The sequence below is a fragment of the Leisingera sp. ANG-Vp genome (assembly GCF_000813725.1).
GTDB lineage: Bacteria > Pseudomonadota > Alphaproteobacteria > Rhodobacterales > Rhodobacteraceae > Leisingera.
Genome location: NZ_JWLD01000068.1, coordinates 1 through 40956, shown reverse-complemented (window position 1 = coordinate 40956; position 40956 = coordinate 1). Strand labels below are relative to the sequence as shown.

Annotated in this window: 44 protein-coding genes; 29 read left to right on the top strand and 15 right to left on the bottom strand. The window is 60.9% G+C overall.

Annotated elements, in window-relative coordinates; translation table 11 throughout:
- From RA20_RS25880 to RA20_RS19875, 6 genes are all read left to right on the top strand, one after another.
- On the top strand, positions 1–641 hold a 641-nt coding region (locus RA20_RS25880), incomplete at its 5' end, for a dihydrodipicolinate synthase family protein (protein ID WP_039132761.1).
- A gap of 64 nt (positions 642–705) precedes the next feature.
- Positions 706–1944: an NAD(P)/FAD-dependent oxidoreductase gene (locus RA20_RS19895; RefSeq protein WP_039132759.1), complete on the top strand. Its 1239-nt coding sequence runs from the start codon at positions 706–708 to the stop codon at positions 1942–1944.
- A 37-nt stretch (positions 1945–1981) separates the two neighbouring features.
- Positions 1982–3460 (top strand): aldehyde dehydrogenase family protein, encoded by a 1479-nt coding sequence (locus RA20_RS19890; RefSeq protein WP_039132757.1) that lies wholly within the window; start codon positions 1982–1984, stop codon positions 3458–3460.
- Positions 3461–3463: 3 nt separating this feature from the next.
- Positions 3464–4234: an SDR family NAD(P)-dependent oxidoreductase gene (locus tag RA20_RS19885; protein WP_039132755.1), complete on the top strand. Its 771-nt coding sequence runs from the start codon at positions 3464–3466 to the stop codon at positions 4232–4234.
- 4 nt (positions 4235–4238) lie between these two features.
- Entirely contained in the window at positions 4239–4994 is a 756-nt protein-coding gene (locus RA20_RS19880) for an SDR family NAD(P)-dependent oxidoreductase (protein WP_039132754.1), read from the top strand.
- 12 nt (positions 4995–5006) lie between these two features.
- A complete protein-coding gene (locus RA20_RS19875; RefSeq protein WP_039132752.1) occupies positions 5007–6023 on the top strand; it encodes a proline racemase family protein in 1017 nt (338 codons plus the stop codon).
- A gap of 424 nt (positions 6024–6447) precedes the next feature.
- On the opposite strand, the gene RA20_RS19870 is transcribed toward RA20_RS19875, so the two are convergent.
- Positions 6448–7401, bottom strand: a complete 954-nt coding sequence (locus tag RA20_RS19870; protein WP_241482300.1) for a LysR family transcriptional regulator — start codon at positions 7399–7401, stop codon at positions 6448–6450.
- A 72-nt stretch (positions 7402–7473) separates the two neighbouring features.
- Here RA20_RS19870 and RA20_RS19865 point away from each other — a divergent pair, with 72 nt between their 5' ends.
- The 3 genes from RA20_RS19865 to RA20_RS19855 all read left to right on the top strand — a co-directional run bounded on the left by RA20_RS19865 (position 7474) and on the right by RA20_RS19855 (position 10805).
- Positions 7474–7938: a nuclear transport factor 2 family protein gene (locus tag RA20_RS19865; RefSeq protein WP_082018074.1), complete on the top strand. Its 465-nt coding sequence runs from the start codon at positions 7474–7476 to the stop codon at positions 7936–7938.
- Positions 7935–8882, top strand: coding sequence for an alpha/beta hydrolase (locus RA20_RS24805; protein ID WP_052249099.1), 948 nt, complete (start codon positions 7935–7937; stop codon positions 8880–8882). The genes RA20_RS19865 and RA20_RS24805 overlap by 4 nt, the downstream gene beginning before the upstream one ends.
- 168 nt (positions 8883–9050) lie before the next feature.
- Positions 9051–10805, top strand: coding sequence for an adenylate/guanylate cyclase domain-containing protein (locus RA20_RS19855; protein ID WP_039132750.1), 1755 nt, complete (start codon positions 9051–9053; stop codon positions 10803–10805).
- A gap of 439 nt (positions 10806–11244) precedes the next feature.
- On the opposite strand, the gene RA20_RS19850 is transcribed toward RA20_RS19855, so the two are convergent.
- The gene (locus RA20_RS19850) at positions 11245–11556 is read right to left on the bottom strand and encodes an ETC complex I subunit (RefSeq protein ID WP_039132748.1); all 312 of its coding nucleotides are present in this window, start codon (positions 11554–11556) and stop codon (positions 11245–11247) included.
- Between the two features lie 191 nt (positions 11557–11747).
- Here RA20_RS19850 and uvrB point away from each other — a divergent pair, with 191 nt between their 5' ends.
- On the top strand, positions 11748–13946 hold the full coding sequence (gene uvrB, locus RA20_RS19845) for an excinuclease ABC subunit UvrB (protein WP_039132746.1): 2199 nt from the start codon (positions 11748–11750) through the stop codon (positions 13944–13946).
- A gap of 157 nt (positions 13947–14103) precedes the next feature.
- On the opposite strand, the gene RA20_RS25530 is transcribed toward uvrB, so the two are convergent.
- Positions 14104–15030, bottom strand: coding sequence for a hypothetical protein (locus RA20_RS25530; RefSeq protein WP_152618569.1), 927 nt, complete (start codon positions 15028–15030; stop codon positions 14104–14106).
- Between the two features lie 267 nt (positions 15031–15297).
- On the opposite strand from RA20_RS25530, the gene RA20_RS19840 reads away from it, so the two are divergent.
- Positions 15298–15765: an aminoacyl-tRNA deacylase gene (locus RA20_RS19840; RefSeq protein WP_039132744.1), complete on the top strand. Its 468-nt coding sequence runs from the start codon at positions 15298–15300 to the stop codon at positions 15763–15765.
- A gap of 72 nt (positions 15766–15837) precedes the next feature.
- Here RA20_RS19840 and RA20_RS19835 read toward each other — a convergent pair whose 3' ends face one another.
- Complete coding sequence (locus RA20_RS19835) at positions 15838–16116, bottom strand: TFIIB-type zinc ribbon-containing protein (RefSeq protein ID WP_039132742.1); 279 nt, start codon at positions 16114–16116, stop codon at positions 15838–15840.
- 153 nt (positions 16117–16269) lie between these two features.
- Between RA20_RS19835 and RA20_RS19830 the strand changes: the two genes are divergently transcribed.
- Positions 16270–16878 (top strand): hypothetical protein, encoded by a 609-nt coding sequence (locus RA20_RS19830; RefSeq protein ID WP_039132740.1) that lies wholly within the window; start codon positions 16270–16272, stop codon positions 16876–16878.
- 10 nt (positions 16879–16888) lie between these two features.
- Here the strand turns inward: RA20_RS19830 and RA20_RS19825 are convergent, their stop codons facing one another.
- Both RA20_RS19825 and RA20_RS19820 read right to left on the bottom strand, forming a co-directional pair.
- On the bottom strand, positions 16889–17296 hold the full coding sequence (locus tag RA20_RS19825) for a universal stress protein (protein ID WP_039132738.1): 408 nt from the start codon (positions 17294–17296) through the stop codon (positions 16889–16891).
- A 105-nt stretch (positions 17297–17401) separates the two neighbouring features.
- Positions 17402–17725, bottom strand: coding sequence for an antibiotic biosynthesis monooxygenase family protein (locus RA20_RS19820; protein WP_039132736.1), 324 nt, complete (start codon positions 17723–17725; stop codon positions 17402–17404).
- A gap of 154 nt (positions 17726–17879) precedes the next feature.
- Between RA20_RS19820 and RA20_RS19815 the strand changes: the two genes are divergently transcribed.
- Together RA20_RS19815 and RA20_RS19810 are read left to right on the top strand one after the other, a co-directional pair.
- On the top strand, positions 17880–18539 hold the full coding sequence (locus RA20_RS19815; protein ID WP_052249098.1) for a hypothetical protein: 660 nt from the start codon (positions 17880–17882) through the stop codon (positions 18537–18539).
- Between the two features lie 26 nt (positions 18540–18565).
- Positions 18566–19051: a HugZ family pyridoxamine 5'-phosphate oxidase gene (locus RA20_RS19810; RefSeq protein WP_039132893.1), complete on the top strand. Its 486-nt coding sequence runs from the start codon at positions 18566–18568 to the stop codon at positions 19049–19051.
- Here RA20_RS19810 and RA20_RS19805 read toward each other — a convergent pair whose 3' ends face one another.
- The 3 genes from RA20_RS19805 to RA20_RS19795 form a co-directional block, all read right to left on the bottom strand.
- Complete coding sequence (locus RA20_RS19805) at positions 19052–21337, bottom strand: hypothetical protein (protein ID WP_039132734.1); 2286 nt, start codon at positions 21335–21337, stop codon at positions 19052–19054.
- Positions 21338–21512: 175 nt separating this feature from the next.
- On the bottom strand, positions 21513–22190 hold the full coding sequence (locus RA20_RS19800) for a hypothetical protein (RefSeq protein ID WP_039132732.1): 678 nt from the start codon (positions 22188–22190) through the stop codon (positions 21513–21515).
- 268 nt (positions 22191–22458) lie between these two features.
- Positions 22459–24102 carry a lysine--tRNA ligase gene (locus RA20_RS19795; protein WP_039132730.1) on the bottom strand — a complete coding sequence of 548 codons (1644 nt, stop codon included), beginning with the start codon at positions 24100–24102 and terminating at the stop codon, positions 22459–22461.
- A gap of 237 nt (positions 24103–24339) precedes the next feature.
- On the opposite strand from RA20_RS19795, the gene RA20_RS19790 reads away from it, so the two are divergent.
- The 3 genes from RA20_RS19790 (at position 24340) to RA20_RS19780 (ending at position 26929) form a co-directional block, all read left to right on the top strand.
- Positions 24340–24762, top strand: coding sequence for a tellurite resistance TerB family protein (locus tag RA20_RS19790; protein WP_039132891.1), 423 nt, complete (start codon positions 24340–24342; stop codon positions 24760–24762).
- A 428-nt stretch (positions 24763–25190) separates the two neighbouring features.
- A complete protein-coding gene (locus RA20_RS19785; RefSeq protein ID WP_039132728.1) occupies positions 25191–26402 on the top strand; it encodes a hypothetical protein in 1212 nt (403 codons plus the stop codon).
- A 119-nt stretch (positions 26403–26521) separates the two neighbouring features.
- Positions 26522–26929, top strand: a complete 408-nt coding sequence (locus RA20_RS19780) for a DUF2513 domain-containing protein (protein ID WP_082018073.1) — start codon at positions 26522–26524, stop codon at positions 26927–26929.
- Positions 26930–26973: 44 nt separating this feature from the next.
- Here the strand turns inward: RA20_RS19780 and RA20_RS19775 are convergent, their stop codons facing one another.
- Complete coding sequence (locus tag RA20_RS19775; protein WP_039132724.1) at positions 26974–27789, bottom strand: cyclase family protein; 816 nt, start codon at positions 27787–27789, stop codon at positions 26974–26976.
- Between the two features lie 118 nt (positions 27790–27907).
- A complete protein-coding gene (locus tag RA20_RS19770) occupies positions 27908–28819 on the bottom strand; it encodes a PLP-dependent cysteine synthase family protein (RefSeq protein WP_039132722.1) in 912 nt (303 codons plus the stop codon).
- Between the two features lie 116 nt (positions 28820–28935).
- On the opposite strand from RA20_RS19770, the gene RA20_RS19765 reads away from it, so the two are divergent.
- The gene (locus tag RA20_RS19765) at positions 28936–29319 is read left to right on the top strand and encodes a winged helix-turn-helix transcriptional regulator (RefSeq protein WP_039132720.1); all 384 of its coding nucleotides are present in this window, start codon (positions 28936–28938) and stop codon (positions 29317–29319) included.
- Here RA20_RS19765 and dacB read toward each other — a convergent pair.
- Positions 29307–30791 (bottom strand): D-alanyl-D-alanine carboxypeptidase/D-alanyl-D-alanine endopeptidase, encoded by a 1485-nt coding sequence (dacB, locus tag RA20_RS19760; RefSeq protein WP_039132718.1) that lies wholly within the window; start codon positions 30789–30791, stop codon positions 29307–29309. The two genes, RA20_RS19765 and dacB, sit on opposite strands and share 13 nt — an antisense overlap.
- Positions 30792–30920: 129 nt before the next feature.
- Here dacB and RA20_RS19755 point away from each other — a divergent pair, with 129 nt between their 5' ends.
- A complete protein-coding gene (locus RA20_RS19755) occupies positions 30921–31727 on the top strand; it encodes a DMT family transporter (protein WP_193748884.1) in 807 nt (268 codons plus the stop codon).
- On the opposite strand, the gene RA20_RS19750 is transcribed toward RA20_RS19755, so the two are convergent.
- Positions 31716–32321, bottom strand: coding sequence for a nicotinate-nucleotide adenylyltransferase (locus RA20_RS19750; protein WP_039132889.1), 606 nt, complete (start codon positions 32319–32321; stop codon positions 31716–31718). The two genes, RA20_RS19755 and RA20_RS19750, sit on opposite strands and share 12 nt — an antisense overlap.
- 585 nt (positions 32322–32906) lie before the next feature.
- Here RA20_RS19750 and RA20_RS25525 point away from each other — a divergent pair.
- From RA20_RS25525 to RA20_RS19720, 6 genes are all read left to right on the top strand, one after another.
- Positions 32907–33101: a hypothetical protein gene (locus tag RA20_RS25525; protein ID WP_152618568.1), complete on the top strand. Its 195-nt coding sequence runs from the start codon at positions 32907–32909 to the stop codon at positions 33099–33101.
- Between the two features lie 67 nt (positions 33102–33168).
- A complete protein-coding gene (gene ettA / locus RA20_RS19740; RefSeq protein ID WP_039132712.1) occupies positions 33169–34836 on the top strand; it encodes an energy-dependent translational throttle protein EttA in 1668 nt (555 codons plus the stop codon).
- 98 nt (positions 34837–34934) lie between these two features.
- On the top strand, positions 34935–36398 hold the full coding sequence (locus RA20_RS19735) for a P-loop ATPase, Sll1717 family (protein WP_039132711.1): 1464 nt from the start codon (positions 34935–34937) through the stop codon (positions 36396–36398).
- A 170-nt stretch (positions 36399–36568) separates the two neighbouring features.
- Positions 36569–36940, top strand: coding sequence for an eCIS core domain-containing protein (locus RA20_RS19730; RefSeq protein WP_039132709.1), 372 nt, complete (start codon positions 36569–36571; stop codon positions 36938–36940).
- 134 nt (positions 36941–37074) lie between these two features.
- The gene (locus RA20_RS19725; RefSeq protein ID WP_039132707.1) at positions 37075–37296 is read left to right on the top strand and encodes a hypothetical protein; all 222 of its coding nucleotides are present in this window, start codon (positions 37075–37077) and stop codon (positions 37294–37296) included.
- A gap of 161 nt (positions 37297–37457) precedes the next feature.
- On the top strand, positions 37458–37703 hold the full coding sequence (locus RA20_RS19720; RefSeq protein ID WP_039132705.1) for a hypothetical protein: 246 nt from the start codon (positions 37458–37460) through the stop codon (positions 37701–37703).
- A gap of 42 nt (positions 37704–37745) precedes the next feature.
- Here RA20_RS19720 and trxC read toward each other — a convergent pair whose 3' ends face one another.
- Positions 37746–38171: a thioredoxin TrxC gene (gene trxC, locus RA20_RS19715; protein WP_039132703.1), complete on the bottom strand. Its 426-nt coding sequence runs from the start codon at positions 38169–38171 to the stop codon at positions 37746–37748.
- A 139-nt stretch (positions 38172–38310) separates the two neighbouring features.
- On the opposite strand from trxC, the gene RA20_RS19710 reads away from it, so the two are divergent.
- The 3 genes from RA20_RS19710 (at position 38311) to RA20_RS19700 (ending at position 39734) form a co-directional block, all read left to right on the top strand.
- Positions 38311–38685: a hypothetical protein gene (locus RA20_RS19710; RefSeq protein ID WP_152618567.1), complete on the top strand. Its 375-nt coding sequence runs from the start codon at positions 38311–38313 to the stop codon at positions 38683–38685.
- Between the two features lie 60 nt (positions 38686–38745).
- A complete protein-coding gene (locus RA20_RS19705; protein WP_039132701.1) occupies positions 38746–39315 on the top strand; it encodes a L,D-transpeptidase in 570 nt (189 codons plus the stop codon).
- A 209-nt stretch (positions 39316–39524) separates the two neighbouring features.
- Positions 39525–39734 carry a cold-shock protein gene (locus tag RA20_RS19700; RefSeq protein ID WP_039132699.1) on the top strand — a complete coding sequence of 70 codons (210 nt, stop codon included), beginning with the start codon at positions 39525–39527 and terminating at the stop codon, positions 39732–39734.
- Between the two features lie 59 nt (positions 39735–39793).
- Here RA20_RS19700 and RA20_RS19695 read toward each other — a convergent pair whose 3' ends face one another.
- Positions 39794–40435 carry an arylesterase gene (locus tag RA20_RS19695; RefSeq protein WP_039132884.1) on the bottom strand — a complete coding sequence of 214 codons (642 nt, stop codon included), beginning with the start codon at positions 40433–40435 and terminating at the stop codon, positions 39794–39796.
- Between the two features lie 48 nt (positions 40436–40483).
- On the opposite strand from RA20_RS19695, the gene RA20_RS19690 reads away from it, so the two are divergent.
- The coding region (locus tag RA20_RS19690; protein WP_039132883.1) for an ABC transporter ATP-binding protein at positions 40484–40956 on the top strand (473 nt) is incomplete at its 3' end.

Here is a 40956-nt window from a genome sequence, read left to right as displayed (position 1 = left end):
CCCCCGCCACACGCGAAGTGATCGAGCAGACCGCCATGGCCAAGGACATCGGCTATGACAATGTGCTGCTGGCGCCGCCCTTCTACACCCGCCCGACCCAGGAAGAACTGATCAAGCACTATGAGACCGTGCTGGCCGAGGTCGACGTGAACCTGGTGCTCTACTCCTACCCGCTGAAGGACGGCAACGACATCAGCTTCGAACTGATGGACCATTTCGCCGATAACCCACGTGTCATCGGCATCAAGGAAAGCTCCGGCGTGCTGCAGCGCGCGATCGACATCGCCTCGCGCTACGAGGGCAAGATCCAGCTGGTCTCCGGCTCTGACGACATTGCGCTGGACTTCATGTTCTGGGGTGCGGACAGCTGGATCTGCGGCCCGTCCAACTGCATGGCCAAGGCCTGCTGCGACCTGGACCGCACCTACAAGGCGGGCGATCTGGATAAGGCGAAAGAGATGATGAAGACTCTCTACCGCGCCATGAACATCCTGGAATCCGGCAAGTTCGTGCAGAAGATCAAATACGGCTGCGAGCTGCAGGGCCTGCCCGTCGGTGAATGCCGCGCGCCGCTGGGCCCGCTCACGGATCAGGAAAAGGCCGAGTTCCGCACCGCGATGGAACCGATCCTGAACTGGTAACCTCTCTCCCTGACCGGAGGCGGCGCAGATGCGCCGTTTCCGGGCTTTTTAGGACAAGACAGACATGAGCCATATCGTGGTCATCGGCGGCGGCGTTGTCGGTATCGCTTGCGCGCTGGAGCTGCAGGATGACGGCCATCAGGTCACCGTGCTGGAACCCGGCCCCATCGGCGAGGGCGCCAGCTGGGCCTCCTGCGGATCCATCGCCGTCAGCGAAGTGATCCCGCTCTCCAAGCCCGGCATCATGATGAAGGCGCCGGGCTGGCTGCTGGACCCGCTGGGGCCGTTGACCCTGCGCGCCTCATCCGCGCTGGGGGTACTGCCCTGGTTCCTGCGCTTTGCCGCCAACGCCCGGGCCAGCCGGATCAAAGCCATCAGCGAGGACATCTCTGCCCTCACCCTTCCCTCGCTGGCCGATCTGCAGGCCATGCTGGCACGCTACGGCCTGTCCGGCCTGCTGCGCAGCACGCCGGTGATGGAGCTTTACGACAGCCCAGAAGAACTGGCGCATGAGCGCGGCTTCCATGACATGCGCCGCGCGCTCGGCTTCCAGATCGACGAGATCAGCGGGCAGGACGCCAAAGAAATGGAACCCTCCATCGCCGGTGATTTCTCCTGCGCCACCGTGTTCCGCGACTGGCGCTCAGTGGTGGACACCAAACGGTTCGTGACCGAGCTGCACCGTGTTTTCACCGAACGCGGCGGCACGGTGAAACACGCGCGCGCCACCGGTTTCCTGCAAAACGGCAGCGGCGCTGCAGGTGTGCGGACCGAAAGCGGCGAGACCATCACTGGCGACCAATACGTCCTGGCAGCCGGCGCCTGGTCCAAAAATCTGGCCCGCGATCTGGGCGTTTCGATCCAGATGGAAGGCGTCATCGGCTACCAGACCAGCCTCACGGCCCCGGGCGTCGATGTCACCCACGCCATGGTCTACGCCAAGGGCGGCTTTGGCATCACGCCTTATGAAAGCGGGCTGGCCGTCGCAGGCAGCATCGAATTTGCCGGCCTTGACGCCGAGCCGAACTGGAAGCGCGCCGAAATCCTGGTGGAGAAGGCCAAGCGCGTTCTGCCCGGCCTGCGCACCGAACCCGCCCAGCGCCGCATCGGCCGCCGCCCTCTGACGCCTGACACCAAACCCATCATCGGCCCGGCCCCGGGTGCTGCCAACGTGATCCTGGCCACCGGCCACGGCCAGCTCGGCCTCACTCTCTGTGCCACCACCGGCAAGCTCGTGCGCAGCCTCGCTGCCGGACGGCAGCCCAACATCGACATGCACGCCTACAGGGCCGATCGTTTCTAATCATTTGCCGGGCACCGCCCGGCACCGGAGAAAAGACATGCAAAACAAGCTCTTCATCAACGGCGAATGGACCGCCTCCGCATCCGGCGCCCTGTTCGATGTGGTGGACCCTTCGAACCGTGAGACATTCCACCAGGTGGCCCGCGGCAATGCCGCAGACATCGGCGCCGCCGTTCAGGCCGCCCGCGCCGCCTTTGACACCGGCCCCTGGCCCCGCATGACCGGAGCCGAGCGCGCCGCCATCCTGCGCAGGATGGGGGATGAGATCACCCGCCGCACCGACGAGCTGGCGCGTCTGGAAGTCCGCGACAACGGCAAACCCCTGCCCGAGGCCGTCTGGGACATCGAGGACACCGCGGGCTGCTTCCACTTCTACGCCGATCTGGCCGAACGGCTGGACAACCGCAGCGAACAAGACATCGAGCTGCCGATGGCGGAGTTCACCTCAAAGGCGGTGAAGGAACCGGTCGGCGTGGCGGGCGCCATCATCCCCTGGAACTTCCCGATGCTGATGGCCTCCTGGAAGGTCGCCCCGGCCCTCGCTGCGGGCTGTACCATGGTGCTGAAGCCCTCGGAGCTCACCCCGCTCACCGCTTTGGAGCTGGGCAGCATCGCCACCGCCGCAGGCCTGCCCGCGGGTGTCCTCAACATCGTCACCGGTTTCGGCCCAGAGGCCGGGCAGCCGCTCACCGAGCATCCGGGCGTCGACAAGCTCGCCTTCACCGGCTCGGTCCCCACCGGCGCCCGCATCATGGCCACCGCCGCGCAGGAGATCAAAACCGTCAGCCTGGAGCTTGGCGGCAAATCCCCGATGGTGGTTTTTGGCGACGCGGATATCGACGAAGCTGCCGAATGGATCATGTTCGGCATCTTCTGGAACCAGGGCGAGGTCTGCTCCGCCACCTCCCGCGTGCTGATCGAAGAGAGCCTCTATGAACCGCTGCTGGCGCGCCTCGCGGAAGAGGCGCAAAAAATCAAAATCGGCCACGGGCTGGAGGACGGCGTGCTGCTCGGGCCCCTTGTCAGCCAAGGCCAGCACGACAAGGTGCTCGCCGCCATCGCCCGCGGCAAGTCCGAAGGCGCCCGCCTGGTCTGCGGCGGCGGCGTGCCTGCCGGTTTGGAGCACGGCTGCTATGTCGAACCCACGATTTTTGCCGACGTCCCCACCAACGCTTGGATCTGGAATGAGGAGATCTTTGGCCCCGTCGTCTGCATCCGCCCCTTCAAGACCGAAGAGGAAGCCGTCGCGCTCGCCAATGACTCCCGCTTTGGCCTCGGCGCAGCCGTCATGTCGAATGACCTGGAGCGCGCCAACCGCGTTGCCCGCGCCTTCCGGGCCGGGATCGTCTGGGTCAACTGCTCGCAGCCCACCTTCACCGAAGCGCCCTGGGGCGGCTACAAACAGTCCGGCATTGGCCGCGAGCTGGGCGAGTGGGGGCTGAACAACTATCTGGAGACCAAGCAGATCACCACCTACGACCGCTCCAAACCCTGGGGCTGGTATCTGAAAGGCTGAGCCATGGCGCATCTGACAGGTCAAACGCTTACAGGGCAAACCGTGCTGCTGACCGGCGCCACCGGCACCATCGGCGCTGCCATCGCCCGGGAGCTCGCCCGCGAGGGGGGCCGGGTACTGCTGCACTATGGCCGCAACCGCAAAGCCGCTGAGGCTTTGGCAGAGGAGATCGGCAACGGAGCGCTTTGCTTCGCGGCTGATCTAAGCGACCCCGCCGCTCCTTCCCAGCTCTGGGCAGAGGCGGAAACCGCAGCAGGCCGCATCCACGCGCTGATCAACAACGCGGGCATCCTGTCGCCCTCTTCGGTGGATGACCCGCTGGAGCAATGGCAGGACACTTGGGCCCGCGATGTGCAGGTGAACCTGCTCGCCGCTGCCGACCTCTGCCGTGCCGCTATCCCCCATTTCCGCGCCCACGGCGGCGGCAGGATCGTCAACATGGCCTCCCGCGCCGCGCAGGGCGGCTATAGGCCCGAGGCGATGTCCTATGGCGCCACCAAGGCGGCGCTGATCAACCTGACACAAAGCATCGCGGGCGGCTTCGGGTCCGACAACATCACCGCCACCGCCCTGGCCCCGGGCTGGGTCCGCACCAAAATGTCCGAGGCCTACATCGCAGAACATGGAGAAGCAGCGGCTCTGTCGGGCATTCCCATCGGCCGCATGGCCGAACCCTCCGAGATCGCCGAGCTCACCGCCTTTGTCCTGCGCCCGTCGCAATCGTCCCTTTCCGGAGCCGTTCTTGACGTGAACGGCGCCAGCCAGATGAGGTAGCCGCATGAACCGGTTCGAAAACAAAACAGCAATTGTCACTGGCGGCGCCGGCGGCATCGGTGCCGCGATCTGCCGCCGCCTCGCCGCCGAGGGCGCCCTTGTCTGGATCGTAGACACCAACGCCGGAGCCGCCGAGGACCTGGCCGCCGCAATCCGCACAGAGGGCGGCATGGCAGACTGCAGCGCCGTCGACCTGACCGACCCGCACGCCATCCGCAGCTTTGTCTCCGGCCTCACCTCCAAAGGCCACGGCATCGACGTCTTGTGCAACAACGCAGGCCTGATGCGCCGCGGGGCGCTGATGGAGCTCAGCGCCGAGGACTGGAGCCTCTCCTTCCAGGTCAACATCGACGCGCTTTTCCACATGTGCCAGGCGGTGATCCCGGTGATGCAGGCCCAGGGCGGCGGCGCCATCGTCAACACCGCTTCGCAATGGGGGCGGCACCCGGCGCCGGGCCACATCGCCTATAACACCACCAAGGCCGCTGTCGTGGCCTTCACAGAAAACCTCGCCCGCGACTATGCCCCGGACAAGATCCGCGTGAACGCCGTGGCGCCGGGAGAAGTCCGTACCCCAATGCTGGAAAGCAACCTCGCCCGCTCCGGCCGCAGCCTTGCAGACCTCAACGCGCTGGTGCCCTATGGCCGCATCGGCGAGCCTGAGGAGATCGCCGCCCTGATCGCCTTCCTCGCCTCGGACGAGGCAGGGTATCTTTGCGGAGCCACTGTTGAAATCACCGGCGCCCAAGCCGTCGCCTGACAGGAGATCCCCATGCGCTGGACCCGCACCCTGCAAACCGTCGACGTGCATTGCGCCGGTGAAATCGGCCGCGTCGTGACCGGCGGCCTCCTCGGCATCCCCGGCACCACGATGGCGGACAAGCTGGACTACCTGAACACACAGGACGACAGCCTCCGCCGCCTCTTGTGCTCCGAACCGCGCTCGGGACCCGCAGGCTCCGTCGTGCTGCTGCCCCCTGCCACCCCGCCCGAGGCCGACACCGGCTTCATCGTGCTGCAGCCGGACCAGGCCCACGCCATGTCCGGCTCCAACGCCATGTGCGCAGTGACCGCGATCCTGGAGACCGGCATGAAACCCATGCAGGAACCGGAAACCGAAGTGGTCCTCGACACCGCCGCAGGCCTGGTCCGCGCCACAGCCGCCTGCCAGGACGGCAAAGTCACCCGCGTCACTCTCGACATGCCGCCCGCCTTCGTGGCGGCCAAGGACGCGGTGATCAACACCCCGGAGTGGGGCCGTCTCACCTACGACCTCTGCTTCGGCGGCGTGTTCTATGCGCTGGTGGATGCGGACCAGCTGGGACTCTCCATCACGCCGGAAAACGCCCGCAAGCTGGCGATGACCGGCGTTGCACTGCGCAACCTGATCGCCGAACGCACCGAAGTGCTGCATCCAACCACCCCGGCACTCAACGGCCTAGCCTATGTGATGTTCCGCAGCGCCGAGCCGGACGGTGCCATCCGCACCTGCACCACCCTGCGCCCGGGCCGCGCCGACCGTTCTCCCTGCGGCACCGGCTCCAACGCCAACATGGCCGCGCGCCACGCCCGGGGGCTGGTGCAACCCGGCGCGCGGATGCTGACCCGCTCCATCATCGGCGGCGAATTCGCAACCGAATTCCTCGGCGAAACCCGCAGCGGCCCCTTCACCGCAACGCGGAACCGCGTCTCAGGCCAGTGCTGGGTTTATGGCATCAGCCAGATCGGCCTTGATCCCTCCGACCCGTTTCCGCAGGGCTTTACATTGTCTGACACCTGGGGCGGCTGAACCCGCCCTTTTGCCCCGCCCCCGCGGCGGCTGCGGAAGCAGAACAGGCGCCCGTCAAGCGCCTCAGCTACAGATCCCGGCGGGCGGCCGAAGAAGGTTTTTCAAGGTTGCAGGTCTTGATCGAGCCTCCACCGGGCTAAGATCCACCCATTAAAATTTAAACGCTTTCAATATCTTAAACTCTCCATTCCGCACGATTGGCCACCGCAACCACTGTTTCCGCCAAAACAAACAGGCTCTCAGAGCGCCCCTCGAAACGGCAAGATCTGAACTCGCCATTTGCACTCTGGGCGCCGACTGCGTCTGACAGGGAAACCAGAATTTGCGACACCCCCGGGGCTTCATACAGCCGCCGCCCGGGGCGAAGACAAAAGGTCCGGCTGGAAGAAACGAAGGGGATGAAGCTTCATCCTCGGCTGCGACTCTAGGACTGCTGGAACTCAAGGGCAGCAGTCCCGATAGCTGTACTGATAGTATCAATGACTTCTTGCACCGATTTCGGAGCGAGGGTGTCGTAAGCGTGCACTGCGAAGATCGGCTCTGGTTCGTTTTCCGTGGGCGGGCATAACTGCAAGAGATCGCCTGCTTGAAGATACTTGAAGACAGAAATGTTCGGCAGCAGTGCGACTCCCAGGCCTTCCCGTGCAAAGGAAACCAGTGCTTCAATTGTGTTGCTGCGGAGATTTGGGGTGAAACGCACTACGGAGGATTTGTCGCAGCCCGCGACCGGAATGCTGTGCGCGACTGTTAAAGGTTCGCGCATGTGTGCCAAGTAGGGGAGTGATTGAACCCATTGGCAATAGGCCGGGTCTGCGGCCGCAGGGGCTTCAGACATCAGGGCGGGCGAGACACAAAGAACATCGCATATTTCGCCTATCCGCCGTGCGCGCAAGCTGCTGTCCGGCAGGTGTCCGACGGTTATCGCTACATCGATCCCTTCTGAAATGAGATCGAGCCTTTTGTCCTCGGCTATGACAACTGGCTCAAGCCGGGGAAACCGTTGCTTCAGCCGGAGCATTGCAGGGGCGATAACCGGGCCGATGAACGCATGCGGAGCGGTGATTTTCAGGGGGCCGGCCGGCTCAGCGCCAAACACTTCCATTTCTGTTTCCGCCCTTTGGGACAATGCAAGCAACCCTTTGCAATACTGATAGTATTTCTTTCCCGCGGGTGTCAGAGCAAACTGGCGCGTCGTCCGGTTTGCCAGCTTCACGTCAAGCCGCTCTTCAAGCCTTTTGAGGTTTTGGCTCACTGCAGACTTGGCAATTCCAAGATCCTCCGCTGCCCGCGAGATGGATCCGGTTTCAACGATAGCAACAAAACTAAGCGGGAGTGGTGACAGCATCTTCAGTTCTCTGATTGTGAACAATGATTTCACATTAAGCCTGTTTTTCAAACAGTGTAAGGCGCGCATTCTCTTCCAAGAACTGCAAATCAAGGAGAAACTCTCATGACGCCCATCCGATCCGTAGCCGCGGCAGCAATTGCATTTGCCGCCATGACCGCCCAGGCACCGGCTCAGGAGGCCGAGGCCCGCGCCGCGAACGAGTATGAGCTGAGCCTGGCCGTCGCCTCCGCCAGCCGCGCGTGGCGGGAGGCTTTCAATGCCGGTGACGCCGCTGCTGCAGCGGCTATGTACGAAGAAGATGCCGTCATGGTTGCCAAACCTTTCGGCAGATTTGAAGGCCGTGAGGCCATCGAAGAGTTCTGGGAAAACATTATCGAACAGGGGTTCGATGACGTGGTCTATTTCAACACAACAACAACTGTTGTGGACAAAACCTTGACCGCGGCGCGTGTTTCAGCGGACTGGGAGATGAACAATGCCCGGGGTATCATCACCAACGAACTGTGGGTGTTGCAGGCTGATGGCACGGCGCGTCTTCGTGAAGACCATTTTGAAGTTAAAGAATGACATTCATTGCAGACGCCACGCGTGCAAAAAAGGCGCCTGCAGCCGCTGCCGGGATGCCGTTCAGAAACACCGCGGGGCAAACCGGAACTGCGGCTGCAGCCACCGGCAACCAGGAGCAATGGCAAGTGTCCGATACCGACAGTCAATTTGACCTCCGCAGGCGGCATCCCTTTGCCCGATTCCACTTGCTGGCAAACGCGGTTCAAAGCCAGGTTGCACGCTGCCGCCTCAGATGTTCCCTGGACGTCAGCTATGGCAGCACTGCAGGTCAGAAACTTGATATTTTCCCGGCCCAAACCAGCAAGGCACCGGTATTCCTGTTCATCCATGGCGGCTACTTCCGCGCGCTGGACAAAAGCCAGTACCGCTACGTTGCAAGCCGGATGGTCAGGCAGGGTTACACTGTTGTGCTCGTTAACTACGACCTTGCGCCAACGGTGCGGGTGGCGGAGATCATCCGCCAGGTTCTGGCATCGTTTCACTGGGTGCGGGAAAACATCCCGGAGTGGAATGGCGATCCGGAACGGATAATGCTGTGCGGGCATTCTGTGGGTGCCTTCCTGGCCGCACGGATACTGGAAGAGGAGCGGCCCGGCAGCAGCGGCATCCGCAAGGCAGCGCTGCTGAGCGGGCTCTTTGACCTTGAGCCGATGAAGCGGTCCTTTTTGAACCGCGACTTGCATCTGAGTGACGCGGACGCAGCAAACCTGAACCCACGCGCAGAGGCAATAACTGAGCGCCCGGATATCCTTGTGGCAGTTGGAAGCCGTGAAACGGGTCAATTCATCTCTCAGTCGAAAGACTACAGCCGCCGGCTTGCAAATGCCGGTATCCGCAACCGGCTGATGGTTTTGCCAAGGATCAACCACTATTCGATGTCCCGCCTGCTTGCCAGCAGGCGCAACCCGGTCATGGACTGGATATCAGGCAGCTCTCACTCTTGACCTAGGGTGCCAGCTCTCGGTTGTTTTCAGTTTGCCGAGCAAACGGGCCGGACGCAGAACTGCCGGATTGAAGGCCGGGGCCAGTTTTCTGCGCAGCCTGATCCTCCCTCCGTTGCACCCTCCGCAGGGGGCGGCATTTTAGGTTGAAAAGGTGACCCTGCAATCTAAGTGCAGCGGGAAAGCGGGGGCATTGCGATCAGAAAGCTGACAACCATAATCGCTGCGGACCTGGTGGCTTATTCAAGGCTGGTAGCTGCCGATGAGGAGGGCGTGATAGCCCGGCTGCAAGCGGTTTGGAGTGAAGTCGTGAGACCGCAGGTCCGTCAAAACAGCGGGCGGGTTGTCAAAACGATGGGCGATGGCTTCCTGGCCGAGTTCCAGTCGCCTGTCGAGGCAATGCGCTGTGCGCTGTCCATACAGAAGGCCATGGGCAACCGGGAACCCGAACGCGAAGAGCAGGAACGGCTGTGCTTTAGGATTGGCGTGCATTTGGGGGATGTGGTTGTTTTGGGCCAGGATATCTATGGCGATGCTGTCAATGTTGCCTCACGCCTGGAGTCAATTGCACCTGCAGGCGGCATTTGCCTGTCGCGAACCGCACGGGAACAGGTGAAGGGCCGGATTGATGTCCCGCTCAAATCTATCGGCAAAGTACCGGTCAAGAACCTTCCAGATCCGGTGGATGCTTGGGTGTTTGGCGCGGGAACAGCAGTAGCAGCGCAAAAGCCCGAGGCACTGCCAGCCGTAGTGGTCCTGCCCTTCGATGATATCGGCGTTGCAGATGAGTATTTTGCGGATGGTGTGGTGGACGAGATCACTTCGGCTTTGTCCAGCGTCAGCGACATTTCCGTCATCGCGCGGCAGTCAGCCTTCACGTACAAAGGCCGGGTCGTGGAGATCCGCAAGGTCGGCCGGGATCTTGGGGCCCGCTATGTTGTGACAGGCGCTATCCGGCGTGCGGGCTCCAGGGTTAGAATTTCGGTGCAGCTTGCCTCGGCGCTCACTGGCGCGAACCTTTGGGCGCAGCGCTATGACGATAATCTCGAAGATCTCTTCGACCTGCAGGACCGGATTGCCTCACATGTTGCCGGGGCTATTTCCCCGTCCATCCGGGCGTCCGAAATTGCTGCCGCACGCGCTGTCGCCCCCTTGGACCGGCATGCCTATGAGCTCTACATGAGCGCCTTTCCGCATTTTTGGAAGCACCGGCGGCAGGAAAACGAGCGCGCAATTGAATTGCTGACGTCAGCAATGGAGCAAGGCGGAGAAAACATCCGGGCGCAAGCCTTGAGGGCCTGGGCCTATGCACAGCAAGCCACGTATATGTGGAGCGAGACACCTCTGCTTTCGCGCCAAAGCGCCCAGAGAGACGCCGAAGCGGCAGCACTCTCGGCTGATGACCATGCCCCGTCCCTTGTCGCAATTGCAGCTGCGTTGGGTATGACCGGGCTGGAGCATGAGCGTGCCGCTCAGATGCTGGAAAGGGCGCTTTATCTTGACCCAAACTCTGCCTGGGGCTGGATGCGGCTGGGGTGGAACCATATCTACCGGGAGGAAGTTGAAGCTGGTCTCGCTGCATTCGACCGGGCGGAAGAACTCAGCCCCCGGGACCCGTTCCTGTTCAACATCCAGTTTGGCAGGGGATACGCAATGGGGCTCGCTGGTGAGTTTGGCAAAGCAATTCACTTTGTGAAGTCCGGTCTGACAGCTGGTCCCGGTGTCACTTGGGCCTATCGTGATCTTGCTAGTTTTTGCGCTAATGCGGGCCTTCAAACGGAGGCCGACGAAGCCGTGGAAGCGCTCATGCTTGCTTACCCGGGGCTCACCATCAAACGCGTGATCGACAGCATGCCGCCAGCTACCCACGCTCGGCATCAAGGCTTTCTGGACGGCCTGCGGCGGGCAGGTGTTCCCCAGGCATGAATAGTGTTTCTTGTGCCTCGCCGAATGCCCCCCCTCGGACTGTAAAGCTGAAGTAATGACCGCGGCACATGGATCAGCAAGGAGGGCAGAGCTCTTTCAACTCAAAGGCCTTGATGCTGCATTGACCAGAATACCCGCGGCTGTCTACGGCAAACGGCTTTGAGTCATTTTGTCCAGCGCCGGCTTTCTGCGCGTCACTCTAACGTTTCACTGCTGCAGAAAGCGGTTGCCGCCCCTGGCCGGGCATGAATTTGCTCAGCCCCCGAATATGCATGCACAGCAAAACGAAGGAGGCTGTTCTCTGTTTCCGCAATGCAGCCGGCCTCTGCCAAAATGCTCTAACCCAGTTAAAGAAAAGGCGCCCGCCGGGCGCCCTATTTGCAGATCCTGGTGAGAACCCGTGCCGAAACGGTGGGAACCCGTGGAAGACTTACAAAGATCAATGCGTCCAGGGACCGCGGCGGTTGGTTGCAAAGTTTTCACCGTAGCCGCCCGCGCGGATGTTGGCCTTGCGCACCTTCGGCTCCACCACCTGGGCATCGATGCCGTGGTCCTTGGCGTATTCCAGCGCCGCTTCCTTGCTGTCAAAACGCAGCTTGACCTGGCTCTGGGTGTCGCCGGAGGAGGTCCAGCCCATCAGCGGATCCACCTCGCGGGCCGCGGCCGGCGCGTATTCCAGAACCCACTTCCGCGTCTTGGCCATGCCAGAGGTCATGGCGTTGCGGGCTGGCCGGTAAATCCGCGCTTGCATGGGCAGTCTCCTGATGAGTCTCGAACTTGCGCATTTATGCGCTGGATGCGCCGCTGCGGCAAGGTGGCAAATGCCGCGCATTTCTTGCGTTTTGCGCTGTTGCCACAGGCATTTGCCCGCCACGGCGCCGAATGCCCCTTGAACAAGAACAAAAACAGACCAAAATCAGCGCCGTCCCAAGGAGTCGCCCGATGCCCTATGCCCATTCCGACAAATCCATGCCGATGATGACCCAGCGCGCGCCGCAGCAGCGGCCCAAGCTGGAAGGCGGCAAGAGCTTTGTCATGAACACCACCTTTGATCCGGCCGGCGATCAGCCCACCGCGATCGAGGAACTGTCGCAGGGCGTCCTGGACGGCGAACGCAACCAGGTCCTGCTGGGGGCGACCGGCACCGGCAAGACCTTCACCATGGCCAAGGTGATCGAGGCCACCCAGCGCCCGGCGATCATCCTGGCGCCCAACAAAACGCTGGCGGCCCAATTGTACGGTGAATTCAAAGGGTTCTTCCCGGAGAACTCGGTCGAATACTTCGTCTCCTTCTACGACTACTACCAGCCCGAGGCCTATGTGCCGCGCTCCGACACCTATATCGAGAAGGAAAGCCAGATCAACGAGCAGATCGACCGGATGCGCCACTCAGCGACCCGTGCCCTGCTCGAACGCGACGACGTGATCATCATCGCATCTGTCTCCTGCATCTACGGCATCGGCTCGGTCGAGACCTACTCAGCGATGACCCAGGATTTGAAAGCGGGCGAGATGTACGACCAGCGCCAGATCATGGCCGATCTGGTCGCCCAGCAATACAAGCGCAACGACCAGGCCTTTCAGCGCGGCTCCTTCCGGGTCCGCGGCGACACGCTGGAAATCTTCCCCGCCCACCTGGAGGACCGCGCCTGGAAGCTGTCCTTCTTCGGGGAGGAGCTGGAGGCGATCACCGAGTTCGACCCTTTGACCGGTGAAAAGACCGGCACCTTTGACCAGATCCGCGTCTATGCAAACTCCCACTACGTGACGCCCAAGCCAACGCTGAACCAGGCCGTGGTCTCGATCAAGCAGGAGCTGAAACAGCGCCTCGAGGGCCTTGTCGGCGACGGCAAACTGCTGGAGGCGCAGCGGCTGGAGCAGCGCACCAACTTCGACCTGGAAATGCTGGAGGCCACCGGCCACTGCAACGGCATCGAAAACTACTCCCGCTACCTCACGGGCCGCGCGCCGGGTGAGCCGCCCCCCACCCTGTTCGAATTCATCCCTGACAACGCCATTGTTTTTGCAGATGAATCCCACGTCTCGGTGCCGCAGATCGGCGGCATGTACCGCGGCGACCATAGGCGCAAGTTCACCCTTGCCGAACACGGCTTCCGCCTGCCGTCGTGCATGGACAACCGCCCGCTGAAGTTCGAGGAATGGGACGCCATGCGCCCGCAGTCGGTCTTTGTCTCCGCCACCCCGGCGGCCTGGGAGATCGAGCAATCCGGCGGCGTCTTTGCCGAACAGGTGATCCGCCCCACCGGCCTCTTGGACCCGGAGGTTGAAATTCGCCCCGTCGATATGCAGGTGGACGATCTCCTCGACGAGGTCCGCAAGGTCACCGCCAACGGCTTCCGCACCCTGGTCACCACGCTGACCAAACGCATGGCCGAGGACCTGACGGAATACCTGCACGAACAGGGCATCAAGGTCCGCTACATGCACTCGGACATCGACACGCTGGAACGCATCGAGATCCTGCGCGACCTGCGCCTTGGCGCTTTTGACGTGCTCATTGGCATCAACCTCCTGCGCGAAGGCCTCGACATCCCCGAATGCGGGCTGGTCGCCATTCTCGACGCCGACAAGGAGGGCTTCCTGCGCTCCGAAACCTCGCTGATCCAGACCATCGGCCGCGCCGCCCGCAACGCCGACGGCCGCGTCATCATGTATGCCGACAAGATCACCGGCTCGATGGAGCGCGCCATCGGTGAAACCAACCGCCGCCGCGAAAAGCAGATCGCCTATAACCTCGAACACGGCATCACCCCGGAAACGGTGAAGAAAAACGTCGAGGACGTTCTGGCTGGCCTCTACGAGGGCGACGTCGACATGAACCGCGTCACCGCCACCGTCGACAAGCCGATGCATGGCGCCAACCTGGAGGCGCACCTGAACGGCCTGCGCGACGAGATGCGCAAGGCGGCGGAGAACCTGGAGTTCGAGGAAGCCGCCCGCCTGCGCGACGAGGTCAAACGGCTGGAGGCCGTCGACCTCGCCATCTCCGACGACCCGCTGGCGCGGCAATCGGCGGTGGAGGCGGCGTCCGAGGCCGCCGTCAAATCGCGGGGAAGGTCAACGGCAGGCAAGGCCGGGACAAGGGCCTACCGGGGGAAGTCGCAGAAGAAGTTTTCGTGAGGGTATGGAATTCAAAAGATGGCAATATTATCCCTAGATAGCTGAGAACCTTTTCGCACGATATGTTCTATGAGTGCACCCTAGCGGTATCTGTAAACGAGCCCAGTCAACACAGATCCCCAAAAAAGCACTGAATCACTCAGCCAGACATCGAAAATTACTGTAAAAAATCTGAAAACGTAGACTTTAACAGTGCGTCAAGCTTGCTCATCTCCAACAAAGTTTCTCGGCAAGGGCAATTGGTAAAGAAGTCTGCCGATACGCGAGACGGGTTTCTTTGCACTTGGACGTAGCAATCAAAGCCAACAAACCGGCTTGGCTTGTAATTACACTGAAAAAGAACTTCATGCTCAGAAATGACTGCTCCCGCAAAAGGAACCACAATATCTAGATACCCAAATGTCCGATCCTCGCTATGATAGTATCTCGCCCCCGGCAAGTTTGGGTCATTGTTGCCTTGCGATTTCGGCAACCTAAGCTGAGGTTCCTTCCCATCTGAACCTAGAAACGGATTTGCAGTTTTTTGGGTAGATGAACCTAGACTTGCGTCAGCACGTCCTTCCTGAAATGCCTGCCCCCCGAGATTTCCGTCAACACTCAAAGATTTGTAAACTACATTCGCGCGTGCCTCAGGGAAGACAAATACAACATTTGACACATTGAAACTTTCTGAACTACGCCGTTCTCTCATGTAGTCCAAAGCCTTCTCAATGGCTTCCCTTGCTCCAGGGAAAGAGGGCGCAAAAAAGTGACCACTGACCTTGGCTTGATCATATGGTTGCTGGTCCCCCAGAAAGACAACAGTGGGCTTACCTGCAACCCGCCTCCGCAGCACTCCAATCATTGCCGCCGGATTTGCGTCAAATCCTGCTTTTGTTACCACACTAGCCATTTCCGCGTCAGTGACAGGCGGAACTACAATAGCCCAGCCAACCCTTTCAGGCAGTTGCAGATTGCCCTCCTGGAGCGGAACCTCCACGATTTCCGCCTTCACGCTTCCGAAACTCAGCACAGCTAGAGCCAAGATGACGAACACAATAGAGTGCAGAAAAATCACGCCATTCCCCTTGAGAAAAGAAAACAAAGTAACATCCTGCTAACAAACAAAGTTTCGCAGTGAAACTCCCTTTCCTTTACACCCCACAAACACCGCCGCCCGCCCCTCTTGCCCGACTCACCCCTTCGGGCGCAGACTGACAGGCACCAGAAACTACGGGGCGCCCCGGCTTACCGCTTGCTGCGCCTAGTTCTGACGCCGCACCAACCCCCGTGCCCCAAGACACGCCCGCGGCGCCCAAGACCTGAGCCTTCAGCGGTCGGGGGGTCCCACCCTGCATAGGAGGACCCCACGATGATCGCCTCACGCCTGAAACATCATCTCGAGGCACAGGGCCTGCCCTTTGGCACCGTCCGCCACCCCTATACCGCCACCGCGGCTGAATGCGCCGAAAGCGCCCATGTGCCCGGCGACCATCTGGCCAAGTCGGTGCTGATTCACATGGAGGAAGGCCCGGTGCTGGCGGTGATCCCGTCCAACCATCACGTCGACCTGCACGCGCTGCAGTCGATGATGGACCGCCGCCTCGGCCTGGCGCCGGAACATGAGCTGAACCAGGTCTTCGACGATTGCGACCCGGGCGCCGCGCCGTGCGTCGGCCAGGCCTATCATGTGCCGACCGTGATCGACGACAGCCTGACCGGGCTCGACAAGGTCTGGTTCGAGGCCGGCGACCACAAGACCCTCATTGAAATGAAGGGCCGCCACTTCGACCAGCTGATGCAGGACGCCAAACACGGCTCCTTCTGCACAGTGCACTGACTTTAGCGCACTGACTTTGGCAGCGGCCACCGGCCAGCCGCCCCCGTTTACTGGGGCGGCGCCTATTGCCGGTCAGAAATCGAACAGGTCTTCCAGGAAGTTCTTCTTTTTCTTCTTGTAGTATTTCTTGTCGTACTTCCGCTCGTCGCGCCGGTCATAGCCGCTGCTGCGCTCCTCATACCGCTGCTGCGGCTGCTGCGGTGCCGTTTGCGCAGGCTGTGCCGATCGCTCGATGATCTTGTCCAGCTCGCCCCGGTCCAGCCACACGCCCCTGCATTGCGGGCAATAGTCGATCTCGACCCCGGCGCGGTCGGCCATCACCAATGTGGTTCCGTCAATCGGGCACTGCATTCTGTTCTCCTTGCACAACTCTTGCACCACACGTGGGCAGCACCTCTGCCCGGCGCAAGGCAACGGCGCCGTAAAAACACAGTTTTTGCAGGATTCCGCCCATTCCCAGGCCGCTGACCCATGGTAAACTGCTCTCAAACCAAGGAGGCATGAATGAGCACCAGAACACTTCTCGCCGGATTTCTCAGCCTGATCCTGGCCTGCACGTCCGCATATGCCGGCGGCGGTGGCGGCGGTGAGGGCAGTCAAGGGGCAATCGGAGGATCCGGCCAGAGCAGCGGCCTGAACTCCAAAGCCACCAAAGCCGTGGTGACAACCCTGACCCGCGGTTTCGACCGCTGCGGCACCCTGCCCAGAGAATATAAATTCGACTGTTTCCGCCAGACCTACAAGCTGGCGGCGCAAAAGCTGAATGGCAACCAGGCCTACGCAGAAGCCTATAAGGCGCTGACGCTGGTCGAGGACACGCTGACCAAAGCGGTGAATCAAAACCTTGATCCCAGCCAGTCCCCCCGGCGCAAGGGGCTGAACTTCTACCGCGCAGTGAAACCCGCCGCGGTGCCGCAGATAAAGCGGCAGGCAGAGCGCTCGATGCGGCAGGCGGAAACCATTCTGCTGCGTTCACCCGCCAACAAGCAGGTGCATTACGCCCGCATCGCCGAAGCGGTGAATTCCAACAAGGTGCTGCTGCGCTCCGCCATGCTGCCCGGGGCCGCAATCCGGTTTGCCTGGCATTTCCTGAAAATGGCGGTCCCGGCCTGACCGCTGCCCCTCAGCGCACCACATGCACCGCACAGGCCGCGTGGCGCACCACGTGGCCTGACGTCGAGCCCCACAGCAGATCCTGCATCGAGGGGCGGTGCGAGGCGAGGATGATCAGATCCGGCCGGTTCTGCTCCGCCCAGTCCAGAATGGTGCGGCCGGAATGGCCCTCGACCAGCGCCCCTTCGGCGTTGGGCAGGGTCTGTGCCAGCCCGTCAAGCTCAGCCTGCAGCGCTGCGCGGGTGTCCGCCATGAAATCCGACGGAATATAAGAGATCGCATAGGCCGGCACCTGCTCGATCACATGCAGAAGCGTCACTTTGGCCCCCGGCGCTGACAAGAGCCGCGCCACCTTGAGCGGACCGGTCACATCGCGTTCCGGATCAAAGGAAATCGGCACCAGAATGTTGTGGTACATGGCAGGCCTCCATCGGTTGCTGTCCGTTTCAAGGTAGCCGTGCCGCGGGCCGCCTGCCTTGACCGGCGTCAAAGCAGGCGGGATTTTCAATGCCGGTGCAGAAGGTTAGGAGCCAAACACCTCCGCCACGTCATACATTACCGGCTCAAAGCTGCGGCACAGCTCGTTGATCTTGCGGTTGCGCTCGCGCATTTCGGGGCTGCGCAGCATCGCCATGAAGTCCTCGCGGCGGCGCCATTGCGAGTAATTGGCGATGCGGGTCTGGGCGTCATTCACATGCAGGCCGGCCGCAACAAAGCCGGGCTGTTTCGAGATGAACTCGGAATAGGCGTCCTGCAGCGCCTCCAGCAGATCCTGGCAGGTCCCGGGCGTCATCTCGAATGTGGTGATAACGGTCTGGATATCAGCGGTTTTTGCTATTTTTGGCATTGGCTCCTCCGTTGACTCCCCCCAGCCTACGCCCGTTCGCGCACAAAGCGCACCACCTTTTTTCACGATCACACCCATATGAAGTGCTCGCGCCGGTTAACACAACCTTAACCATAAGCCGGAACCCTTGCCGCATTCACCTAGAGGCTTTTGGATGAAATCTGCCTTTGCCGTCTGTCTTGCACTGGCGCTGGCCCAGCCGGCGGCCGGAGGTGCATGGCTGGAAAAGCCGGGACAGGGGTTTGCCGCAGCCAGCGTCACCTTCCGGCAAGCCGGCGGCCGGCGCGCGCATGAGCTGAGCTACTATGGCGCCTACGGGATAACCCAGAAGCTGACGCTGGGCGCGGACCTGAACCAGACGGCGGACGACTCCGGCCATGCGCTGATCTTTGCCCGCCTGCCGCTGCGGCAAGGGCGGCGCTACCGGCTGGCGCTGGAGACCGCGGCTGGCGGCAATCACGTGCAGGGCCTGTGGCACATAATGCAAAAGACAACCCTTTCCTACGGACGCGGGATCAACACAGCCCGGCACACCGGATGGCTGGCTCTGGATGCAGCTTATGAACTGCGCAACAGCGGCCGGGATGCGGTCTGGAAACTGGACGCCGCGGCTGGGCTTCACCGCCCCGGCAAGCTTGCTCCGATGCTGCAGGTTGAGACGTCCAAGCCGGAAAACGGCCGGTTTTCCTACACGCTGCGCTCTGCTGTGCGGTACCCCCTGAGCCGGCAGCAAGAGCTGGTCCTGGGGCTGGAATACCGCAGTGCAGGCCAGCAGAGCCTTGGCCTGCGGCCGGGCCTGTGGCAGAGGTTCTGAAACCGTTCATCAAACCGGAGATGCCGATGGCCAGCCCGATCCGGCCGACAGACGACGGCGCCCGCACTCTCGCCCGGAGCCTGCTGGCAGAGGCACGCTTTGCCGCGCTTGGCGTGCTGCTGGAGGACGGCAGCCCGCTGGTGACCCGGGTGGCCTTCGGGCTGGATCCGCAGGGGCTTCCGCTCAGCCTGGTCTCGGAACTTGCACAGCACACCCAGGCCCTGCGGCAGCACCCGGCCTGTTCGCTGCTGGCCGGCGAACCCGGCGCCAAGGGCGACCCCCTCAGCCATCCGCGGCTGAGCCTGATGGCACAGGCGGAATTCGTGCCCCGGCAGGATCCGGAGCACGAAGTGCTGGCCGCGCATTACCTGCGCAGCCAGCCTAAGGCAAAACTGTACCTCCAGCTCGCCGATTTCAGTTTTGTCCGCTTCCGCGTCACTGCAGCACATCTGAACGGCGGCTTTGGCAAGGCCTTCCGCCTGACTTCTGCTGATCTTCAGGAAACAGGCTGATCAGCTGTCCATCCGCATGATCACCTGGACATTGCCTTTGACCGCCTCTCCCCAGCGCAGCCGGACCTCGTCCTGATTGCTCCCCTGCTGGGCCTCGGTATAGGGGGTGATGTAGCGCGTACTGTTGCCGCTGGTCTGAAGCGGCCCTTGGGCGACAACGCTGTCGACATAACGGGCCCGGCCCTGGAACGGCAGCAGCCCCTCCGCCTGCACGGTCCAGGAAGAGGAGGCCGAGGACTGACTGTGCTGCACCCGCAGCGGATTGGAGGTTTGCGCGGTCACGTTGTGGAACATGTTTCCCGTGAAATCCACATTCTTGGATCGGCTGAAGTCCAAGTTGGAAAAAGTGGTATCCACCCGCTCCGCCCGGTCGATGCTTCCGTTGAGCGACCGGAACTTGTTGCCGGTGATGGAGACCCCGTTCAGAAAGTGGCCGCTGCCGTAGGGCCGTACAACAATGTAGCTGAACCAGTCAGCGACATCCCCGGACAGAAACACGTTGGCAGTCACCGACAGCGCGCTGAAGGAGAAACCGCCGGTGAAGTCCGGGGTCGGGTCGCGCTCGTTGGTCCATTGGATAAAGCAGTTGTCGATGTAGTTGTCCGACACGGTTGAGGTGCAATTGTTGCTGGTCAGCACAAGCCCGGCGGTGCGCACCCCGTTGGCGGTGCTGTCGCCCTGGAAAAAGTGGTTGCCGGTCACCGTGTTATTGCCCCCGCCCAGGATCGCGAAGTGCCGGAACCGGGTGGCCCGGTTGCTGCGCAGCTTGGCATCATTGTTGTTCACATTCAGGGCAATGCTGACCCGGTCCGGCACATCCAGCGGATCCTCGTTTGACAAGAACTGGCAATTGTCGACGAGGATCCCCTGGCAGCCGGTGCCGATCGAGGTGATGCCCCGGTTCAGCGGCCGCGAGATGAAGCAGCTGTCGAAGGAATTGACCGATCCTGAAGGAGCCAGGCGCACGGCGCTGCAGCGCCCGTTGCACTGGAACTCGATGTCTTGCAGGCCGAATTTGCTGAGCGAGCTGAAACCCTTGAAATCCAGCATGTATTTGAAATTCCGGAAGGTGTAGCTTTGGGTGCCTTCAGCGTCGTACAGCGCGGCACTGAGGGTCAGTTCCTTGGCGCCGATATCCCGTGAGCGCACATAGACCTCGCGGCCGACTCCGGCCCCTTCCACCAGCGCACCGACCGGGACGTTGGCGATGTTGGTGACATTGGTCAGTTTCTTGGAATCCGACGCGCTGTAGGTGGCCTGCGACCCTGACACGCTGGTGTCCCAGTCCGAGCTGCTGGCGGCCTCGATCTGGCCGTTGCGGATGATGCGGCGGGTGGCATAGGAGCTCTTGTTGGGAACCGCTGCCTGCATGTCGATCGGCCCGGTCACCGTGACCTTGCGGCCCATCAGGTCCAGAGATTCATGGTCGGCGCCGTTCAGCAGAGCCTGAAACGCTTTCTTGAAGCCCAGCTCCTCATTGCCGAAGGCAGCCGCATAGGCGGGAAAATCGAAATTCTTTGTCAGCAGCAGCATTTGGTCATCCGGCATCGAGACAGTTCCCTCAAACACCGCCTCGCTGCCCAGCGATACTGTGCTGCCAAGGTAGAACTCACCGGCGGGCACCAGGATGCGGCGCCCGTCCGCAGCAGCGTCGGCAGCCTCAAACGCGTCCGAGCAGTCAAAGCTGCCATTGCCCACAGCGCCATAGTCGGTGACATCCACCAGGCTCAGCATATCGCGCAGGAAAGCGCTGGTGATATCGGTGATTTCGATATCATCGATCCGCACCACACCGCCGTTGGCACCGGTCAGGTCGAGACCGAGGTGGCCGTAAGCGGCAGTGCGCCCCCAGGGCATGTCAACACCGCCGCGCTTGCCGCTGCCGACGATGCCGGTCACTTCCACCACCTCGCCATAGGCGGTCAGCGGCACCACCGGTGCGGTCTCGTCGACCCCGCTGATGTGGCCTCCGCTGCTATCGGCGGCCCAGCCGGCAATGCGCACCGAGGGCAGCGCACCGCTGATTGCCTTCACCCGCGCCTTGACCTGCAGATAGCAGCCCGGTTCCAGCGGTGTCTGCCCCATGAAACGCAGTTTCTGGATGCCCTCGGTCTTCTGCAACTCCAGGCAGCCGCCAAAATCGGAGACCGCTGCGGCAAAAACCGCATTGGCCGCGCCGTCATAGGTGTCGGAGCCTGGGGTGCCGTCGCCGCTGGACCAGACATCCAGACCATCCGCAAATGCGGGTGGCATCAGCGCCAGCCCCTCGGTGATTGCCTTGTTCATGGAAAACCCTTTCCTGCTACGCATCTGTCGCGTTCTGGAAAAGTGTTACAGGAGCGGGCTTAAAACCCGCTCAGCAAGGCGTACGCCGCTTAAGCAACACCGCAGTTGCTTCAGGCTTGCAGAAAATGCGCGTACTTCGTTCCTGACAGAACTTTCTGCAAATCATTCCGGTTGCTTAGCATTGCCAGGGGATCGCGCCCCCGCAGCTTGAACTGGCGGATTTCGGGCAGAACATCGGGCACCCCGAGAAAGGCATAGACCTTGCGCACCGCCTTGAGCAGGGTTGTGTGACTGGCAAAGGCTTCCTCATAAAAATCATGTGCACCCGGGCCGGATCCAGCGAGTCTAAGACTTCCAAAAGCCTGGCATTCTCGTTTTCAACGGCTTCCAGCGCCCTGAGCAATTGACCAGCTTCAAGTTTCACTCCCGCCAGTTTCTTCGATTTGGGGCAGCCGGTTCGGACCACTCCTGTTTGCTCCAGAACCCCGCTGGAAACGGCACGCGCCAGAACATTGCTGCGAACCAGACCGATGACCTGAATATCCGGGCGCTTGGCCAGGTAGGACCCCAGACCGGCATGGTCGAAATTGAGCGAGAACTCCTTAACCCCAATGGTTTGAATTCCGGCAATCCGTTTGATTGCGCTGTAGTCCCCCCGGGCTGCCTTACCCAGGTTTCTAAAGGTATTTGCACAGCGTTGAAGGCTCCGGTTGCCCAGCAGCGCATCCAGATAGGCCGCATCTTCGTTTTTGAAGAGGCCTGAAGCCCGTTGCAGCTTGCGCAGCCTGCTCCATTCTCCCAGCGCCTCTCCGTAGTTCAGAATGCCGGGATGCTGATTGAGCAGATCGACCAATGTGTTCGAACCGCTTCTGCCAAGTGTTAAAACAATGTGCTTCCGCGGGCGGCCTGAAGCACCCCTGTCAATACCGTCCCTCAATGCAATGCCTCTAGAACCCATCAAGCGTTAACACTGATCCGCAAACCGGCGGCTCAAAGGCATCTTAGCAATTCATTCCAAATTTTACATATATACTGAGGGATAGGTCATAGCTGTCAAAAAAAGCGCCCTGCGGCTGGAGGACCGCAGGGCGCAACCGGACATCCGGAACAAATCCGTAAGGTTAGGCCAATTCGCCTGCCAGCGCCTTTTCAATCAGCGCGATGGTGTCCTCAACGCCGTAAAGCGCGATGAAGCCGCCAAAGCGCGGGCCTTGGCTGGCACCCAGCAGCACTTCGTAGATCGCCGAGAACCAGGCGCGCAGCGGCTCGAACCCGTGGATCTTGCCGATGGCAAAGACCACCGACTGCAGAAATTCCTCATCTGCGAAATCGGGCTCGGGCAGCGGATCGTCGTTTCCTGCGATCTCGTTTTTCTTGGCAATCGCCGACAGCGCTGCCTCCGATGACTTCAGCGCGTCTGCCAGATCCTGCAGCGCGGCGCGCTCCTGATCGGTGGGCAGGCGGAAGGTCTTCGCCGGCTTCACGAAGTCGTTGAAATAGGCAACGGCAAAGCCCGCGGCCTGATCCATGCCGGGATGGGTCTCCGGGGTCGCGTCAGGGGCGTATTTGTTGATGAAGCCCCACATGGTCGCCTTGTCCTCGGCGCTGGAGGCGGAGGCGAGGTTCAGCAGCATCGAGAACGGCACCACCATATCCGACTGCGGCACGTCGCCTGCGTGGATATGCCAGACCGGGTTGTTCAGCTGTGCTTTAAGGTCTTGCCCGTGATAGGCGCGCAGCTGCTGGTGATACTCATCCACAGCCTTGGGGATCACGTCGAAATGCATCCGCTTGGCGGTTTTGGGCTTTTGGTACATGAAGTACGCAAGGCTTTCGGTCGAGGCATAGGTCAGCCATTCGTCGATCGAAATGCCGTTGCCGGAGGTTTTGGAGATCTTCTGGCCGTTGGCATCCAGGAACAGCTCATAGGTGAAATGCTCAGGCGCGCGGTGGCCCAGCACCCGGCAGATGCCGTCATAGATCGGCGTATTGGTGGAGTGGTCCTTGCCGTACATCTCAAAGTCGACGCCCAGCGCCGCCCAGCGGGCGCCGAAGTCCGGCTTCCACTGTAGTTTCACGTTGCCGCCGGTAACCGGCAGGGTCCATTCCTTGCCGTCTTCGTCGTCAAAGGTGACGGTGTAGGTCTCGGCGCAGACTTTCTTCATCGGCACGTACAGAACGCGGCCGGTTTCCGGGTGGATCGGCAGGAAGATCGAATAGGTCTGGCGGCGCTCTTCGCGCAAGGACTTCAGCATGATCGCCATGACGTCGTCATACTTTTCGACGGCGCGCTTCAGCACTTCGTCGAACTGACCGGATTCATAGAAATCCTTGGCCGAGTAGAAGTCATACTCGAACCCGAAGGTATCCAGGAACCGGCGCAGCATGGCGTTGTTGTGGTGGCCAAAGCTTTCGTGGGTGCCAAACGGATCCGGCACCGAAGTCAGCGGCTTTTGCAGATGGTCATGCAGGCTTTCCGGGTTCGGCACATTGCCCGGCACCTTGCGCATGCCGTCCAGGTCATCCGAGAAGCAGATAAGCTTGGTCGGGATGTCGCTGATCACCTCGAAGGCTTTCTTGATCATGGTGGTCCGGGCCACCTCGCCAAAGGTGCCGATATGCGGCAGCCCCGAGGGGCCATAGCCGGTCTCGAACAGCACATAGCCCTTCTCCGGCGCGCCCTTGGCATAGCGTTTGAGCACCCGGCGGGCTTCTTCAAACGGCCAGGCTTTGCTCTTGAGAGCTTCTTCGCGCAGATCAGACATGATGTTCTCCAACGGCGTCTGTGGGTTCAGGGAGTGCCAGCGGCGCGCGGGCGCGCTCCGGCACGCCTCTCTATTGTGCCAGTGCAGCATGAGTCAATAATGCCAGCCCTTGCGGGACAGGGTTTCGAGCGCTGGAACTGCGCAAAAATTGCCGCGGTGCCGCAGGCTGTTGTTGAAGTGCTGCGCAGGCGTACCTATCCTGATTGGGTCACAATATTGCAGATAAGGATTTCGTCCATGAGTGAGCAGACCCCGCACCCGATGACCCCGCAGGACTGCCTGGTGGCCCTGATGGTGGCGGTCTCGGCCTCGGACGAGAACATCCGCACCTCGGAGCTGGTCAAGATCCAGTCGGCGGTGAACATGCTGCCGGTCTTTGCCGATTACGATATCGACCGGGTCAGCCGCATTTCGCAGACCGTGCTGGATCTGTTTGAACAGGAAGACGGGCTGGCCGCCCTGTTCGGCCTTATTCGCGGCGACCTGCCGGAACGGCTGTTCGAGACCGCCTATGCGCTGTCCTGCGACGTGGCGGCCGCCGACGGCATCCTTGGCGAGACCGAGCTCGAGTTCCTGGCCGAGGTCCGTTACGAGCTGAACATCGACCGGCTGCACGCCGCTGCAATCGAACGCGGCGCGCGGGCACGGCATATGGTCTGAACAGGCCTAAAGGGGCCGGGGCATTGGCCCCGGCCTTGCAGACTTTTCAGAAAAATCTCTGCCCCGAAGGCAACCCGGCGCCGGATTGGCGGTTCGGGACTAAAGCGGCACGGGCGGAGAGTGTTTGCGCCCGCCGCTGACAGATGCGCTTGCACCATGGCCTGACCGCCAGCAGGGCGAACTCCCCCAGCATCAGGTCCAGCTGACAGGATTGCCGGCGGCTGCTTCGGCCCTTGCCGCCAAGCAGCGTGCGCGACCCTGAGGACGTTCACAGCATGGCCAGCCATTGCCCGCCGCGCAGAAGAAGCTCCCTGCACTTAAACGTTTAGCAACAAATTTTCTTCAAACACTTACTCAACTCAAAGCCGTTCAAATACCTGATAAATACACCATAACAGATTTTCATCACAAATAGCCGGAGCAACCTCATGCAGACTGTCATTCGGGACTACGACAACGCCTTCATCTGGGCCGAGAAGGAAATCGTTGAGACGGAAATTGACGAAGGCTCCTTCAGAAGCGTACGGACGCACTATGACGATGGCTTGTATGAGTACAAATCGTTCCTGAACGATATGCCCGTTGTTTTCCACAAGCATGATCTTGGCGACAACCACGATTTCCAATGGATTCAGGTTACATATGATGAAAACGGGCTTGTCGCCCAGCGGTCGGTCACCTTTGACAACGGCGTCGAGACAGTGGCGGAGTATGAAAACGGCATACGCGTGTCTCTCTTCCGGGACGATCGCGGCGATGTCATGGACTGGGGCTGGCGCAGCATCACTTACACCCCCGATGGCGAGCTGAACACCCGCACCACAACCCAGGACAGCGGTGTCGTGACTTTCGAAAGGTTTAACGACGGCATACGCACATTGCACCGCCAGGATGACGTCGCAAACACCCAGGACTGGGAGCGGATCGATACCGAGATCCTCTACAGCGGTTTTTACAATGACGATTTTGCAAACGTCGCACCGTTTTCCCGCACCACCTGGTTCGACAACGGCATCGTTAAAGAGGAAGTGCTTGAAAACGGCGCAACCACTTCGGTCGTCTGGCGGGATGAGGAGGATATCAGGGATTGGCGGTTTAAATCGACCTCATATGACACGGACGGAGGACTGGCGGGTCGCCACATCGTCTTCGACAACGGCATTGGGAAAATAGAGGAATTTCACAACGGCATCCGCAGCGCCCTGTACAAGTATGACACCAAAGATGCCCTGGGCTGGCGCTTCATCAGAATTGTGTATGATGCCGACGGCACGATCACCCTGCACGAAAAGCACAATGACGATGGTTCCATCACAACGTCTCATTTCGACAATGGAATCCGCTCGGAAACACTGCGCGAAGACAAGGATGATGTGTTTGAGTGGAACACAATCACCTCGCACTATGAAAACGGCGAACTGGCCTACAAAGAGACCACGCGGGACAACGGTGATACGCTGCTTGATATCTATGAAAACCAGCAGCGCACGCTGCGGCTGGAAATTGACGCTGACGGCAGCGACCCATGGGCCGTTGCAGTCACTGAATTCGGGGCTGGCGGGCATCAAACAGAGGTCTACGGCACAGCTGGTGACCTGCCCGAACCGTATCTGAACTACTATCAGGACTTTCTGGCATAAGGCGCCGCAGCCTCTCATCATATGTGCCTGGTGCATGGCGGCCTTGCACAACGCAAGCTTGCAACGCTCTTGACCTACTCCCATTTGGCGCTAGTTCGCACCGTATCGGGAGTCAGGTCATGGCTGCATGGCAGAGAGACATCGATGAAATCCGCAGGCTTCTCCTCGAGATAGAGGGGGGCCGGGACATGTTTTGTGCGCTTCCGCAGTCAACTGCTGAGGCCATGATGCTGCCGTCGGGCGATTGCCTGCCCGACGCTGAAGCCCGCAAACTTGCCTACCACCTCAGCCTTCTGGAAAGCGCAGGCTTTGCCAAATTCAGCCGTCTGGAAAATGCAAACTGGGTGGTACGGGGGCTGACCTGGAACGGTCATGAGCTTCTGGACAACATCCGCGCCGATGATGTTTGGCAAGCGGTGCGGGAACGGCACCGCCTGCTGGGCGGGTTCAGCATGGAAGTTCTCAGCGACCTGGCCAAGGAAATAACACGCGGCAAGCTGGGCAGGATGGAAGACACCCACGCCTGACGGCTGGCACCGGCCGGAACGCTGAAAGCACCGGCCGGAAGTTTTCACGCGATAGCTAGAATGCGGGCAGGCCCGCCGGAGCCGCCCCGGTGCGCGGGCGCACCGACAAACAATTGCGCGCCGCTGGCCGGGACCTGATCGAGATTGGCCAGGTTTTCAATCCCGTAGCGGTTCTGCGGCAGCCATGCGTAATGGGTTGCGAAGTCCGCAGACGGCCCGTGATCCAGTGACAGCGTGTCCACCGCCAGCGCCACAGCACCGGTTTCCAGCAGCATCTGTGCTGCCTCGACGTGGAAGCCTGGAAAGTGCATGACGCCTTCGCCGTCCGCATTGCGGAAGCCACCGCCGCCAGTCTTGCCGCCCCATCCGGAATGCATCGCCACGCAGGCACCATCCGGAATGCCGCCATGCTCAGCTGTCCAGGCCGCGATATCATCCGGTGTGACCTGGGCATCTGCGTTTTCGGCGGCGCGGGCGGCGATGTCGATCACGCAAAGCGGGCAAATCAGGTTCTGCACCGGGATTTCGTTCACCGCCTGACCGTCGGCCGAGAAATGCAGCGGCGCGTCGATATGGGTGCCGGTATGCTCATTCAGTGTCAGATTAAACAGGTTGAAACCGTTATCCTTAAAATTGAACGCCTGATTGATCTCCACACCCGGCTGACCAAAATAGGTCGGAAAATCCGCATCATAGGTATGAGTCATGTCGACCACCCCGCCATGTGCCATGGCAGTGGCGGGAGCCGCGGCCGCCGCACTCAGGGCGGCACCCGCAGCAACGGCGGCTCCAGCCTTGAACAGCGACCGGCGCGACAGCATCTGATCCTTGACGGCATTCATTACGCAAACGTCACACATTAGCTTCTCCCTGGATTGGCGCCGCCTTGCTGGCGGCTGCATCGACAGGAAACTAGCCTGAGTTGAACAATGTCAAACCGATGCGCCCTCCCCATCCTTCACGTCTGCGCCATTCCGGTCACCGGTGGAGACCGGAGTTCAAGTAGCGCAGACCGGTGTCGATCACTACGGTGACAACCCGTTTGCCCGGGCCCAGCTCCCTGGCTCGCTGCAGCGCCGCCCAGATATTGGCACCCGAGGTGATGCCGCCCAGAAGCCCCTCCTGCTGTGCCAGCCGGCGTGCCGCGGCAAAGGCGTCTTCATCCTTGACCGGCACCACCTCGTCTATCAGATCGCGGCGCAGGATTTCCGGCACAAAGGACAGGCCGATGCCCTCCAGCTGATGAGTGCCGCCAGTGTCGCCGCCCGAGAGGTTGCGCACGTGATAAGGCTCGATGGCGGTGATGCGGGTGTCCGGGTTGTGCTGTTTCAGGATCTCGGCATTGCCGGAAATGCAGCCGCCGCCGCCCGCCGCCATGACAAATTCATCCACCGGGCCGTCCAGCTGTGACAGGATTTCCCGCGCCATGCCGTGATAGCCGCGCTTGTTGTCCATGTTGTTGACCTGGTCGGTCCAGAACACCCCGGGTTCCGCCGCCAGCTGTTTGGCGCGGGCAATGGTGCGGTCGATTACGCTGGCGGTCAGGACACCGCCTTCGGCGTGGATGATCTCAACCTCGGCCCCATAGGCCCGCATGGTCTGCAGCTTTTCCTCGGAAAACGCGTTTGAGGAAACGAAATGCGCCTTGTAGCCGCGGGCTGCGCAGACCATCGCCAAAGAGCTGCCGGTGCTGCCCCCGGTGTATTCCACGACCCGCCCGCCCGGCTGCAGTTCGCCCCGGCGTTCGGCCCCTTCGATCATCGACAGCGCCATCCGGTCCTTCATGCTGCCGGTCGGATTGGCGCCTTCCCACTTCACATAGACCTCCGCACTGTCCGGCCCCGTCATGCGGGTAAGCCGCACCAGCGGCGTGTTTCCTATCGCTTGCATCCTGGTGCCTCCTCTTCTGCACGACTCACTTGCAATTTAAAAGTCACTCTGCAGCAGTGGCTTTCATTTTGAAAGCCACTTACAGTAGCCCTGCATGATTTTCCCGGAGTCCTCTCATGACCCAACCGAAAACGCCCTTCCGCTCACGCTGCTCGATTGCCCGCACGCTGGACATCCTGGGGGACAAATGGACGCTTCTGGTCGTGCGCGACCTGATGTGGCACGGCAAGCATACCTTTCAGGAGCTGCAGGCCAGCGAGGAGCACATCGCCGCCAACCTGCTGTCAGACCGCCTGAAGCGGTTGATGACATTGGAGCTGATTGAGCGCGAGGCCTACCAGGACCGCCCGGTCCGCTACCGCTACAGGATGACGGAACAGGGCCGCAGCCTGGAGCCGGTCTTGCTGCAGATCATGGGCTGGGGGCACACGCATCTGGGCGGCGGGCTCTATGATCCGCAAACCGGCGAGACGGTCGCAGAGGCCCGTCAGCTGCCGTAAACAGCACCCCAGCGTTCGATCAGCTGCTGCTGCAGCTGCTTGGCACGGCGGTTCCAGCTTCGGGCGCCCTTGGGCCGCTCCCGCTGCGCGCGCGGGATGCGGGCACGGGCCTTCTGGTCGGCGGTGAAGATGGCAAAGGCCAGTTCGGTACCGTCGGCCGCAGTCATGAAGCCGCCGAGACCGGAGACAAAGTTCAGCGTGCCGGTCTTTGCGGCGACTGTAATCGGGTGGCCCTTGAGGATCCGGCCCTTGGCATCGCGCATCGGGAACCGTTTCAGCAGCGGTTTCAGATGCCCCGCCCTGTAGGCGGCGACCAAAGCCCCGGTGAGGTCGCCGGGCGTCATCCGCGAGGCATCGCCCAGGCCCGAGTGATCCACCAGCCTGGTGCCGGACATGCCGTACTTGCCGGCCGCCCAGCGGCTCATTTCCGCCGCCGAGGCTTTCAGTGAGGCAGGCCGCCCGGCGCGTTTGGCGGTGGCGGCCATGCCGATCATCTCGGCCATCAGGTTGTTGGAATACTTCAGCATCGCCTTCAGCATCACATCCATCGGCGGGCTGTGGTGCTGCGCCAGCAGCTGCGCGGACGGCAGCGATTTGACGGTCCTGGCCTTTGGCAGGGCAATGCCATTGGAGCGCGCCAGGGTGCGGAACACATCCCCCGCGTAAGCGCCCGGGTTGCGCACCGGCAGCCAGCGCGCGCCGCCTTTGCCCAGCGCCTTGCTGGCCACGGTCCACTGGTCCACCCCGCCCTTTTCGGCATAGGTATAGACCGGCACCGCACGGGATTGGATCTGCATCCGGGCGGTGGCAACCTCGGGCCGGTATTTTTCGGTCCGCGCGTCCATGGTGATCGCCCAGCCGCTGGAAGCGCGTTTCCACTCGAAATGAACGCGGTTGAAGTTCAGGGCGATACCGGCAACCGCCGGGGAATAGCCAACGTGGTCGGGCTGGCCCGGATCAATCGACTGGATCCTGGGAAGTGCCCCGTCCCAAACCAGGAATTTTCCCCGTACTTCGCGCACTCCCGCGCTCTTCAGGGATTTGGCAAGCAGGGCAAGATGATCGGTATTGAGCATAGGGTCGCCGCCGCCGGCCAGGATCAGATCGCCCTGGACGACGCCGCCGGACACGCTGCCGGTGGCAAGGATGCGGGTCTCAAAACGATGCCCCGCCCCCAGCACATCCAGCGCATAGAGCGCGGTCAGCGCCTTGGCGACACTGGCGGGCGGCAAAGCTTCGGCACCGCCGGAGGATTCCAGCACCCGTCCTGTCTTCACATCCGCAACCGCACAGACCGCATGGCCAGGCAGCTTGGCGCGTGCCAGCAGCGCCTTGAGACCGTCGCCGCCTGCTGCCAGGGAACTGGTCCGGCGGGACACGGGGCGCAGGGAAACGGCCGGGGCATTGGCCAATGCAGAAGAGCCCGCCAATGCGGCAAGCCCGGATGTCAGGAAAAACCGGCGTGAGATCATGTTATCTTTTTAGGCCCAGGAGCTGCTCTTCTTCAATCCCCGGCATCCGGCATTCCGCCGTGAAATCCGGGCTTTTGCGCCCCGGGAAACCCTGCTACCGCTGGCGCCATGTTGCAGGCAGTCATCCTCATGTTCGCGGCCATGTCAATGATCCCCGCGGGCGATCTGTGCGGCAAGCTGCTGACCGGCAGCGGATTGGCCGCCCCGGCCTTTGTCGCCTGGTCGCGGTTCGCCATCGGCACCGCGCTGATCCTGCCCTTTGTGCCGCGCCGGGCCTATTCGCTCTTGGGCGACTGGCGGCTGTGGCTGCGGGCCGGGCTGCTGACAGGCGGTATCTTCTCAATCCAGTTTGCGCTGGTAACCGAGCCGCTGGCCAATGTCTTTGCCGCCTTCTTCATCGGCCCGATTGTGAGCTACGTGCTGTCAGTGCTGCTTTTGCGCGAGCAGGCCACGCTTTTGCGCAGCCTGCTGATGGCGCTGGGATTCCTCGGCGTGCTGATCGTGGTGCGTCCCGGTCTGGGCGGCTCCATCAATCTCCTGTGGGCGGTGCTGGCGGGCTGCTTCTACGGCGCTTTCCTGACCAGCTCACGCTGGCTGGCGCATGTGGGCTCGCCGCTGGAGCTGAGCCTGACGCAACTGCTGCTGAGCGCGGTGCTGATGCTGCCGCTGGGCCTCAGCAACCTGCCCGAGCTCACTCCCTCTACTGCCGCGCTGACGGTGGGAAGCGCGGCATTTTCGATGATGGGCAACCTGTTGCTGCTGTTTGCCTACAGCAAGGTGCAGGCGGTGAAGCTGGCGCCGATGGTCTATTTCCAGCTGGTGGCCGCGGTGGGGCTGGGCTGGGCGGTGTTCAGCGACCTGCCCGATCTGTGGACCTGGGCCGGGCTGGCGGTGGTGCTGTCGGCGGGGCTGGCCTCGGCTGCCTTACGCCGCTGACCACTCGCCGCGGGCGCGGATCTCGGTTGAACTCACGTCCACCATCGGCACGTTGACAAAGCACCAGGCCGGGCTTTCGGCCTGTGCCAGAAGATGGCTTACGCAGCCTTTCCGCATGGCGTGCCGGTAGATCGTCGCCGCAGGCGAAAACCGCGCCGAGATCCGGTCGTTCGGGCGGGCCAGGACGCCCACCGGCACAGTGTCCAAGATCTGCCGCCAGTCCTTCCAGCGGTGGAAATGAGTGAGATTGTCGGCCCCCATCAGCCAGACAAAACGCACGCCGGGATGGCGGCGGCGCAGGTGGCGCAGGGTCTGCGCGGTGTAGCGGGTGCCAAGGTCGGCTTCGATGCCGCTGATATGGATGCGCGGATGCCGGATCAGTTTTTCGCAGGCATCAATCCGCCGCCCCAGCGGCGCCGGCTGGCGGGATTTCAACGGATTGCCCGGCGACACCAGCAGCACCAGGTGATCGAGGCCAAAGGCCGTCAGCGCGGCCCGCGCAATCGCCGCATGGCCCCGGTGCGGCGGATCGAAGGATCCGCCGAGCAGCCCGACGCTCTGCCCCGGACGGATATGCGGCAGCTTGCAAACCATGAAGGCCTTGATGCGCATAATCTGCGGGGGAGATCAATCACATGTTGAGCGGTGCCTTCACGCAACAGAGGGCAGCGCACGGAACAGTTGGAGTTGCGTTGCTTTGCAAACTGCAAGCTCATTAGCTTCGTTCAAGGGAACCTTGGCAGAGCTAGCTAGTTTATCCAACAATGTTCATCAAAGTACGCCAGTACTTCCGGAAGCCCGTTCAAGCTGATTTTTCGTTCCCCAAGCGAGGACGTTACATGAACAACTGCCTGTGGATCGCGGGACAAGGCTGACAACATCGCCCTGACAATTTTTGCATCATCAGATTTCCGTTTGGGCAATAGACGATGCGGACCAGGTTTCTTGTTTTGAATGTATGCGAATAATTTGCGCCCAACACTCAGCTGGGCAGGGAACCTTCTGGGAAGATCTGACCCAAGACCAACCATCGGCGTTATGGCATTGCGGTACTTCGACCCCCAAAGCAACAGGGACATCGACGCTTCCCGGGAATTGCAACCCGGCTGATCGCAGCGGAGTGCCTGGTAGGAATGGCCATCCCGGTCTGTCTTTGCCTCAATAACGGACCACCCCTTGATGACCGTTTGGTTCTTAATCTCCAGCGCACTGGCGAAGGAAGACAGCGACAAGGAAGCGAGCAATGCGCACATAACGGCCGAAGATCTCAAATCTATTCCTTTCAATTCCAGTCGGCTCGTTTGCGAACCGTTGCGCCCGCTGAAAGGCCTGCCAAGCCAAGCACACAGCGGCGCTCAGCAAGGTAACCTTTGAATTGCCCCGCCGCCGCCCATCCGCTATCACTCCCGCCAGCGATTTCCCCCCTTAACGGAGCGAGCACATGGCCTCCTACCAGTACGTCTACCACATGCAGGGTGTCTCCAAGACCTACCCGGGTGGCAAGAAATGCTTTGAAAACATCCACCTCTCCTTCCTGCCCGGTGTGAAGATCGGTGTGGTCGGTGTCAACGGCGCCGGTAAATCTACGCTGATGAAAATCATGGCCGGCCTCGACAAGGATTTCACCGGCGAGGCCTGGGCCGCGGAAGGCGCCAAGGTCGGCTACCTGCCGCAGGAGCCGCAGCTGGACGAGAGCCTGAGCGTGCGCGAAAATGTCATGCTCGGCGTCAAGGAGAAGAAGGACAAGGTCGACCGCTTCAACCAAATCGCGGTTGAGATGGCCGAGAACTACACCGATGAGCTGATGGCCGAGATGACCGAGCTGCAGGACGCCATCGATGCGGAAAACCTGTGGGATCTGGACAGCCAGGTCGACGTCTCGATGGAGGCGCTGCGCTGCCCGCCGGATGACGCCAACATCGCCGACCTGTCGGGCGGTGAGCGCCGCCGCGTGGCCCTGTGCAAGCTCTTGCTGGAAGCGCCCGACATGCTGCTGCTCGACGAACCGACCAACCACCTGGACGCCGAGACCATCGCCTGGCTGCAGCAGCATTTGATCGACTACAAGGGCACCATCCTCTGCGTCACCCACGACCGCTATTTCCTGGATGACATCACCGGCTGGATCCTTGAGCTGGACCGCGGCCGCGGCATTCCTTACGAGGGCAACTACTCGGCCTGGCTGGAGCAGAAGGCCAAGCGCCTGGCGCAGGAAGCGCGCGAAGACAAGGCCAAGCAGAAGACGCTGGAGCGCGAACTGGAATGGATGCAGCAGGGCCAGAAAGCCCGCCAGGCCAAATCCAAGGCGCGTATTGCTGCCTATAACGAGATGGCCAGCCAGTCCGAGCGTGAAAAGGTCGGCCGCGCCCAGATCGTCATTCCGAACGGCCCGCGCCTTGGCTCCAAAGTGATCGAAGTCAACGGCCTCGCCAAACACTTTGGCGACAAGCAGCTGATCGAAAACCTGGAATTCTCGCTGCCGCCGGGCGGCATTGTCGGCGTGATCGGCCCCAACGGCGCCGGTAAATCGACCCTGTTCAAGATGCTGACCGGCCAGGAGCAGCCTGACGAGGGCACCGTGGAATACGGCGACACCGTAAAGCTGTCTTATGTCGATCAGTCGCGCGACGATCTGAAGGACAATGAAACCGTCTGGGAGGCGATCTCCGGCGGCGCCGAGATCATTGAACTCGGCGACGCGCAGGTGAACTCCCGCGCCTATTGCTCCTCCTTCAACTTCAAGGGCGGCGACCAGCAGAAGCCGCTGAGCCTGCTGTCCGGCGGTGAGCGCAACCGCGTCCACATGGCGCGGCTGCTGAAAGAGGGCGGCAACGTGCTGCTGCTCGACGAACCGACCAACGACCTGGACGTGGAAACCCTGCGGGCGCTGGAAGACGCGCTGGTCGATTTCGCCGGCTGCGCCGTGGTGATCTCGCACGACCGTTTCTTCCTCGACCGGATCTGCACCCACATCCTGGCCTTTGAGGGCGACGCGCATGTGGAGTGGTTCGAGGGCAACTTCGAGGACTACGAAGAGGACAAGAAGCGCCGCCTGGGACCGGACGCACTGGAGCCCAAGCGGCTGAAGCACAAGAAGTTTGTGCGGTAGACAAGGGCATTGGGAGAGCGAACTGCTTATCGCTCTCCCTGAAGTTCATTCACAAAACATAATTTCAAGTTTCAACTAAAGTTAGAGGCGGTGCTAAGATGAACCCAACGACAAACGATCAAGCCCTTCTGAAGGAAATTTCAAAATGGAAGCTGGAAGCGGCGGATGAAGACTCTCAACGCTTCTTTTACCACTTGGATGACGTGCAAAATCTGGAGAATGGCGAATATTCAATTGTCATTGGAAGAAAAGGAACCGGAAAAACTGCCATTTGCAGGTACTTCGAAACCAGTTCGCAACACAACAGGTTCAGCCTGAAGTTATCTTTTAAAGAATTCCCCTTCAACCTACTTTACTCTTTAGAAGACAAAAATTTCACCAATCCAAGTCAGTACATTTCACTCTGGAAGTACTTCATTTACAATTCCGTTCTGAAAATGATGTCAACAAATCACGGCATCAACTCAGAATTTCGCATGAAAATAGACAAACTCTATCCCGAAGATGACTTTCAGTACATCGGAACATTAATGCAAAAATGGACAAAGGGATCGTTCGGCCTTGGGGTTTTTGGCGTCTCCGGGCGCGCATCTGCGGAAAAAGAAGATGTGAAAATTGAAGAGATCTGGCCTGATCTCATCCCCGCCATGGAGCGACTCATTGTAAATAATATTGATCACTCACAGTATTTCATCGTTTTCGATGAACTGGATGAGGATTATCGAAATTATTGGGATGACAAAAGTCGAGATCGGTACATCTCTCTGATAACCAGCCTTTTCAAAGCAGTCTCCAACGTGCGCCGTGTATTCTCAGATAACGGATGCAACATTAAGCCAATAATCTTCTTGCGCGATGATATTTACGAACTTCTCTCGGACCCGGACAAGAACAAATGGGAAGATCACAAAATCAATCTCGCTTGGAAGAAAGACAACCTTAGAAGAATGATTGCTTTCAGGATCGCAAGATCACTTGATAGAGATTCCAACAACTTCATTTTTGACGAAGAGTGGGGAAAAGTAGTTGGCACCTCCACAGTGGGGATTGGGAAAAATAGAGGAAAAAACGTTCATTCATTCGACTACATTCTCAGCCTCACGCATTCTCGCCCTCGTGATCTTGTGCGCTTTCTACGAGATGCAGCTCGCTCTTCAGTTGGACAAGGCCACAAACTAATTTCTGGAGACACGATTAGAGGCGTCGACGGGGATTTCTCCACCCACTTCCGAGAGGAACTTTGCAACGAGATCGGCGGACTCATACCAGATATTAACAACCTCTTGTCACACTTAGGAGCATCCCACAAACAAAGATACAAGTACGAGGATTTTATAGGCTATCTCGAAGAGTATCAAGAAAGCGAGGATTGCGATCCCCAAACTCGACAACTGACACCGCAAGCAATTGCTAAAATCCTCTTTCACTTCAGCATTATTGGGAATGCACAGAAGCCACACAATCGCCCAATATTTAAGTATCAAAGAAATCACCTCGCAATAAACACAAATGAACCCTTGGTCGTTCATCGCGGTTTAGTTAAAACACTAGGACTAAGATAAAGCTAGAAAGTTAACTCCCAAGTGGCCGATCTGAGGTGATTTTCCTCACCCCAGATCGCCATTTTTCTAATCAACTAAACACGACCATTTTGTCCTTCTCCCAACCTGCGCTACCCTCACCACAGGCGCCCCGCGCCTTGTGTTGGTTAAAGCGTTGGAAAGGATCCCCCATGGCTCTGAAACCGGAAGAGGTGAAGGCTGAGGTCGAGGCGACCAAAGGCCGGAAAGCCAAGCGCAAGAAGCTGAAGACCGCGCCGGAAGGCACCACCGAGAAGAAACTGCCCGGCGATCTGCGCAAAGGGCTGGAGGCGCATTTCGGCGGCAGCCTGGGCAAGGTGCGGGTGCATATGGGCGGCAATGCCAAGGAGGTCTGCAAGGAGCTGAAGGCCAAGGCCTTTACCGTGGGCAACCATGTCTATGTGGCCAAACCTGCCTTTGCCAAGGACTCCTACCTTCTGGCCCATGAGATGGCGCATGTACTGCAGCAAGGCAAAGGCAAGATGCCCAAGGCCAAGGACGGCGTCGCACTGGTTTCCAAGTAGCGCAGGCATTTTTCTGCAGCAATCGCCCGCAATCGCCACAATCTTAACCTTATTAAAACAAACTTAGCCGGAAGATGAGGTTGATAAACACAACCGCAGGCGGGTTAAGCTGCAGGCAGCAGATCGGAGGCGTCATGGCTTGGGCAGGACTTTTTCTGGGAATGATCGCGGGTTTTTCCGCGGCGGTGCTGGGATATACGGCAGCGGGACTGCCGCTGTGGGCCAGCGTGCTGCTCTACCCTGCCGCCGGTTCTGCCGTGACCGTTCTGGCGACCGCCGCCCTGGCCTGGCGCAGCCTGGCTCAGGAGCGCAACGCGCCGCAGCATCCGGCCGAACGCAGTCCGGCCACGGCCTGAACCGGCCAAGCAGCGGCACGGCACCAGAGTTTACCACTTTTGACATAATCAATTGGCCGTGACTCTCGCGAAAGAGTGAAAACCCTCGCCTTTTGCATAGTTGCCTTACAGATCCGGCTGCTTACCTTGTTATTGGGATGCAATAGCAGGGGGAAACCAGCATGGCTTGGGTGAGCGCAGTATCCGGTGCATTGGGCGGCCTGGTTCTGGCTGTTGCCGCCGGAATTTTTGGCGGCTGGCCGGTCTGGCTGATCCTGCTGCTTTACCCCTTCACTGCCGCCGCTCTGATGCTGATTGTGCTGGCCTTCCTGTACTGGCGCCAAAGCCGCCTGGACAGCAAACGCTCCGGCGGCCAGAGCACCGCAGCCTCCGCAATGCCGCGGAACCTGGGGGCTGATCTCTACTGATCCGCGGCGGGCCATTCCTTTGCAGCGTCTAAAGCCGGGTGTTCAGCCCCGCAGCCAGCTGACGATCTGCCCCTGGCTCAGCGCGCCGGCCTGGCGCTTCTTTTCCTTGCCGCGTTCAAAGGCCACCAGCGTGGGAATGCCGCGGATGCGGTAGCGGGCGCCGGTGGACTGGTGGTCCTGGGTGTTGAGCTTGACCAGCCGCGCCTTGCCGCCAAGCGCCTTGGCCGCCTTGGAAAACTCCGGCGCCATTGCACGGCAGGGGCCGCACCAGGGGGCCCAGAAATCCGCCACCAGCGGCAGATCATCGTTCTGCACCGCTTTCTGCAATGTGGCCGGATCCACATCCACCGGTTTGCCCGGCATCAGCGCCGCGCCGCAAGAGCCGCACTTCGGCCCCTTGGAAAGCTTTTCTTCCGGCACCCGGTTCAGCTGGGCGCAGGACAGGCAGGTCAGGGTCTTGGCGCCCATGGCGGCTCCTCCGGTTGCAGTTCCGCCCTGATAGCGGCAGCAGCAGCGGCTCCGCAAGAGAGGCCTGCGCGGCTTCACAAAGCTGTCACCGGGGCTGGCAGCAGCGGAACACTGCTTCAATATCAATTCTATGAAACAGATGCTCCGCCTCCTTCCGCCCTTGGCCGCCGTTCTGATCGCTGCAGAATTGGCACATGTCCTGAACCTTACAGCCGGTCTGGGGGCGCACCCCTGGTGGGCCGCAAAGGTGATCTGGCTGGGCGCCCTGCCCGGCCTGGCGCTGGCGCTTGCCGCCTGGCGGCTGCAGCTGCCGCGCTGGCTGGCAGCGGCAGGCTTTGCCGGTTTTGCGGCTGGCGCCTACACGGTCGCCAGTGCCGGCAAAACCCGGTTCGCCGCGTCTTATGCCGAAGACCTGCTGGCCGGGCAGTTCTGGTACTTTGGCTGGATTGCCGTCTGCGCCCTGGCAGCAGCGGCGCTTGCAACAGTTGCCCGCCCTTCTGCGCAAACCCGTTGACCGGGTCCGCCAGCCGCCGGAAGATGACAGGAGAGGCAACAAAAGTTCGGGAGATTGGCCATGATAACACGCCGGAAGATTCTGAGCACGGGCATGGCGGCCGCGGCGGCGGTGCTGCCGCTGCCAGCGCTGGCACGGAAGAAAGATCCTGAGGTCTTTGATCCCACACCGCAGGAGGTGCGCATCAAGAAAGAATTCGCCCCTGGCCAGATCCTGGTGCTGCCGCGGTCTTTTTATCTCTACTACGTGACCGAACCCCGCAAGGCGATGCGCTATGGCGTTGGTGTCGGCAAGGCCGGGCTTGAGTTCACCGGCTCTGCAGTGATCCAGCGCAAGCGGGAATGGCCCAGCTGGCGCCCAACGCCGGAAATGATCGAACGCGACCCCCGCGCCTATGCCAAGTTCGTCGACAATGAATATATTCAGCCGGGCGGCCCGAAGAACCCGCTGGGTGCGCGCGCGCTCTATCTGTATCAGAACGGTGTCGACACCTATTTCCGCATCCACGGCACCAACCAGCCGCAAACCATCGGCCACTCTGTGTCCAATGGCTGCATCCGGATGCTGAACGAGCATGTGACGGATCTGTACGAGCGGGTGCCGCTGGGCACCGTGGTGACGGTTCTTTAGGCACAGTATTGCCGGAATCTGCGTCGAAACCCCGCGTCATTCCGCATTTTTCTTGCGCTAACAGGGTTTCATACCCAATTGTGTCATCGCGACGTTACGCGAATGCCATCACTGTACCCTGCGCGGCGCGGTCATGATCATCTGCAGACTTTGCCGGCCTGCCGCAATCCGCGGGCAGATAATTTGAGACGACTTAGGAGTATGAGACGATGGCCACTGGCACCGTCAAATGGTTCAACACCACCAAAGGCTACGGCTTTATTGCGCCCGACGAAGGCGGCAAGGACGTTTTTGTCCACATTTCCGCAGTGGAACGCTCGGGGCTGACCGGCCTGGCGGACAATCAGAAAGTGACCTATGAACTGCGCGCCGGCCGTGACGGCCGCGAGTCCGCAGTGGATATTGCGCTGGTCTCCTGATCCGGATTTCCAATCCAGAGTAAGAGAATTCAGACAGCCCTGCCATTCCGGGGCTGTTTTCAGTTGCGGATGCTCTCAACCAGCTGCAGCGCGGCCGGCCCCAGCGCCGCCACGTTCAGCGCCACTCCTTGGGCGTTGGGGTGGATGCCGTCGTCCTGCATGTAGGCCTGCGCCGCTGCAGGATCCCCGCCCGCTTCTGCCGCGATGCCGGCAAAGGCATCCGGGTGCAGCACCGCGCCGAAGGCCCGGGCCAGCTCCGGGTAGATGGCATCAAAACTTTCCTTGTACTCGGGCCCGTAGTTCGGCGGCGCCTTCATACCGATGAGCATGACCTCGATCCCCTGGGCCTCAGCCGCCTGCAGGATGCGGGTCAAATTGGCGCGCGCCTCTTCCGGGGAGAGCCCGCGCAGCAGGTCGTTTCCGCCCAGCAGCACAATCAATCCGTCGGGGTTGTCAGACAGGGTCCATGCGGCACGCTCTGCCCCGCCTGCAGTGGTATCGCCCGAGACACCGGCATTCTGCAGCGTCACTTCGGCGCCGTTTTCGTTCAGCCAGCGCTCGAGCTGCGGCACCAGCCCCTGGCCCTGCGGCAGCCCGTAGCCCTGCACCAGGCTGTCGCCAAAAGCAGTGATCCGCAGCGGCTCTGCCCAGCCAGTACCCGCAAAAAGCGTCAAACTCAGCAGGGCCAGTATCTTGTGCATCACCGCAAACACTCCATATCCGATAGGTGGATCCAACAGGCAGGCCCGATGACCAAAGAAAACAGCCCCGTTCTGCATCTCTTAGATGCGTCTTTGACCCTGAATAGCAATACCGGCCCGGTAGAGATTTTGCACGGCATCTCGCTGGACGTGCAGCAGGGCGAGACCCTGGGGCTGATCGGCCCGTCCGGCTCGGGCAAGTCGTCGCTGCTGATGCTGATGGGCGGGCTGGAGCAGGCAACCGGCGGCCGCGTCGCTGCCCTGGGCCAGGATTTGACTGCAATGGATGAGGACGCCTTGGCACGCTTCCGCCGCAGCAGCATGGGCGTGGTATTCCAAAGCTTTCACCTGATCCCGACCATGACCGCCCTGGAAAACGTGGCAACGCCGCTGGAACTGGCAGGCGTCAAAGATGCTTTTGAACGGGCCCAGGCAGAGCTGGAGGCTGTGGGCCTTGGCCACCGCGCGGGCCACTTCCCGGCGCAAATGTCGGGCGGCGAGCAGCAGCGGGTGGCGCTGGC

What these genes read in the sequence shown, in the direction of transcription:
- RA20_RS19765 (WP_039132720.1), top strand. Translation starts at nt 28,936, where the DNA reads ATGACCCAACCGAAAACGCCCTTCCGCTCACGCTGCTCGATTGCCCGC.
- RA20_RS19750 (WP_039132889.1), bottom strand. Translation starts at nt 32,321, where the DNA reads ATGGTTTGCAAGCTGCCGCATATCCGTCCGGGGCAGAGCGTCGGGCTG.
- RA20_RS19820 (WP_039132736.1), bottom strand. Translation starts at nt 17,725, where the DNA reads ATGCCAAAAATAGCAAAAACCGCTGATATCCAGACCGTTATCACCACA.
- RA20_RS19770 (WP_039132722.1), bottom strand. Translation starts at nt 28,819, where the DNA reads ATGCAAGCGATAGGAAACACGCCGCTGGTGCGGCTTACCCGCATGACG.
- RA20_RS19720 (WP_039132705.1), top strand. Translation starts at nt 37,458, where the DNA reads ATGGCTTGGGTGAGCGCAGTATCCGGTGCATTGGGCGGCCTGGTTCTG.
- RA20_RS19895 (WP_039132759.1), top strand. Translation starts at nt 706, where the DNA reads ATGAGCCATATCGTGGTCATCGGCGGCGGCGTTGTCGGTATCGCTTGC.
- RA20_RS19840 (WP_039132744.1), top strand. Translation starts at nt 15,298, where the DNA reads ATGATCGCCTCACGCCTGAAACATCATCTCGAGGCACAGGGCCTGCCC.
- RA20_RS19865 (WP_082018074.1), top strand. Translation starts at nt 7,474, where the DNA reads ATGACGCCCATCCGATCCGTAGCCGCGGCAGCAATTGCATTTGCCGCC.
- dacB (WP_039132718.1), bottom strand. Translation starts at nt 30,791, where the DNA reads ATGATCTCACGCCGGTTTTTCCTGACATCCGGGCTTGCCGCATTGGCG.
- RA20_RS24805 (WP_052249099.1), top strand. Translation starts at nt 7,935, where the DNA reads ATGACATTCATTGCAGACGCCACGCGTGCAAAAAAGGCGCCTGCAGCC.
- RA20_RS19705 (WP_039132701.1), top strand. Translation starts at nt 38,746, where the DNA reads ATGATAACACGCCGGAAGATTCTGAGCACGGGCATGGCGGCCGCGGCG.
- RA20_RS19880 (WP_039132754.1), top strand. Translation starts at nt 4,239, where the DNA reads ATGAACCGGTTCGAAAACAAAACAGCAATTGTCACTGGCGGCGCCGGC.
- RA20_RS19775 (WP_039132724.1), bottom strand. Translation starts at nt 27,789, where the DNA reads ATGTGTGACGTTTGCGTAATGAATGCCGTCAAGGATCAGATGCTGTCG.
- RA20_RS19730 (WP_039132709.1), top strand. Translation starts at nt 36,569, where the DNA reads ATGGCTCTGAAACCGGAAGAGGTGAAGGCTGAGGTCGAGGCGACCAAA.
- RA20_RS19700 (WP_039132699.1), top strand. Translation starts at nt 39,525, where the DNA reads ATGGCCACTGGCACCGTCAAATGGTTCAACACCACCAAAGGCTACGGC.
- RA20_RS19810 (WP_039132893.1), top strand. Translation starts at nt 18,566, where the DNA reads ATGGCCAGCCCGATCCGGCCGACAGACGACGGCGCCCGCACTCTCGCC.
- RA20_RS19790 (WP_039132891.1), top strand. Translation starts at nt 24,340, where the DNA reads ATGAGTGAGCAGACCCCGCACCCGATGACCCCGCAGGACTGCCTGGTG.
- RA20_RS19795 (WP_039132730.1), bottom strand. Translation starts at nt 24,102, where the DNA reads ATGTCTGATCTGCGCGAAGAAGCTCTCAAGAGCAAAGCCTGGCCGTTT.
- RA20_RS19710 (WP_152618567.1), top strand. Translation starts at nt 38,311, where the DNA reads ATGCTCCGCCTCCTTCCGCCCTTGGCCGCCGTTCTGATCGCTGCAGAA.
- RA20_RS19890 (WP_039132757.1), top strand. Translation starts at nt 1,982, where the DNA reads ATGCAAAACAAGCTCTTCATCAACGGCGAATGGACCGCCTCCGCATCC.
- RA20_RS19695 (WP_039132884.1), bottom strand. Translation starts at nt 40,435, where the DNA reads ATGCACAAGATACTGGCCCTGCTGAGTTTGACGCTTTTTGCGGGTACT.
- RA20_RS19755 (WP_193748884.1), top strand. Translation starts at nt 30,921, where the DNA reads ATGTTCGCGGCCATGTCAATGATCCCCGCGGGCGATCTGTGCGGCAAG.
- RA20_RS19815 (WP_052249098.1), top strand. Translation starts at nt 17,880, where the DNA reads ATGAAATCTGCCTTTGCCGTCTGTCTTGCACTGGCGCTGGCCCAGCCG.
- RA20_RS19780 (WP_082018073.1), top strand. Translation starts at nt 26,522, where the DNA reads ATGGCTGCATGGCAGAGAGACATCGATGAAATCCGCAGGCTTCTCCTC.
- RA20_RS19735 (WP_039132711.1), top strand. Translation starts at nt 34,935, where the DNA reads ATGAACCCAACGACAAACGATCAAGCCCTTCTGAAGGAAATTTCAAAA.
- uvrB (WP_039132746.1), top strand. Translation starts at nt 11,748, where the DNA reads ATGCCCTATGCCCATTCCGACAAATCCATGCCGATGATGACCCAGCGC.
- RA20_RS25525 (WP_152618568.1), top strand. Translation starts at nt 32,907, where the DNA reads ATGACCGTTTGGTTCTTAATCTCCAGCGCACTGGCGAAGGAAGACAGC.
- RA20_RS19830 (WP_039132740.1), top strand. Translation starts at nt 16,270, where the DNA reads ATGAGCACCAGAACACTTCTCGCCGGATTTCTCAGCCTGATCCTGGCC.
- RA20_RS19835 (WP_039132742.1), bottom strand. Translation starts at nt 16,116, where the DNA reads ATGCAGTGCCCGATTGACGGAACCACATTGGTGATGGCCGACCGCGCC.
- RA20_RS19825 (WP_039132738.1), bottom strand. Translation starts at nt 17,296, where the DNA reads ATGTACCACAACATTCTGGTGCCGATTTCCTTTGATCCGGAACGCGAT.
- RA20_RS19725 (WP_039132707.1), top strand. Translation starts at nt 37,075, where the DNA reads ATGGCTTGGGCAGGACTTTTTCTGGGAATGATCGCGGGTTTTTCCGCG.
- RA20_RS19885 (WP_039132755.1), top strand. Translation starts at nt 3,464, where the DNA reads ATGGCGCATCTGACAGGTCAAACGCTTACAGGGCAAACCGTGCTGCTG.
- RA20_RS19875 (WP_039132752.1), top strand. Translation starts at nt 5,007, where the DNA reads ATGCGCTGGACCCGCACCCTGCAAACCGTCGACGTGCATTGCGCCGGT.
- ettA (WP_039132712.1), top strand. Translation starts at nt 33,169, where the DNA reads ATGGCCTCCTACCAGTACGTCTACCACATGCAGGGTGTCTCCAAGACC.
- RA20_RS19805 (WP_039132734.1), bottom strand. Translation starts at nt 21,337, where the DNA reads ATGAACAAGGCAATCACCGAGGGGCTGGCGCTGATGCCACCCGCATTT.
- RA20_RS19785 (WP_039132728.1), top strand. Translation starts at nt 25,191, where the DNA reads ATGCAGACTGTCATTCGGGACTACGACAACGCCTTCATCTGGGCCGAG.
- RA20_RS19850 (WP_039132748.1), bottom strand. Translation starts at nt 11,556, where the DNA reads ATGCAAGCGCGGATTTACCGGCCAGCCCGCAACGCCATGACCTCTGGC.
- trxC (WP_039132703.1), bottom strand. Translation starts at nt 38,171, where the DNA reads ATGGGCGCCAAGACCCTGACCTGCCTGTCCTGCGCCCAGCTGAACCGG.